Here is a 54,490-nt window from a genome sequence, read left to right as displayed (position 1 = left end):
AGCATCGATAGGCCGCCAGCCATCGGCCACCGCGAGGGGCCAGGGACGAAATAGTACGGCGCATTTTGTGGCGAACTCATTCTCATCTCCTCAAACGAACTTTTTGATTTGTCGAATTCCTGCTTGCTGCTTGTTCCTTATTTCGCCACCACCATCCGCACCACGAACAACAGGATGCCGATGAAGATTGCCGCCCCGAGCAAGCCGCCGACGATCACGTGGATCGGGTTCAGGTTGGCGGCGTCGTGGTCATAATCCTTGCGCTTGCGGACCCCGAAGAAGGACCAGAACACGGCCTTCATGGTGGCGCCGAAGCTTGCTTTGCGTTCCTCATTCATTTTTTGCCACCGTGCCGCCGCCGATCTCGAAGAAGGTGTATGACAGCGTGATGTTCTTCACTTCGCGCGGCAGCGCCGGGTCGATGAAGAACACCACCGGCATCTGGCGCGCCTCGTTCGGGCCCAGCACCTGCTCCTTGAAGCAGAAGCACTCGACCTTCTTGAAGTGCGGCGTCGCCGACTGCGGCGCGTAGCTCGGGATGGCTTGCGCCTTCACGGTGCGCGCCTGGGTGTTTACGACCTCGTAGACCACGGTCGCCATCTCGCCCGGGTGCACGTCGATGCTGCGCTGGGTCGGACGGAAGCGCCACGGCCCCTGCGCATTGCCGTCCAGTTCGACGGTGACGGTGCGCGTCAGGTCGACCTGGGTGTTGGCCGGACGCTCCACCGTGCCGTCCTTCTGCGTCAGCACGTTGATGCCGAGGACTTCGCAGACCTGGCGGTAGATCGGCACCAGCGCATAGCCGAAGCCGAACATCATGCCGGCCACCACCACCAGCTTGGCGAAGGTGGTGCGGTTCAGGGCCAGGCGGCCGCGCTGTTCGGCTCGTGGTGCGTCGCTCATCTCAGCTCAGCCAGAGCCGCTTGACGAACAGCAGCACGAAGAAGAACAGCGCCAGCCCGCCTACCAGCCAGGCCGTGCGCAGGTTTTTCCTGCGCAGCCGGGCGGCACGCTCCTGGCTTGATTCAGCCGTCATCATCTCACTTCACCAGCGGCGGGTGCTCGAAGGTGTGGAAAGGCGCCGGGCTCGGCACCGTCCACTCCAGGCCTTCCGCGCCTTCCCAGGGCTTGGCTTCCGCCTTCTGGCCGCCGCGGATGGTCGGCAGCACCACGAAGAACAGGAAGTAGACCTGGCTCAGGCCGAAGCCGAAGGCGCCGATCGACACGATCTGGTTGAAGTCGGTGAACTGCACGGCGTAGTCGGCATAGCGGCGCGGCATGCCGGCCAGGCCCAGGAAGTGCATCGGGAAGAAGGTGATGTTGAAGGTGATCAGCGACAGCCAGAAGTGGGCCTTGCCGCGGCCTTCCGGATACATGTGGCCGGTCCATTTCGGGGCCCAGTAGTAGAAGCCGGCGAACAGGGCGAACAGCGAGCCGGCCACCAGCACGTAGTGGAAGTGGGCCACCACGTAATAGGTGTCCTGCACCTGGATGTCGATCGGGGTCACGGCCAGGATCAGGCCGGTGAAGCCGCCCATCGTGAACACGAAGATGAAGCCGACCGCGAACAGCATCGGCGTTTCGAAGGTCATCGAGCCCTTCCACATGGTGGCGACCCAGTTGAACACCTTCACGCCGGTCGGCACCGCGATCAGCATGGTGGCGTACATGAAGAACAGCTGCGAGGTCACCGGCATGCCGGTGGTGAACATGTGGTGGGCCCAGACGATGAAGGACAGGATCGCGATCGAAGCGGTCGCGTACACCATCGAGGCGTAGCCGAACAGCGGCTTGCGGGCGAAGGCCGGGATGATCTGCGAGACGATGCCGAAGGCCGGCAGGATCATGATGTAGACCTCGGGGTGGCCGAAGAACCAGAAGATGTGCTGGTACATGACCGGGTCGCCGCCGCCTGCCGCGTTGAAGAAGGAGGTGCCGAAATGGCGGTCGGTCAGGGTCATGGTGATGGCGCCCGCCAGCACCGGCATCACGGCGATCAGCAGGTAGGCGGTGATCAGCCAGGTCCAGCAGAACATCGGCATCTTCATCAGGGTCATGCCAGGCGCGCGCATGTTCAGGATGGTGACGATGATGTTGATGGAACCCATGATCGACGAGGCGCCCATGATGTGCAGGGCGAAAATCGCCATGTCCATGCCCGGGCCCATCTGGGTCGACAGCGGCGCGTACAGGGTCCAGCCGGCGGCGGTGGCGCCGCCCGGCACGAAGAACGAGGTCGCCAGCAGGATCGCGGCCGGCGGCAGCAGCCAGAACGAGAAGTTGTTCATGCGCGCGAACGCCATGTCGGAGGCGCCCACCTGCAGCGGGATCATCCAGTTGGCGAAGCCGACGAAGGCCGGCATGATCGCGCCGAACACCATCACGATGCCGTGCATGGTGGTCAGCTGGTTGAAGAACTCGGGACGGAAGAACTGCAGGCCCGGCTGGAACAGCTCGGTGCGGATCATCAGCGCCAGCACGCCGCCCGAGAGCAGCATGGTGAACGAGAACCACAGGTAGAGGGTGCCGATGTCCYTGTGGTTGGTGGCGAACAGCCAGCGGCGCAGGCCGGTCGGATGGTCGTGTGCGTGATCGTGCGCATGGTCGTGCGCGCTCCGGTCATCGTGATTGTGTGCGTGATCGATGGTGGAACTCATTTCAGGGTCTCCGATTCCAAGCGCTTATTTGCCGCGGGCGGCCAGGACTTCCGACGGCTGGACGATGTTCTCGCCGGCCTTGTTGGTCCAGTTATTACGGGTATAGGTGATCACGGACGCGATGTCGGTGTCGGACAGCTGCTTCCATGCCGGCATGGCGCTCGGATACTTGCCGCTGTGCTTACCGTTCAGCAGCACGTTGATCTGCTCGGCCTTCGGACCCAGCACGACCGGCGAACCGACCAGCGAGGCGAAGGCGTTCGGCACACCCTGGCCGCTGGCCTGGTGGCAGGCCACGCAGTTGGCGGCGTAGATCTTCTCGCCCTTGGTCTTCAGTTCGTCGATGGTCCAGACCTTGTTCGGATCGTCGGCCAGGGCCGCCATTTCCTTCTTCTTGGTGTTGACCCAGGCGGTGTAGTCCTCGCTTGATACGACTTTCACGACGATCGGCATGAAGGCGTGTTCCTTGCCGCACAGCTCGACGCAGTTGCCGCGGTAGGTGCCGATCTTCTCGGCCTTGAACCAGGTGTCGCGCACGAAGCCCGGGATCGCGTCCTGCTTGACGGCGAAGGCCGGAATCGTCCAGGAGTGGATGACGTCGTTGGCGGTCAGCACCAGGCGCACCTTCTTGTTGACCGGCACCACCATCTCGTTGTCGACTTCGAGCAGGTAGGTCTCGGTGCGCGCTGTGGTCGGCGCCACGCCCGGCTCGCCGACGGCGCTGCGCGGGGTCGACAGGTTCGACAGGAAGCCGATGCCCTCGCCCTCGCCCTTCAGGTAGTCATAGCCCCACTTCCACTGCATGCCGGTGACCTTGATGGTCAGGTCCGGATTCGAGGTGTCCTTCATGGCGACGACCGCGTGGGTGGCGGGCAGCGCCATGCCGATCACGATCAGGAAGGGCACCACCGTCCATGCGATCTCGACGGCGGTCGATTCGTGGAAGGTGGCCGGTTTGTGGCCCAGGGATTTGCGGTGCTTGAACACCGAATAGAACATGACGCCGAACACGCCGATGAAGATGATCAGGCAGACGATCATCATCCAGTTGTGCAGGCTGTAGATATAGTCGCCGATGCCCGTTACGGCAGGCTGCATGTTGAGCTGGTGCTCGACCGGCCGCCCGATGACCTCGGGCTCGGCCCACGCCAGGGCCGGCATGCCGGCTCCTACCGCGAGACCGGACATCGCCGCTTTTAATCGCTTTGCATAAGTCATGTTGTCCCCAACCACCCAAAAAAATTGAATTTTCTTAAAGAGGCCGGCACTCCATGAACGAACTGCCGCCGCTCCGAAATCCTTCCTGCAAACTTCGACCATCAGGGACTACGCGACCTCGATGAACGCTTTTGCTCGGGCCCCGGACCGCAAAACGCGGTTTCCGAAGCCTTTGGTGTTGCTGCAACCAGTTCGACTACACGCTGTTTTTGCTGAAGTTTTTAGCGTGATGACTGCTTAAGTCGAAAAAAGTGTCATTGATTATACTGAAATCGCTAATTTTTATTCAAGGAAAATTACCTCAACCGCATGATGATGCATGATGCACTGCGGCAATTTCTCGCGCTGACTGCGGACGCGGCGCTTACTGGCGTGGCTGGAAACGCACGATCGCCTCGCCCGCCGCCGTGACTTTCGGCGCCGGCCGGAAGGCGTGGCCGTAGATGATCTCGAAGGTCAGGCCCAGTTTGCCGTCCGGACGGCGCTGGCTTTCCAGGGCATCCAGCATGCGCTGCCAGGCCGCGCGCCCGACCAGGCCGCGGCGGCGCGTGGCCAGCGGATTGCCGCCGAAGGCGCGCACGTCAAGCAGCAGGGCCTGCGCGCTGTCGTAGGTGACCGTGATCTGCTCCATGTCCATGACCGGCGTGGTGAAGCCCGCCTCCACCAGCTGGTCGCCGAAATCGTGCATGTCGACGAAGGGCAAGGTGTGCGGGGTTTCGTCCATCGCCGTAAAGGCGTTGCGCAGCTCGAGGAAGGTATCCGGGCCGAAGTTCGAGAACATCAGCAGGCCGTCCACGCGCAGCACGCGCCGCCATTCCGCGAACACGCGGTCCGGCTGCGGATGCCAGTGCAGCGCCAGGTTCGACCATACGAGGTCGACCGAGTTCGGACCAAGAGGCAGCTGGCCGAAGTCGGCGCAAACGAGATCGATGCCGCTCTTGGCCGGCAGCAAACGGCTGAGGAGGGAGCGCGGCGCCTGGCCGGCCCCGGCGGCGGCACGCAGCGTCGCCGGCACCGCGTCCACGCCCAGCACTTGGGCAGCGGGATAGGCTTTCTGCAGCGCGGCGAGATCGGCGCCGGTGCCGCAGCCGGCATCCAGCACCTGCTGCGGAGAATTCTTCACGAGCGACAGGCGCTCGAACATGCGTCCGGCGATTTCGCGGCGCAGAAAATCCGAGGGCGCCACGCGGGCGGGGTCGGCAAACAGCTGCTTGATGCGCGCCGGGTCGATCGGCGCACTCATCTTGGAGGGGGATTGGGGCGAAGCCATGGGTCAACTGCGGTCAAATTGGGACATGGCGGCAGTGTACATGATGGGGCCTGAACCGTTTGGCGACAGGCTCCTTATGCTCCGACACCCGCTGCCCCCGCTCCGCCGCTGGCCACGCGCCATGCTGGATCTGCTGCTGCCCTCGCAGTGCGCCCTGTGCGGAGGCGGCTGCGACGACGTCGTCTGCGCACCCTGTCGGGAACATTTTTGCCAACCGGCAAAAAATCGCTGCGCCCGCTGCGGCAATCCGTTAGTTACCCCGTCGTTCCCGCGCCCTACCCCGTCGTCCCCGCGCCCTACCCCGTCGTCCCCGCGAAGGCGGGGACCTCAGTTCCGCGAGCATAACGACAACAAAGAAAGCACCTGCCCCACCTGCCAGACCTACCCACCCCACTACGACGCCACCATCTTCGCCATCGACTACACCCCACCCCTGGACCACCTGGTCCTGCAACTGAAATTCAGCGCCCGCCTGCCGCTGGCCCCCTGGTTCGCCCGCATGCTGAGGGACGCCGTGCTGGCCCGCCCCGGGCACCCATTGCCCGACCTGCTGTGTCCAGTACCGCTGGGCCCAAACCGACTGGTCGAGCGCGGCTTCAACCAGGCCCTCGAAATCGCGCGGCCGCTGGCCGCCTCGCTGGGCGTGGCCCTGCAGCCGGCGCTGGCCTCACGCCGGGTCGATACGCGCGCCCAGTCCGGCGTCTCGCCGCACGAGCGCGCCGACAACATCCGCGATGCCTTCGTCATCGAAGACCCGGACCTGGCGGACGGCCGCCACGTCGGCATCGTCGACGACGTCATGACCAGCGGCAGCACGCTGGACGAGCTGGCGGCCACCTTCAAGCGCTTCGGCGCCGCGCGCGTGACCAATCTCGTGTTCGCGCGCACGCCGCCGCGCGCCTGAGGCGGCGGCGGTTGACACGGCGCGCGGACAGCTCAGGGCCCGGGATGCGGATTGTCGGGCAGCGAAGGCAGCGCGCTCAGGTACTCGTAGACGGCGCGCAAGTCGTGCGTGGTCATCTTGCCGACCGTCGGCCAGGGCATCACCTGCAGGATCTGGCCTGCCGGATCGTGGGGATTGTGGCCGGTGCGCAAGGTCTGCACGAATTCGTCGCGCGTCAGGCCCGCCGGGCGCCCCTTGCTGTCCGGCGTCAGGTTGGCGGCGGTGATGGTCGGACCGAACATGCGGCCGCCCGACATATATTGCTCGGCATTGATGCGCTCAGGCTGGCCCTGGAAGGGATCGCCGCCGGGGGAATAGCTGGGGTGGGTGTGGCAATCGACGCAGCCCATTGTGTTGACGATATAGCTGCCCTGCCAGACCATGCCGCGCGACTTGCCCTTCAGGTTCAGGATGACGCCGGCCGGCACGATTTCCCGGCCGCGCTGGACGCGGCCGTCGTTGTCGTCCAGTGTGGGGCTGGCAGCGCTGGCGCTGGCATTGGCGTTGGCATTACCGTTGCCGGGGCCGGCGCCGGCAAGCAGCGGCAGGGCAGCGGCCGAAGCCAGGACGATGGCCGCCCAGCGATGGCGGCGGGAAAAACCGGATCCGTTCATAGTTGCTCCTCGTGTCGAAGTACACCGTTGGGCCGAAAACGAATCCACTCAGTATAGGCAGAGCCTGTCAATACGCCAGGCGAATTCTGCCCATCGATCCTGATAGGACGACTTTGCAACAGCGATGCCGTTCTGCGCTATGCTCCCGCTTTCAAGGCATCCTGCCGTCGCCTTCAAGGAGAAGAATTTGTTTCACGTAGTACTGGTCGAACCCGAAATCCCACCGAACACCGGCAACGTCATTCGCCTGTGCGCCAACACCGGCGCCCAGCTGCACCTGATCGAGCCGCTGGGCTTCCCGCTGGACGACGCCAAGATGCGCCGCGCCGGCCTCGATTACCACGACTACGCGACCATGAAGGTGCACAAGAACTGGGACGCCTTCCTGGCGGACGCACAGCCGGACACCAGCCGCATGTTCGCCATGACCACCCACGGCTCTTCTCCCTTCGGCGACGCTGCCTTCAGGCCCGGCGACGTGTTCGTGTTCGGCGCCGAGTCGCGCGGCCTCGATCCGGCCCTGCGCGAATCCTTCCCGCCGGCCCAGCGCATCCGCCTGCCGATGATGCCGGGGAACCGCAGCCTGAACCTGTCGAACACGGTGGCGGTGGTGGTCTACGAAGCCTGGCGCCAGAACGGCTACGCGGGCGGCGCCTGAGTTGCTCGCCGGGCTGGTAAATCTGCCAGCTATGCCGGCCGCGGGCCAGCGTCTAGGATGAGGGCCTTTCCATCTCATCCATTTTCCGCAATGTCCAAACTTCTTGCCCTCCTGCTGCTGGCCGCATCGGGCGCCGCCGGCGCCGCGGCCAGCGCCGCTGCCGGCGCCGCTGACCCCTTCGTCTTCTCGAACGACCCCGGGCCCTGGCCGGTCGGCGTGCAGGTCAAGTCGCAGTACGACTACAGCCGCGTCTACCGCCCCTCCTTCGACATGGTGACCGGCCAGCTTGAAACCCATGAGCGCGCGCGGCCGATCCAGGCTATCACCTGGTATCCGGCCGGCGCCAGGGGCAAGCCGCTCACCTGGCGCGACTACATGGCGACCAAGGCGACCGAAGATACACCCTGGCTCTCCGCCGCCGAGGTGCAGGCCRCGACCGAGACCACCATCGCCGGCAACACCGCCGGCCTGGCGCCCGCCGCGGCGAAACGCACGCTGGCGCAGCCGATGTGGGCCAGCAAGGATGCGCCCGCCGCCGCCGGCAAATTCCCGGTCGTCATCTACGCACCCAGCTTCAGCGCCTCGGCAACCGAAAACGTCGACCTGTGCGAATACCTGGCCAGCCACGGCTACATCGTGATCGCAAGCAGTTCGATGGGGGCGCGCACCAGGGCCATGACGAGCGACCTCGAGGGCCTGGAGGCGCAGGCCGCCGACATCGCCTTCCTGATCGGCCAGGCCAGCCGGATGCCGCAGGCCGACGTGTCGCGCATCGCCGTGGCCGGTTACAGCTGGGGCGGGCTGGCGAACGTGCTGGCGGCGGCCCGCGACGACCGTATCCGCGCCCTGGTGAGCCTGGACGGTTCGGTACGCTACTGGCCCGAGTTCGTCGACGGCGGCAAGGACGCGGCCAAGTATGCGACGCCGGCGCGGCTGGCGGTGCCGATGCTGTTCGTGGCCCGTGAGCGCGACTCGCTCGAAACCCTGGCGAAGAAAAAGAAGAAGCTCGACTTCAACCTGTTGAACCAGATGGCCTATGCCGACATGACCGTCGTGACGATGCATCCGATGGCGCATGCGGACTTCGCGTCGGACGGCCTGCGCTTCGTGAACGACAAGCGCTTCGGCGAGTACTCCCGCGACGAAGTCTCGATGGCGCACAGCTGGACCGCGCGCTACGTCGAACGCTTCCTCGACGCCTACCTGAAGAACGACGCGAAGGCAATGGCCTTCCTCGACAAGCAGCCCTCGGCCAACCAGGCGCCCGCGCACATGATGTCGGTGGAGCGCCGCAAGGGCGCGGGCACGGCGCCGACGCTGGAAGCCTTCGTGCGCGCCCTGCAGACCGGCGGCTACGAGCATGCGCAGGAGGTCTACGACAGGATGCGTGCTTCCAGCCCGGAGTTCAGCCTGGAACCGGTCTGGCTGAACGTGTACGGCTACCAGCTGCTGCGCAGCGGGCGCGTGAAGGAGTCGGTGCCGATCTTCCGCCTGGGGACGAAGCTGGCGCCGGACTGGGGCGGCATCGCCGACAGCCTGGCCGAAGCCTACGAGGCGGCCGGCGAGCACCAGCTGGCGATCGACGAATACCGCCGTGCACTGTCGCTCGATCCGTCGATCGGCCACTCCATCGAACGCCTGAAGGCGCTGGAAACGGGAGCGCCGGCGAAGGCCGCCGGCGGCTGAATCCTGGCTGCCGGGCTTATCCGCCGAACTGGCGGATCTTGGCCACCAGCCTGGTGGTCGAGCGGTCGTGCGCGAAGTCGATCGCGACCGCCTTGCCGCCCTGGGCGATGACTTCCTTCCCTTCCGGGATCTCGGTCATGACGTAGTCGCCGCCCTTGGCGTAGATGTCGGGGCGGGCTTCCTGCACCACCTCGAGGGCGGTGTCTTCGTCGAACTCGACCACCAGGCTGACCGATTCCAGCGCGGCCAGCACGGCCATGCGGTCGGCCATGGTGTTGAGCGGGCGGTCGTCGCCCTTGCCGAGGCGTTTCACGGAGGCGTCGGTGTTGAYGGCGACCACTAGCGAGGCACCCAGTTCGCGGGCCTGGGCCAGGTAGGTGACGTGGCCGCGGTGCAGGATGTCGAAGACGCCGTTGGTCAGCACGACGGGTTTGGGCAGGGCGGCGACGCGCTGCTGGAGGGCGGCGCGGGTGGTGAGTTTTTGTTCGAAGGTGGGCATGGGAACTTGGATCCCCGCCTTCGCGGGGACGACGGTCTTGAGTTGGCGGGTACTAAGCGATGCGCAAGTTTATCTTAGTTCGCGCCTTCTGCCGGTTCTTCCTCGATCATCATCGAGAGCTCGGCCTTCGCGGCCCCGGCGTCGCCGCCCGGTGCGCGGCGTTCGCCCGAGAGCTTGATCTGCAGGCGCAGGCCGTTGGCCGAGTCGGCGTTGCGGATCGCTTCGTCGTAGCCGATGTAGCCGGCGTTGTAGAGCTCGTACAGCGCCTGGTCGAAGGTGCACATGCCCAGTTCGCGCGACTTGTGCATGATTTCCTTGATGCCGTGGAAGTTCCCCTTCAGGATCATCTCGCTGATGGTCGGGGTGTTCAGCAGGATCTCGATGGCCGCCTTGCGGCCCTTGCCGTCCTCGGTACGGATCAGGCGCTGGGAGACGATGGCGCGCAGGTTCGCGGACAGGTCCATCAGCAGCTGCGGCCTTCTCTCTTCCGGGAAGAAGTTGATGATCCGGTCCATGGTCTGGTTGGCGTTGTTCGCGTGCAGCGTGCCGAGGCAGAGGTGGCCGGTTTCGGCGAAGGCGATCGCGTGTTCCATGGTCTCGGTGTCGCGGATCTCGCCGATCAGGATCACGTCCGGCGCCTGGCGCAGCGTGTTCTTCAGTGCGTTGTGCCAGGAGTGGGTGTCGACGCCGACCTCGCGGTGGGTGACCAGGCAGTTCTTGTTCTTGTGGACGTACTCGACCGGGTCCTCGACCGTGATGATGTGGCCGGCCGAGTTGGCGTTGCGGTAGTCGATCATGGCCGCCAGCGTGGTCGACTTGCCGGAGCCGGTGCCGCCGACGACCAGCACCAGGCCGCGCTTGGTCATCACGACGTCCTTCAGCACATCCGGCAGGTCGAGCTTTTCGAAGGTCGGAATCTCGGAGGCGATCGTGCGCACCACCATGCCCACGCTCTGCTGCTGCACGAAGACGTTGACGCGGAAGCGGCACACGTTCGGCAGCGAGATCGCGAAGTTGCACTCCATCTCGGCCTCGAACTCGGCGCGCTGGCGCTCGTTCATCAGCGACAGGGCCAGGGCGCGTGTCACCTCGCCGGTCAGGCGCTGGCTGCTGAGCGGCTTCATGGCGCCCTGGTGCTTCATGCTGGGAGGAAAGTCGGCGGAGATGAAGAGATCGGATCCGCCCTGCTGCTGCATGACGGTCAGCAGCTTGTGCATATACGCCTGGGCTTCCGCCGGGCCGAAGGTGGAGGACATGGTGGCCTTTTTATTAACAGCGGGCAACATCGCCCGGAGCGGCCCATTATATCGACAGGTTTCCCGCTAAAATAGTGTTCACCTACTTAACAAGCGGCAACCGTTGTAATCCTGAAGCTCATGACCCTGACCGAACTCAAATACATCGTTGCCGTCGCGCGCGCCAGGCATTTCGGCCACGCCGCCGAGGCCTGTTTCGTTGCACAGCCGACCCTGTCCGTCGCCATCAAGAAGCTCGAGGACGAACTGGGCGTGACGCTGTTCGAACGCGGCGGCTCCGAAGTCTCGGTGACGCCGCTGGGCGCCCAGATCGTGGCCCAGGCCGAGCGCGTACTGGAACAGACCGCCGCCATCAAGGAACTGGCCAAGCAGAACAAGGATCCGCTGTCGGGCCCGCTGCGCCTGGGCGTGATCTATACCATCGGCCCCTACCTGCTGCCGCCGCTGGTGAAGAACCTGATCGACAAGGTGCCGCAGATGCCGCTGGTGCTGCAGGAGAATTTCACGGTCAAGCTGCTCGACCTGCTGCGCCAGGGCGAACTCGACGCCGCCATCATGGCCCTGCCGCTGCCGGAACACGGCATGGCGGTGCAGCCGCTCTACGACGAACCCTTCGTGGTCGCGATGCCGAAGAATCACCCCTGGGCCACGCGCAAGGACATCTCCGCCGAAGACCTCAAGAGCGAGACCATGCTGCTGCTGGGCGCCGGCCACTGCTTCCGCGACCAGGTGCTGGAAGTCTGCCCGGAGATGGCCAAGTTTTCCTCGCCCAGCACCGGCAACGGCATGCAGCGCACCTTCGAAGGCTCGTCGCTGGAGACGATCCGCCACATGGTCGCCAGCGGCATCGGCCTGACCGTGCTGCCGCGCGCCTCGGTGCCGGACATGAAGGACCCGAACGGCATGCTGACCTTCGTACCCTTCCAGGATCCGGCGCCGTCGCGCCGCGTGGTGATCGTCTGGCGCAAGAGCTTCACGCGCCGCGCCGCGATCGACGCCGTGGTCAATGCCGTTGCCGAATGCGGCTTGCCGGGCGTGGAGATGGTCACGTTCCAGGACGCGGCCTGAGACGCGGCTGAACGGCCGGCACCGCAATGACGGCAGCGGCGGCCGCCGGCTCGGGATGAAAGCCGGGCAGCTGGCAGGCGCCCGGCGCGGCCGGCTGGCGCGCCAGGATGTTTTCCAGCAGTTCCGTGCTGCGGCGCGGCGCGGCGGCGCCCACGGTGCAGCGCACCGGCTCCCAGGTCACGCCGGTCAGCCGGAATTCCATCGTCTGCACCTGATAGCCGTGTCCGCCCTGTTCGACGGCCACCACGACGATGTCGCCATTCACGGCGCCGAGCGCGAAGCGGCGCTGGGGCAGGCCGCCCCCCGGCACGTCGCCGGCATTGAAGCGGTCGCCGCGGTCGGCGATCCCGCCCTCCTCGCCCAGGCCCACGCCCAGCAGGGCCTGGATGCCGGCCGGCAGCTCGCGCAGCGACTGCGCCTCGGTCCAGTCGGCCGCGCCGCGATCCGCATCCCCCGGTCCCGCGCCGGCGCCCGCCCTGGCAGCCGCATCGGCCAGCGCACAACAGCCGAGCCCGATTCCTGCCGCCACCACGATACTTGCGAGCTGCATCTCGTCCCCCCTTTTTTATTGTCGAAAGCCGGCATCGTAGCCCGCTCGAGCCCGTCATACCTTGTGCATAGTCGATCGTGCGCCATGAACAGGCTAAAATCCTGATCTTGCAAATTTTCAATTCAGAATCCGCGATGAACAAGCTGGCGCTCTACTTCCGCCTGATCCGTGCAGACAAGCCGATCGGCATCCTGCTGCTCCTGTGGCCGACCCTGTGGGCCTTGTGGATGGCATCCGGCGGGCGGCCCGACCCGATGGTGGTCGTCATCTTCGTGCTCGGCACGGCCCTGATGCGCTCCAGCGGCTGCGCGATCAACGATTACGCCGACCGCGACTTCGACCGCCACGTCAAGCGCACCGTCGACCGCCCGCTGACCAGCGGCCGCATCAAGGGCTGGGAAGCGCTGATGGTCGCGCTGGTGCTGGCGATCCTGTCCTTCCTGCTGATCCTGCCGCTGAATACGCTCACCAAGCAGCTCTCGGTGATCGCCGTGATCGTGGCCGGCAGCTACCCCTACTTCAAGCGCTTCTTCGCCATTCCCCAGGCCTACCTGGGCATCGCCTTCGGCTTCGGCATCCCGATGGCCTTCGCCGCCGTGCAGGACAGCGTGCCGGCGGTGGCCTGGTGGCTGCTGGTGGCGAACGTGTTCTGGGCCGTGGCCTACGACACCGAGTACGCCATGGTCGACCGCGACGACGACCTCAGGATCGGCATCCGCACCTCCGCGATCACCTTCGGCAAATACGATGTAGTCGCCGTCATGCTGTGCTATGCGGCGGCGCTGGGCATCGACCTGGTGTGCGGCTGGATGCTTGGCCTGCGCTGGTGGTTCGTGGGCGGCGTGCTGGTGGCGGCCGCGATGGCGCTGTATCACTACACCCTGATCCGCGGACGCGACCGCATGCGCTGCTTCGCCGCCTTCCGCCACAACAACTGGCTGGGCGCCGCACTGTTCGCCGGCGTCGCGCTGGATTATGCTTTAGGTTAATATTGACACTAATACACACCCACTTTCGACGAGGTTCACCATGATGGAAAAAATCCCGACCCAGACCGGCGCACGCGACCAGCTGCTGTCCGACCTGAAGACCGTCATCCATGACGCCGAAGCCTGGCTGCGCCACAGCGGCTCGCTGACCGGCGAAGAGCTGAAGGCGGCCAAGGCCAAGTTCGAACGCACCCTCGTCAAGGCCAAGGACGACATCATCCGCCTCGAAGAAGTCGTGGTCGAGAAGACCAAGGTCGCCGCCAAGGCCACCGACGAGTACGTCCAGGAAAACCCCTGGAAGTCGGTCGGCATCGCCGGCGCCGTCGGCGTCGTGATCGGCATGCTGATCGCCCGTAAGTAATCGGACTGACCCCGTGGCGATCCTGGCGGCGGCAAGCCGTATAACCGCGACCCTGGTGGCCATGGTCGGCACGCGGCTGGAGCTGGCCGCCGTCGAATTCCAGGAAGACGCGCGCCGCCTGCTCGGCTACCTCGCGTGGGCGCTGCTGGCGGTGTTCCTGGCGGCCGGCAGCTTCATGCTGGTGGCGCTGTTCGTGATCCTGCTGTTCTGGGACTCCTACCGCCTGCAGGCGGTGGCCGGCATGGCCGTCCTGCTTGGCGCCGCTGCCTTCCTGATCGTGTCAAACGTACGCGCCAGGCTGAACGCCCAGACGCCCCTGTTCGCGGCCACGCTGGCCGAACTGCGCAAGGACGTCGAGTACGTGCGCCACACGGCCCACGCGCACGCGGAGGCCGCCAATGAATAAACCCTCCCTCGCCGCGCGCCGCGCGGAACTCGTCGAACGCTGCGCCGAGCAGCGTACCGGCCTGGCCTACGAACTACAGTCGCTGCGGCCGTCGAATGTGCTCGACCATCCGCTTGCCGGCTATGTGGCCGGCCACAAGAAACTGGTGCTGGGCGCCCTCGGCGCCGGGCTGGGCATGGCGCTGCTGCGCCGCAAGCGCCTGCTGGCGCTGGCCGCATCCGGCACCTCGGCCTGGCGCCTGGCCCAGGGCGCGCTGGCGATGGTGGCGCGGCTGCGCCGGTAAACACCGTACGCAAGCCCACAGTGAATCGCAGAAACTACATTTGGTGTTGTGTCTAGTTTCAATCGGAACTCGTCGAAATACCTGTCGTGTTAGTGTTTGACTACCGAACACTCCTGCGAGGAAAACATGTCCAACGTCGTCGTTCGCCTGGCCGCAGCCGCTGCGGCGCTGTCTCTTGCCCATGTTGCCGTCGCTGCCGACCTGAGCCACAAGGATGAGAAATACATGATCAAGACCGCGCATGGATTGATCTCCGAAGTTGCGCTGGGTGAAATGGCCCAGAAGAATGCCGCCGATGAGCGCGTCAAGCAGTTTGGCAAGCGCATGATCGACGACCACGGCAAGGAGCTGGCGAAGCTGAAGCAACTGGCCAGCCAGAAGAAGGTGACCTTGCACGACGACATGGATCATGGCCAGAAGAAGGAATTCGACAAGCTAGGCAAGCTGAGCGGCAAGGATTTCGACAAGGAATACGTGAAATACGAGGCCAAGGATCACAAGGAAGACGTCGAAGACCAGGGCAAGGAAATGAAGGCGACGTCGGACCCCGACCTGAAGAAATTCGCGACTGCCTCCTACGATACCGTGTCCAGGCACAAGGAAAGCATCGACGAGCTCCACCGCACACTGGGCGGAAAATGACAAGCCATGGCGCCGCAGTCTATACCCCGACGGCGAAAGCCCTGCACTGGACGATCGTCCTGCTGGTCACGATCCAGTTCGTGACGGCGCTGGCGATGCCGGATATCGGCCCGCACACGCAGCCCGATACCTGGATCGGCCTGCATTTTTCGATCGGTGTGCTGATACTTGTCGTGATGGCGGCGCGCCTGGTCCACCGTCTGATGTACCCGGTGCCGCTGGAAGCCTCACAGGCGCCAGCGTGGGAACGTGTGGTCGCCCTGTTGATACATCGGCTGTTTTATCTGATCCTGCTGACCGGTCCCTTGCTCGGCTGGGCATCGGCTTCTGCGCATCGCCTGACGGTAAGCCTGTTCGGATTGATCACGCTACCGTCGATTGCCGCACCGAAAGCACGCTGGGCGCTCACTGCGGGTGACGTGCATGCCACCGCCATGTGGGTTTTGCTGGCCCTGGTAGCCATGCATGCCGCGGCAGCGCTCTATCACCATGTCGTCCGCCACGATGCTACCTTGCGGCGCATGTTGCCGGTCGAATAAGGGTTAGCCGGCGCATCGCGCAAGGTCCGCGATCGGGTCGATTCCATCCCGACGTGATAGTTTGTGATTTTTTCAATCAGGCAACCTGTTATGCTGGACAGACCGGCGACCCGTCCACCGGCGGACGGTCGCAACAAGCGTGTCTTCTAACCCAGCGCCAAGGCATGTCGTGAACACCCATCAGTCAATCAGCAAGTCGGACCTGGCTCTCGCTCGCGAAACCGGCTTTTCGGAATGTGCGATTGCGCTTCGTCGCGCACTCACCACCACGCCAGTCGGATGGCTGCTCGCCGTATGGTTCTGCTGGGGCCGCGTTCCCATCCATTCCATCGCCTTGTGGCTGGGGTGTGCTGCCGCGGTATGGGCTGGCAGTCTGGCGGTCTTGCAGCATATGATCGTCGTCGGCTCCAGTCTGGCGCGGCATGGCAACCGGCTTCGCTGGATCGCCGGGCTGGACGGCTTTGGCTGGGGTCTGCTTACCTGGTTCTTGATCGGGTATGACCCCACGCTCGACGCTACGCTGATGGCGCTGTTGTGCGGCGTCACGTCGATCAATGCACAGGTGTATGGCACCTATGTGGTGGCCTATTTCGGACAGATCGGCATCCTGTGGAGCATGGCGGTATTCGGGTTATTGCTGCTTACCAGCAGCCAAGGTGCGCTCGATTACGTTGCCGGCCTGAGCGTTTTCATCGCCCTCACCGCCTACTACACGCGCGCGATCTCACAACGCTTGATCGAAGGAATTCGCTTGCAGCACGCTAATGCCTCGCTGGCGTCGCAACTGCGCACGGCGCTCCACAAGGTCGAACTCGACGCGGCGACCGACGCGCTGACAGGGCAAGGAAACCGCCGGGCACTCGATGAAGAACTCAAGCGCCAGCTCGAGCGGCGCGCTGCCTCCGGCATAGCTTTTTCCATCCTGATGCTCGACATCGACTTCTTCAAGAATATCAACGATGAATTCGGCCACATGGTTGGCGACGATGTCCTGCGTGCTTTCGCGCAGAGGCTACGCGAATTCCTGCGTTCGGACGATTTCTGTGCGCGCTTTGGCGGCGAGGAGTTCGTCGTCGTTCTGCCGGACACGCCCTTGGCCGCAGCGCTGGAAATCGGAGAACGTATCTGTAGAGGTATTGCACATGCTCCCCTGTTGACCAAGCCGAGAGTGCAGGCAACGGTGTCGATTGGCGTAGCAACAATGGAGCCAGGACAGAACATCTGTGAACTGTTTGCCGCGGCGGATGCTGCCGTCTACCTAGCCAAGAACGGGGGGCGCAACCAGGTGCGCTCCCACATGCACATGCCGGTACAAGTCGACGGCATATGAAGCCGGCCGCTTTTACTGGACCAGGTGGCCGTCCAGCGTGTAGCTGATGCGGGCGTTGTYGGACCAGGCCTTGTCGCCCAGTTTTGCCGGATGCTTGTCCTTCGCCGACTGCACCAGGCGGCGCCCGCCGTCCTCGATCGTCACGCTATCGTAAGCGCCCTTCGGCGCCGCGCAGGCCAGGCGCAGGTCGCCCATGCGCTGGACGCCGTCCGGCAGTCCGGGCGAGCGCACCTGCACCAGCGGGTGGTTGAATTCGCCTTTCGGGAAATTGCGGTTCACGACCACCATGGCGCCGTCGTCCTCGGCCAGGGTGCCGCGTGTCAGCGAGAAGGTGGTGTTGGACGCCATCGGCAAGGGAAGGCGGTGATCCGCGCCGACGATCTCGACCTGGTTGCCGCCCTGCGCGGCATCCACTTTCGGCAGGCGGAAGCTCATCGTGGCGCCCGGCGCCTGTTCGGCCGCGCGCTTTTCGAACACGCTCCGGGCCTTTTCCAGCAGGCTGAAACGCCATGCCATCGGCTTCGCTTCATCCGAATCGGTCTTATGCCCCACATTGATTGAATCGTTGGCGTGGACGCTGCCGGCGAGGACCAGCAGGACCAGGAAAGAAGGGACGCGCATGAAAATAGCCCGGTTGCTTAGTAGATACTGAACATTAGCACGCCAGTATCCCCACCCCCGGGCGGTACGACGAACGGGCGATTTCGTGCGATGGCCGGTGCTAGCCCGGATTAATCGGGCGGCCTGCCCTCGTGCATGATCTTTTTCAGCTGCGTGCGCAATTCGGGCGTATCCGCATGCTTGTGCACGGCAACCGCATGCTGGGCAGCGGCTTCGAGGAGCTCATCTTCACGGTCGGACGCGATCGTGATGCTGCAATTCATTTCGCTCGGAAACTCACGACAATCGATATATTTACGCGTCATGGCGCTCTCCTGGCTTGAGGTATTCAAGCGAAGTATAGGCCGCCCTGCACGGACATCAAGCGGAGAAGCCGCTTATCCCCTGCCCAGCTCCTCGCCCAGCTCGCGCCCGCGCGCCGCCGCCGCCTTCATGGCATCGACGATGGCCTGCTTCACGCCGGACGCTTCCATGCTGGTGATGGCCGCGTAAGTCGTGCCGCCCTTCGAGGTGACGCGCTGGCGCAGCACGTCGGCCGGCTCGCTGGACTGCGCCGCCAGCTGGGCTGCCCCGCTAAAGGTTGCCATCGCCAGCTCCCGGCCCTGCTCGGCGGACAGTCCCATCTCGACGGCCGCCTGCTGCATCGCCTCGAGGAAGAAGAAGACATAGGCCGGACCGCTGCCCGACACCGCCGTCACCGGATCGATCAGCTCTTCCGACTCCAGCCACACGGTCTTGCCGACCGCACGCAGGATGCTGTCGGCGGCCGCCTTTTGCGCCTCGCTGACGCCGGCCATCGCCACCATCCCGGTGATGCCCTGGCCGATCAGGGCCGGCGTGTTCGGCATGGTGCGCACGATGGCGCCATAGCCGCCCAGCCAGCGCGACAGATCCGTGCCGCGGATGCCGGCCGCGATCGACAGCACCAGCGGGCGCGCATCCAGTTGCGACTGCAGGCGCAGCGCCACGTCGCGCATCTGCTGCGGCTTCACGGCCAGCACGATCACCTCGCTCGCTGCGACTTCGGCGGCGATCTCGGGCGCGGTCGTCACGCCGTACTGGGCGCGCAGCCTGTCCAGCGCTTCCGGGCTGGGGTCGACCACGTGGATATCCGAGGCCTGCGCCACCTTGCCGGCCAGGCCGGCGATGAGGGCGGTGGCCATATTGCCGCCGCCGATGAAACTGATCTTCATACGATTCCTTGGAAACTTACTCGTAATGGCGTGCGCCGAAGATGGCACTGCCCACGCGCACGATAGTCGCGCCTTCCATCACCGCCGCGCGCATGTCGCCGGACATGCCCATCGACAGGGTGTCCAGCCGGATGCCGGACTTGACGATGGCCTGGGCCAGCTCGCGCAGGCGCGCAAAGGGTTCCCGCTGCAGCGCCGGGTCTTCCTGAGGTTCGGGAATCGCCATCAGGCCGCGCAGGCGCAGGTTCGGCAACGCGGCGACTGCCTGCGCCAGTGCCGGCAGTTCTTCCGGCGCCACACCGCTCTTGCTGGCTTCGCCGCTGATGTTCACCTGCAGGCAGATGTTCAACGGCCCAAGTTCGGGAGGGCGCTGCTCGGACAGGCGCTGGGCGATCTTCAGGCGTTCGACCGTGTGCACCCAGGAGAAATTGGCGGCGATCGGGCGCGTCTTGTTCGACTGGATCGGACCGATGAAATGCCATTCCAGCGACGTATCCGGTAGCGCTTTTGCGACAGCCGCGATCTTGTCGATGCCTTCCTGCAGGTAGTTCTCGCCGAAAGCGCGCTGGCCGCAGGCGGCCGCTTCGAGCACGGCTTCCGCAGGGAAGGTCTTGGATACGGCCAGCAGCTGGACCGTCGAACGCGGCCTGTTTGCGGCCCGGCAGGCGGTCTCGATTGTCGCTTCGACAGCTTGCAAGTTCCCGGCGATTGTGGACATAATGGTTTTCTACAGGAAATATTTTTCGGTCTAAGCAAAGCGGCATAACGTCGTTCCCGCGAAGGCGGGAACCCAGGTTTGCATGAGTATCGTCGACGCAAACAGAACTTGGATCCCCGCCTTCGCGGGGACGACGACGATGCAGCACAAGGATTATATCTAAATGGACATCTCTGAACTCCTCGCCTTCTCGGTCAAGAACAAGGCCTCGGACCTGCACCTGTCGGCCGGCCTGCCGCCGATGATCCGCGTGCACGGCGACGTCCGCCGCATCAACCTGCCGCCGCTGGAGCACAAGGACGTGCACGGCATGATCTATGACATCATGAACGACGGCCAGCGCAAGCAGTACGAAGAGATGCTGGAGTGCGATTTCTCGTTCGCGATTCCCGGCCTGGCGCGCTTCCGCGTCAACGCCTACAACCAGGAACGCGGCGCGGCGGCCGTGATGCGTACGATTCCGTCCAAGATCCTGAGCCTGGAAGAACTGAACGCGCCGCGGATCTTCGCCGAGCTGGCCCTGAAACCGCGCGGCCTGGTGCTGGTGACCGGCCCGACCGGCTCCGGCAAATCGACCACGCTGGCGGCGATGGTCAACCACCTGAACGAGAACGAGTACGGCCACATCCTCACCATCGAGGACCCGATCGAGTTCGTCCACGATTCCAAGAAGTGCCTGATCAACCAGCGCGAAGTCGGCCCGCACACGCTGTCCTTCAACAACGCGCTGCGCTCGGCGCTGCGCGAAGACCCGGACGCGATCCTGGTCGGCGAGCTGCGCGACCTCGAGACCATCCGTCTGGCGCTGTCGGCCGCCGAAACCGGCCACCTGGTGTTCGGCACCCTGCACACCTCGTCGGCGGCCAAGACCATCGACCGTATCGTCGACGTCTTCCCGGCCGAAGAAAAGGAGATGGTGCGCGCGATGCTGTCGGAATCGCTGCAGGCCGTGATCTCGCAGACCCTCCTCAAGACCAAGGACGGTGCCGGCCGCGTGGCCGCGCACGAGATCATGATCGGCACCCCGGCGATCCGCAACCTGATCCGCGAAGCCAAGATCGCGCAGATGTATTCGGCGATCCAGACCGGCTCCAACGTCGGCATGCAGACCCTCGACCAGAACCTGACCGACCTGGTGCGCCGCAACGTGATCTCGTCCGCCGCCGCCCGCGCCGCGGCCAAGATCCCGGAAAACTTCCCGGGCTAAGGAACAGACATGGAACGCGACCAGGCCTCCAAATTCATGTTCGACCTGCTGCGCCTGATGGTCGGCAAGGGCGGCTCCGACCTCTTCATCACGGCCGGCTTCCCGCCCGCGATCAAGATCGACGGCAGGATGACGCCGGTCTCGAACCAGGCCCTGAACGGCAGCCACACGGCCGACCTGGCGCGCGCCATCATGAACGACAAGCAGGCCGCCGGCTTCGAACTGTCGAAAGAAGCGAACTTCGCGATCAGCCCCGGCGACCTGGGGCGCTTCCGCGTTTCCGCCTTCATGCAGATGGGCTGCGTGGGCATGGTGCTGCGCGTGATCACGACGACGATTCCAAAATTCGAGGACCTCGAACTGCCGGGGGTGCTGAAGGACGTGATCATGGCCAAGCGCGGCCTGGTGATCATGGTCGGCGCCACCGGTTCCGGCAAGTCGACGACGATGGCGGCGATGGTCGGCTACCGCAACGAGAACAGCTACGGCCACATCATCACCATCGAAGACCCGGTCGAATTCGTCCACCCGCACCGCAACTGCGTGATCACCCAGCGCGAAGTGGGCGTCGACACCGACAGCTTCGAGGCCGCGCTGAAGAACTCGCTGCGCCAGGCGCCGGACGTGATCCAGATCGGCGAGATCCGCGACCGCGAAACGATGGAACACGCGATCGCCTTCGCCGAAACCGGCCACCTCTGCCTGGCCACCCTGCACGCCAATAGCGCCAACCAGGCGCTGGACCGCATCATCAACTTCTTCCCGGAAGAGCGCCGCCAGCAATTATTGATGGATTTGTCGCTGAACCTGAAGGGCCTGATCTCGCAGCGCCTGATCCCGAAGAAGGAAGCCAAGGGCCGCGTGGTCGCGATCGAAATCATGCTGAACTCGCCGCTCATCTCCGACCTGATCTTCAAGGGCGAAGTCCACGAGATCAAGGAGATCATGAAGAAGTCGCGGGAACTCGGCATGCAGACCTTCGACCAGGCCCTGTTCGATCTCTACGAGGCGGACAAGATCAGCTACGAGGATGCGCTGCGCAACGCGGACTCCGTCAACGACCTGCGCCTGAACATCAAGCTCAACAGCAAACACGCGAAGAACCGCGATTTGTCGGCGGGGACGGAGCATCTCGGCATCGTCTGAAGTGGCCGGCTGGCGACGCGCACAAAGAATGTATCTATGAAAACGCGCCAGCGCGTTCCATAATGTCATACACGTAGGCCAATCGATCATCCCGGGAGACGATCATGTGGCATCAGGTGTATGACCCCTTGGGCAACGCCGTCCTGTCGACCTTGGCGGCAGCCATCCCCGTCGCCGTGATGCTCGCGGCGCTCGCGTTCTTCCACATCAAGGCGCATATCGCCGCCCTGCTTGGCCTCGCCAGCGCACTGCTGGTGGCAATTTTCGCGTATGCAATGCCGCCGCCGACGGCGATATCGGCCGCCCTGTATGGCGCCGCCAACGGCCTGCTGCCGATCGGCTGGATCATCCTGAACGTGATCTTCCTGTACCAGCTCACCGAGCGTAAGGGCTACTTCAAGATTCTGCAGGAATCGATTACCGGTATCACCACCGACCGCCGCCTGCAATTGCTGCTGGTGGCGTTTTCCTTCGGCGCCTTCTTCGAGGGCGCCGGCGGCTTCGGCACGCCGGTGGCCGTGACCGGCGCCATGCTGATCGGCCTGGGCTTTGCGCCGCTGGCCGCCTCCGGCCTGTCCCTGATCGCCAACACGGCGCCGGTGGCTTTCGGCGCGCTCGGCTCTCCGCTGATCGCGCTGGCCGGCGTCACCGGCCTCGATCTCCTGCAACTGTCGGGCATGGTCGGCCGGCAACTGCCCTTCTTTTCGGTGCTGGTGCCGTTCTGGCTGATCTGGGCTTTCTGCGGCTTTGCCGGCATGGCCGCGATCTGGCCGGCGGCCCTGGTGGCGGGCGTGACCTTTGCCGTCCCGCAATACCTGATCTCGAACTTTCACGGCCCGTGGCTGGTCGACGTCGGCGGTTCGCTCATGTCGATGCTGTGCTTGACGCTATTCCTGAAAGTGTGGAAGCCGGCGACGCTCTGGCATGACGCCGCAGGCAAACTCAAGTCCAGTACGGAAACCGCTACCCAAGCCTATGAAGGCGCTGGTACCGGTGCTGGAGCTGGAGCTGGCGCCGGTGCAGGCATGGGAGCCTACGCCGGTACAGGGGCAGGTGCAGGCGGCGGCGCCTATGCCGGCGCCGATCCCGATTCCGATACGAACGGCACCGGCGGCGGCGGTGCAACGGGTCGCGCGCCGCTGGTCCACAACCATCCACGCTCGGCCGTGCTGAGGGCCTGGCTGCCCTGGTTGATCCTGTCGGTGCTGGTGTTCCTGTGGGGCATACCCGAGTGGAAGAAGCTGCTCGACGGTATCTCGGTCTTCAAGTACGAGTGGCCGGCGCTGCACAAGGTGGTGCAGAAGATGCCGCCGGTGGCCAGCAAGCCGACTGCGGAGGCCGCCGTGTACACGCTCAACTGGCTGTCCGCCACCGGCTCCGGCATCCTGGCCGCCGCCATCATTTCCGGCCTGGTGATGGGCTACAGGGTGCGCGAACTGTTCGCCGTCTACTGGGCCACGCTCAAGCTGATGCGCTTCTCGCTGCTGACCATCGCCGCCATGCTGGCGCTCGGCTATACCACCCGCTATTGCGGCCTCGACTCGACCCTCGGTCTGGCCTTCGCCAACACCGGCGTGCTGTATCCCTTCTTCGGCACCCTGCTCGGCTGGCTGGGCGTCGCGCTGACCGGTTCGGACACCGCCTCCAACGTGCTGTTCGGCGGCCTGCAGAAGACTTCGGCAACCCAGCTCGGCCTGAACCCGGTCCTGATGGCGGCGGCCAATTCCTCAGGGGGTGTGATGGGCAAGATGATCGATGCCCAGTCCATCGTGGTGGCTTCCACGGCAACCAAGTGGTACGGTCACGAGGGCGAGATCCTGCGCTACGTGTTCTTCCACTCGATCGCACTGGCCTGCCTGGTCGGCGTGCTGGTGACACTGCAGGCCTATGTTTATCCGTTCACTGCGCTGGTCAGGTAATATCCTCTGATCAACACTGACTACAGGAGTCCTTCGTGAATGTCTTCGATTTCCAGGCCACCTCACTCGACGGCAAGCCGGTCGACCTCGCCCAGTACCGCGGCAAGGTCCTCCTGATCGTCAACACCGCCAGCAAATGCGGCTTCACCCCGCAGTACCAGGGACTCGAGACCGTGTACCGCGAACTGCACGGCCGCGGCCTGGAAGTGCTGGGCTTTCCCTGCAACCAGTTCGGTTCGCAGGAACCGGGTTCGGAAGAAGAGATCGGCGCCTTCTGCGAAAAGAACTATGGCGTGAGCTTCCCGATGTTCGCCAAGGTCGACGTCAACGGCGACAATGCGCATCCTTTGTTCAAGCACCTGAAGGGCGAAGCGCCGGGCGTGCTGGGCACCGAAGGCATCAAGTGGAACTTCACCAAGTTCCTGATCGGGCGCGACGGCAAGGTGGCCAAGCGCTATGCGCCGCAGACCAAGCCGGAGGAGATTGCGGGGGAGATCGAGAAGCTGCTGGAGCGGTGAGCCGCGCCCGGCATATGCTTACAAGGGGTCGCCCAGGATATCCGTCAGGTACAGATAAAACCCGCCGGCATCTTGGCGCACCGTCCCCTGCCAGTGCGAGGCCGGATTCTGCCCGCACAGCCATTCACGCTTCCCGGCCGGCATCGCCTTGAAGCGGACCGGGAAACCGTCGCTCCTTCCTGCGCTCCGGCCTGATATCGAACTGATTTTCGCGGTAAGGCTGGAGGAGCTGGAGTCGCAACTCGACAGCGCGATGCCGCCCCATACCGACACTTCCCTGCCCACGTAACGCGAAGCGAACCTGGCCAGATAATCGGAGTCGACGTAGCGATACTGTCCGGCGACCGACGCCAGATCGCAGGCTTCGCCAATACGGTCGAGCTGTGCCGCGCGCTCGGCCATTCTCTCGATCACACAACGCGTCATTGCGCCCTCCCCATCGGACAGCGCATTGGCGCAGGCATTGCGGTCGCGCAGCCAGAACTTCTGGGTCTGCCGCAACAGGGTGCGTTGCGGTGCCGGACATTGCGCCAGGCGTCGAAGGAAAACCTCGGCAATGCCGCGGTCCGATGACATGAGTTCCGGGCTGCCACAGATTGCCTTTTCCACGTTGCCCAGCCTCGGCGCCCTGCAGTCGATCGATGCGCAGAGCGCGTTCGCGCCGATGCCAGCGCTGAGCAGCATCGCAAGCTTGATCCAGAACGTCGTTGTCATTTGAGGAAGCGCCTTACTTTCGTCTCCAGCAACCGGACCAGCTCCGGCTGCATGTATTCGTAGTCGTCAGGGACAGCGGCACGTCGGCATCCGCGCCCAGGCCGGCCGAATCCGTTTCGACCTCGGGCCAGATCGAGAACACATGCTCGGCGGTCGGGCTGCGCAGGCGGTTCTGGGTGCAGATGAAGAGTGCGCGGTGCATGGGCCTGATGATGGCACGGAAGGCTGCGCGCAAAACTATCGAATCGTCACGTGTCACGCTCAGTCGATGACTTCAGCCTGATCGTCGCGCCATCCGGCAGCGTGTCGATTTGCCGCGCGACGTCGCCGGCAAAGCGGATGACGTCCTCGAGCGGCGCGGTCGCCAGGTTGTCACCGCCATATTCGCCTCCCAGCACACCGGGAATCCTGAGGCAGTAGGTGCGTCCCAGGGGCAGCGCGCCCACCTTCAGGCAGGCCTGGTCCACCAGGGCCGACATGTGCCAGTCGCGCAGGAACGCCTGGTCGACGCACACGCGTTCGAGTTCCGAGCGGTCCGCCGCGACGATCCGGCAATAGCAGTCCTCCAGACAGATGCGCCAATAGCGTCCCTGCGTGTCGCGCACGATCAGGCTGCCGAAGTCGTTGTCGAGCACGACCTCCTCCGGATCGATGCCGGTCCAGGCCCAGCCGTCCCGGATCGCCTCGATCACGTTCACAACTTCGGCGTCAAGCGGATCGCCTGCCCGCCACCCGGCGCCAGTTTCAGCTGCAGGGTGTCCTTCGCCGTCACCGTTTTCGTCTCGGTCACCRGGTCGAAACGATGCTCGTTGCGGTAATCGGCCGCATCGCCGTCGCGATAGATTTCGGCCACATACTGCTTGCCCGGGTCGAGGAAGGACAACGGGAAGGACAGCGTGCGCGCCTGGCCGTCGGTGACGGCGCCGACGTACCAGTCGTCCGATTTGCGGTCCTTGCGCGCGATGCTGGCGTATTCGCCGACCGCACCGTTGATCACTTTGGTCTCGGCCCAGTCGGTCGGCACGTCGCGGATGAACTTGAAGGCGGCCGGATATCTGGCGTAGTTCTCCGGCAGGTCGGCCGCCATCACGATCGGCGAATAGATGACGACGAAGTTGGCGAGCTGCTTGGCCTGGGTCGAGTTGAACACCTTGCCGTCCGCGCCCAGCAGGCTGAGGATGCCCGGCGTGTAGTCCATCGGACCGCTCAGCATGCGGGTGAAGACCAGCTTGGCCTCGTGGTCGACCGCGTTCGGCGGATTGCCCCAGGCGTTGTATTCGACGCCGCGTGCGCCTTCGCGCGAGATCCAGTTCGGCCAGGTGCGGCGCAGGCCGGTGTCCTTCACCGGTTCGTGGGTGTCGACGGCGATCCTGTAGCGCGCGGCATCAAGCACCGCTTTCTGGAAGTGGCGCACGCCTTCCTGCGAATCGTAATGGCCGAAGTGGATCTTGCCGTCCGGGCCCTGGAACTGCATGCTGCCGGCTTCGTGCACATAGCCGGACTTCACGCTGTCCACGCCCAGCTTCGCATACAGCCGGTACGCCGCGTCCATCTGCTTTTCGTAGGCCGGCAGGTTGCCGCCGGTCTCGTGGTGGCCGATCAGGCGCACGCCCTTCTGCTTCGCATAGGCGGCCAGCGCGGGCAGGTCGAAGTCGGGATAGGACTCGGTGAAGCTGAAGTCGGCGCCGCCGTGTCCCCAGTCGCTTTCCCAGCCGCGGTTCCAGCCTTCGACCAGCACGCCGCGGAAGCCGTTCTGTGCGGCGAAGTCGATGTATTTCTTGACGTTGGCCGTGTTGGCGCCATGCTTCGGTCCCGCGTTCCAGGTCGTGTGCTGCAGGTGCATGCTCCACCAGACGCCGACGAACTTCGACGGGTGTACCCAGGACACGTCGCCCAGTTTATTCGGTTCGTTCAGGTTCAGCTCGAGGTCGGACATGTAGAGGCCGGCCGCGTCGTCGGCGATGCGCAGCGTGCGCCACGGGGTCGTGAAGGCGCCATGCCGGACCACCGCCGGGCCGGTGCTCGACGGCGCCAGCTGGGCGCGCAGCTTCTGTCCTTCGACCTTGCGCACCCACATCGAGGCGTAATCGACCAGCGCCGCCTCGTGCAGGGCGAGGTGGGTGCCGTCCGCCAGGCGCATGGTCAGCGGGGTGTTGGCGGTGCCGATTTCCGCCAGCGGCGCCTTCTGGATCTGTTCTTCGAGGCCCGGCAGCTCGCCGGCCGGGATCCACCAGGCGGTAGCCGGCTGGGCGACCGCGAATTCGGTCAGCTCGTCGAGGATCTCGGTGTCGCGCAGCTGCGGCTGGTCCGGGAATTCGTAGCGGAAGCCGACGCCGTCGTCGTAGATGCGGAATACGATCGCCAGCGCGCGCTTGGCACGGTTCTTCTGCTCGACCTCGACGCGCAGCTCACGGTAGTGGTTGCGCACGAAGCGGCGCTCGCCCCAGGGCTGCTCCCAGGTGTCGTCATGCTCGCTGACCTGCTTTGCGCGCAGGCTGAAGCCGCCCTCCAGCTTCGGTGCATTGGCCAGGTTGAAGCCCAGGCGCGACGGGCCGATGATCTCCTTGCCGCGGCGCTTGATGTCGTAACCCAGCTTGCCCATGCCGTCGATCCGGACGTCGACGCTGAGCACGTCGCCCGGCGAAGCCGCGCTGGCCACCACGGCCTGCGCCCAGGCGGACTGGCCGGCCAGGCTGAGGGCGGCCGCCAGGGCCGTGGCGAACAAACGGAAATCCGGCTTGAAACGGGGACGAACGCGCATCGCTGACACCTCCACAAAAGAGATGTAATTTTACTACAGCCGAGTTCGGATTCAGGCGACGTTCAGGCCCATCGCCCTTACCAGTTCGGCCGCCTGGCGCGGCGAGATGGTGGCGCCGGCGAACTGCTTGGCGTTCGAGAGCTTCAGCCCGCCGAGGTCGGCCTCGCGCAAATCCGCATGGTCGAAGCGCGTGTCCTTGATGTGGGCATCGCGCAGGCTGCCGCCTTCGAACACGGCTTCGCGGAAGTCGCAACCGGACAGGTCGGCGTCGGCAAAATCCAGGCCCGTGAGCCTGGCCTTGCGGAAGGACATGCGGCGCAGGTCGGCGCCGATCAGCAGACTATCCTCGAAGGACAGGCCGAGCTGGCCGACTTCCTCGAAGCTGGCGCCGGTCAGCTTGCAGCCGCGGTAACTGCAGGAGGCCAGCTTGGCGCGGCGCCAGCTGGTGTTGTTCAGGTCGCAGGCTTCGAAGCGCGCGTCGACCAGGTCGGCGGCCTCGAAATCGGCATGGCCGCCGCGGCAGCGCCGCCAGCGCGTGCGCGCCAGGTTGGCAGCAAAGAAGGAGGTCTCGGCCACGGCGCAGTTGGCAAAGCCGCAGTCCTGCAGGTTCAGGCGCGACAGGTCGGCCTGCTGGAAATCGCATTCTTCGAATACCAGCAGCGCTTCCTGTGCGAGCAGTTCTTCGATGCGGTCGCGGCCGATGGTTTCGCCGCTGATGGTAATGGTTTGTTTCGACATGCTTGATGATGTTTGAAGCGGCGCTCTAGCGGGTCTCGACCAGCGCCGAGGCGTGGATGGTGCAGCCGCGGTGCACGTTCTCGAGGAAGCGGATCGCCTCCCCCTGYCGCGCCGTGGCCGGCAGCATGCGGCCCAGCGATTCGTCGTCGTTCAACTGGTCGATGCCGTAGGCGATCGCGCGCGAGACGTCGCGGGCCTCGCGGCCGTCGCTGTTGTAGAGCGCATCGTAGACGCCGATTTCTTCCCACAACGCGACGTAGCCGGGGCCGATCGAGTCCTGGAACGCGACCGAGGGCGCCGCATCCTCGTCCTGCGAGATCAACCGGAACACGAAACTCATGGCACCTCCGCCTTGCATAATTCGGGGCGCCGATCCTATCACGGCCTCGCGTTTCGCGTCGGACCGTCGGCAATCATCGCCACCGAACCCAGCGCCTGCAGCTCGGCCTTGGGCGATGCCGTGGTGGTGAGCATGAATTCCATCTTGCGGCGCGCGCCCGGCGGCGCCCAGGTCGACGACACGGTGCGCATCTTGATCTTGTCCGCGCTCAGTTCGTCCCGGCTGGGGCCGCGCTTCGCCACCATCGGCTTGGGCGCATCGGCGACGATGTCGAGGAAGCCCTTCTCGATCGCGGCGGCGTTCGCACGGTGCGCGTGCAGCAGGCACAGGTTCTTCCCGGCCGGCAGGGCCAGCACGTAATTCCCCAGCTTGCCCTTGTACGGCACCGGCCAGGCGTCGCCGTCCATCCCGGCCAGGAACGGCTTGGCGTCTTCCGTCGGCAGCTTCGGCACCTTGTCGCGCAGCAGGCGGGCACGGAACTCGTCGAGGTCGCCGAAATGGCGCACGCACAGCTCGACGTAGAGGTTCAGGAAGCCGTCGGCGCCTTCGTCGGCGCCGGCGGCCTTCTTCTTGGCGGGCTTGGGCGCCGGCTTGGCGGCGTGATGGGCAGCAGGCTTGTGCGCCTGCCCTTCCCCCGCCAGGGCCGCCATCGGCAAGACCAGCAGCAAAGCTGCGAAGATCCTCATCGGCCCGGCGCCCCGGCCAGGGCGCGGTCGACCAGTTCGATCCAGTGCGTGACCGGCGTCTGCGTTCCCGACTGCAGGTGGGTGATGCAGCCGATGTTCGCGGACACGATTTCCTTTGCCCCGGTGGCTTCCAGGTTGGCGACCTTGCGGTCGCGCAGCGCATGCGCGATCTCCGGATGCAGCACCGAATAGGTGCCGGCCGAACCGCAGCACAGGTGGCTGTCCGCGCACAGCACCACGTCGACGCCGGCGGCGCGCAGCACGCCCTCGACCTTGCCGCGGATCTGCTGGCCRTGCTGCAGGGTGCAGGGCGGGTGGAAGGCGATGCGTTCATTGATGCTGCCGGCCAGGCGGGCGCCGATCTCGCCTTCGAAATCCTGCATGACTTCGGACAGGTCCTTCGTCATCGCGCTGATGCGCGCCGCCTTCCCGGCATACTGCGGATCCTGGGCCAGCAGGTGGCCGTATTCCTTGACGGTGACGCCGCAGCCGGAGGCCGTCATCACGATGGCCTCGACCTTGCCGCCGTCGACGTAGGGCCACCAGGCGTCGATGTTGCGGCGCATGTCCTGCAGGCCGCCGTCCTGGTCGTTCATGTGGTAGCGCACCGCGCCGCAGCAGCCCGCCTTGGGGGCTTCGATCAGCTGCACGCCCAGCGCATCGAGAACGCGCGCGGTGGCGGCGTTGATATCGGGCGCCATCGCCGGCTGCACGCAGCCCGCCAGCGCCAGCATCTTGCGCGCATGCTCGCGCCGCGGCCAGACGCCCGCGCTGCGCGCCGGCTGCAGCTTGTCGCGCAGGCCGTGCGGCAGCAGCGGACGCGCCGCCTGGCCCGCCTTGAAGGCCGGCTTGAACAGTCTTGCGCGCGGCAGGAATTCCTTCAGCATGGTGCGTTTCACGCGGTCGCCCAGCGGACGGGCGACGCGCTCCTCGACCACCTTGCGGCCGATGTCGACCAGGCGCCCGTACTTCACGCCGGACGGGCAGGTGCTCTCGCAGTTGCGGCAGGTGAGGCAGCGGTCCAGGTGCAGCTGCGTCTTGCGGGTCGGCTGTTCGCCTTCCAGCACCTGCTTGATCAGRTAGATGCGGCCGCGCGGGCYATCGAGCTCGTCGCCCAACAGCTGGTAGGTCGGGCAGGTGGCGGTGCAGAAGCCGCAATGCACGCAGGCGCGCAGGATGGCTTCCGCCTCCTCTCCTTCGCGCGTGCCCTTGATGAAATCGGCGAGGTTCGTTTGCATGGTTCTTTAATACATCCGGCCGGGGTTGAAGATGTTCGACGGATCGAATCCGGCTTTCAGGCGTTCATGGATCTTCGCCACGGCCGGCGCCAGCGGCTGGAACACGCCGACGCTTTTATCGCCGCCGCGGAACAGGGTCGCGTGACCGCCGCAGGCCTTCACCGTGGCGCGGATGCGCTCGCTTGTCGCGGCATCGCCGTCCGCGCGCAGCCAGCGCTGCGCCCCGCCCCATTCGATCAGCTGCGGACCTCCCAGCACGATGGCGCCATAGGTGGACGGTACCGACAGCCGCCAAAGCGGCGCATCGCCGTCGAAGAAGGCATGGCGCTGCTCGCGCAGGCTGGCCCAGAAGGCCTCGCAGTCCGGCATGATGTGGCCGCCGTGTGCGGTGCCCAGCGAGCGGATGGCGGCATCGACCGCGGCCCGGGCGCCGGACAGGCGCAGCGCCAGCACGCCGTCAATCCAGCAGCTGGCCGAGATCGGCAGCGGCTGGCCGCCCCATTCGTTCAGCTTGCGGATGGCGTCGACCTCGTTCATCTCGAAGCGCAGCGTGGCTTCGCGATAGGACAGCGGCAGCACCTTGACCGACACTTCCAGCAGCAGGCCGAGGGTGCCCAGCGAGCCCGCCAGCAGGCGCGAGACGTCGTAGCCGGCCACGTTCTTCATCACCTGGCCGCCGAAGCTCAGGACGTCGCCCTTCCCGTCCAGCAGCTTCGCGCCGAGCACGAAGTCGCGCAGCGCGCCGCTGCTGGCGCGCCGCGGGCCCGAGAGGCCGGCGGCGATGGTGCCGCCCAGGGTCGCGCCTTCGCCAAAGTGCGGCGGCTCGAAGGCCAGCATCTGCTTGCGTTCGGCCAGCACGGCTTCGATGTCGGCCAGGGGCGTGCCGCAGCGCGCCGTGATCACCAGTTCGGTCGGCTCGTAATCGACGATGCCGGCATAGGCGCGCGTGTCGAGGATCTCGCCTTCGAGGCGCTGTCCGTACCAGTCCTTGCTGCCGCCGCCGCGGATACGCAGCGCGCTCTTGCCTGCGGCCGCGGTCCGTACCTGGTCCTGGAATCGTTCAAGAGTCTGCTGCATAGTCAGTTTCAAAAGCGTCACTTTCAAAAACGCGGCAGGTCCGCGAACGGCAGCACGCCGCCGCTGACCCGCATCTTGCCCATTTCGGCGCAGCGCTGGAGGGTCGGCACCGCCTTGTTCGGATTCAGCAGCATGGCCGGGTCGAAGGCGCGCTTGACCGTGAAGAAGGCTTCCAGCTCGTTCGCGCCGAACTGCACGCACATCGAATCGATCTTCTCGACGCCGACGCCGTGCTCGCCGGTGATAGTGCCGCCGACCTCCACGCACAGGGCCAGGATGGCGGCGCCGAAGTCTTCCGCGCGCTGCAGCTCGCCCGGCTTGTTGGCGTCGAACATGATCAGGGGGTGCATATTGCCGTCGCCGGCGTGGAACACGTTCGCGCAGCGCAGGCCGTAGGTGTCCTGCATCGCTTCGATCCGGCTCAGCACGTGGGCCAGATGCTTGCGCGGGATGGTGCCGTCCATGCAGTAATAGTCGGCCGAGATGCGGCCGGCGGCCGGGAAGGCATTCTTGCGGCCGGACCAGAAGCGCAGGCGCTCGGCCTCGTTCTGCGACACCGCGATGGCGCTGGCGCCGGCCTGCTGCAGCACTTCCGTCATGCGTTCGATTTCCTCGGCCACTTCGAGCCCGGTGCCGTCCGCCTCGCACAGCAGGATCGCGGCCGCCTCGAGGTCGTAGCCGGCCTTCACGAAGGGCTCGACCATGCGCGAGGAGGTGCGGTCCATCATCTCCAGGCCGGCCGGGATGATGCCGGCCGCGATCACGCTGGCCACCGCGTTGCCGCCCGTTACCACGTCGTCGAAGGAAGCCATGATGACCTGGGCCAGCGCCGGCTTCGGCACCAGCTTGACGGTCACTTCGGTGACGATGCCGAGCATGCCCTCCGAGCCGATGAAGACGGCCAGCAGGTCCAGGCCCGGCGAATCGAGGCCTTCGCCGCCCAGTTCGATGACATCGCCTTCCATCGTACAGACGCGCACGCGCAACACATTGTGCACCGTGAGGCCGTATTTCAGGCAGTGAACGCCGCCGGAATTCTCGGCGACGTTGCCGCCGATGGTGCAGGCGATCTGCGAGGACGGGTCCGGCGCATAGTAGAGGCCGAAGGGCGCCGCCGCTTCCGAGATCGCCAGGTTGCGCACGCCGGGCTGGACCACGGCGGTGCGCGCATAGGGTTCGACGCGCAGGATGCGGTTCAGGCGCGCGGTCGAGATCACCACGCCGTCGGCCAGCGGCTGGGCGCCGCCGGAGAGGCCGGTGCCGGCGCCGCGCGGCACGATCGGCACCTTCAGCTCGCGGCAGACCTTCAGGATGGCCAGCACCTGCTCCTCGTTGTCTGGAAGCGTCACGATCATCGGCAGCTGGCGATAGGCCGCCAGGCCGTCGCATTCGTACGGCCGGGTATCTTCGGGGTCGTGCAGGACGCAACGATCGGGGAGCACGGCGCGCAGGGCGCTGGCCACCTGGCGGCGGCGCTCGGGGTCGACTGGAATGGCGGGAATCATAAGCCGATTGTAAGCACTATTGCACTATTTTGGCGTATGCTCGCGCTATCTTTTTTTCTAGGCAGGGCATAAGCATGGGCAATCGACTTTCGAAAATCGCGACCCGCACCGGCGACGACGGCAGCACCGGACTCGGCGACGGCAGCCGCACCGGCAAGGACAGCGCGCGCATCGCCGCGCTGGGCGACGTCGACGAACTGAATTCCTTCGTCGGCCTGCTGCTGTGCGAGGACATGCCGGCCGAGCTCAGGGAAGAGCTGATCTCGATCCAGCACGACCTGTTCGACCTCGGCGGCGAGCTGTGCATCCCGGGCTACCAGATGATCAAGGACGAGCACGTAGCGCGCCTGGACGGTCTGCTCGAGAAATACAATGCCGACCTGCCGATCCTGAAGGAGTTCATCCTGCCGGCCGGCTCGCGCGCGGCATCGACGGCCCACGTGTGCCGTACCGTATGCCGGCGTGCCGAGCGCAGCATCGTCGCGCTGTCGAAGACGGACACGATCAACGCCCAGCCGCGTCAATACGTGAACCGCCTGTCCGACCTGATGTTCGTGCTGGCGCGCGTGCTGAACCGCCACGCCGGCGGCAGCGACGTGCTGTGGCAGCACGAGCGCAAGCGCGGCTGACGGGGCGCCGCAGATGCAGGACAGCGGCAAAGCCGACGGCGTTTTCGAGGTCCGGTTCTACCGGGGCGGCGCGAACTGGCCCTCGAATCCCTTCCGGCTGCAAGGACGCGGCCAGCTGGCGATCGAGCCCGACTTCGTCTACGTGCGCGGCAGCAGCCACCGCTCGTTCCGCTTTCCGAAGAAGGAGGAGGAGCGCCTGCGCAAGGTCGACATCGTCAACGTGCGCACCGCGGGCGAGGACGTGATCTTCGACGTGGTCGGCGTCCAGGGCATGCAGGAAGTCGGCTTTTCCGCCGCCGGCCGCGATGCCGCGAAGGCCATCGCGGCGGCCCTCCCCTCGCGCTGCACGCCCGAGTTCGAGGTGGCGCATGCCGAGCGCGAGGTCTTCCATGACCGCATCGACTACTGGAGCCCGTCGACGCCGGTGATCTGGACCCTGCTGGCGGCCAACATCGGCATCTTCTTCCTGATGTGGCTGGAGCGTAAGGGCTTCGGCATGCCCTGGTTCAGGCCCCTGCCGGGCTGGGACTCGCTGGCCGCGGTGCAGGCCCACCTGCAGCTGTGGCAGCAGGGCATCCACAAGCTGATCGCGGCGCGCCAGTGGTGGCCGGATGCGCCCCCTGCCCTGCTCGCCGAGCAGCTCGTCAAATGGGGGTCGAACCTGCCGCGCAAGACCCTGGGCGAAGGCCAGTGGTGGCGCCTGCTGAGCTCCGCCTTCCTGCACGGCAGCCTGCTGCACCTGGGGATGAACATGCTGGTGCTGTGGCAGGCCGGCCAGCTGGTCGAGCGCATCTTCGGCAGCCTGCGCTTCGCCGGCCTGTATCTGCTGGCCGGCATCGGCGGCGGCCTTGGCAGCATGCTGTGGGGCCTGGTCTCCCAGCACCCCGTCAACAGCGTGGGCGCCTCGGGCGCGATCTTCGGCATCATCGGCGGCCTGTTCGCCTTCATCGGCCGCGAGCACAGCGGCGTGCCGCCGACCGTGGTGCGCGACCTGCGCGGCTCGGTCGGGCCCTTCCTGCTGTTTAATATCGGCGCCGGCTTCCTGTATCCGCACACCGACAACGCGGCCCACATCGGCGGCCTGGTGGCCGGCTGGCTGGCCGGCCACCTGCTGGCCCGCTCGCTGCACGTGCCGGCCCAGCATGCGGCCTCCCAAGGAACGTCATGACAGACGATTTCATCGGCATCTACGACGGCGCCCTGAGCAGCGAACAATGCGCCATATCCTGCAGCGCTTCGAGGCCAGCGACAAGGTCGTGCGCGGCCGCACCGGCAACGGCGTGGACGTGGCCAGGAAGGACAGCTGGGACCTCACCCTCACCCAGTACCCGGAGTGGCAGGACGTCGCCGGCCTGATGGCATCGAGCCTGCGGCGCCACCTGGCGCAGTACGTGGACCGCTACCGCGCGCTGGTGCTGGGCGCGCTGTCGCCGATGGTCGCGCATCCGGAAACCGGGCAGCCGGTCGCCCTCTCGCTCGACAACTTCGACGAATGCGGCCTCCCCCACCTGGACGCGCTGGTGCAGGCGATGTAACGCTGCGGCCCGATCAACCTGCAGAAATACCTGCGCGCCAGTGGCGGCTACCACCACTGGCATTCCGAGATCTATCCGCAAAACGCCAGCTGCGAGACCCTGCACCGGGTGCTGCTGTTCCAGTTCTACCTGAACGACGTGGCCGAGGGTGACGAAACCGAATCCCTGTACCAGGGCCGCAAGGTGGAAGCGCGGCAGGGCCGCCTGATCATTGCGCCGGCAGGCTTCACGCATACGCACAAGGGGCATGTGCCGCATGGCGGGGACAAGTATGTGGCGACGTCGTGGATTCTTTATCGGCGGGCGGAGGAGTTGTTCAAGTGACGTCGTTCCCGCGCAGGCGGGAACCCAAGTTTTTCGAACCGCAACGAACCTGGATCCCCGCCTTCGCGGGGACGACGTTCTTGAGTTGCTAGTCTTGCCCCGCTTCTTTCAACGCCTGCAACGCCATCGCATGAATACCGTCATAGGACTTGGCAGCAGCAATGAAGCGGCCGTTGTGGCAGAAGCCGGCATCCGGCACGCCGGTGACAAGCGCCAGGTCGGCGTCGCGCAGGCCGGCCCAGGATGCCGGCAGGTCGGCGCGGGCTTCGAAGGTGTCTGCGGTGGCCGGTACCGTGTGCAGCATGTAGCGCTGCTCGCCGATGTTATGGCTGATGACGAACAGGACCTTCGGCATTTCCTTGCGCACCACCGAGCTCCAGGGCAGCGCGCTGTTCTTCAGGTAGAGCAGCCGGCCGCCTTCCAGCACCTCGGCCTTGCGCACCTGCTCCAGCGCGAGCAAGGCGCCGACGCGGTACTTGACGGCGTTCGCCATCACGTCGACGAGGAAATCCATCGCGCGGCGGAACTGGCTCAGGCGGTAGGCGTCGGCGCGCTCGCCGTAGCCCAGCCTTTCCTCGTCCAGCCAGCTCAGGTTGTAGCCGGAGATTACCGCCGACAGGCCGTAGCCGCCCGGCGCGTTTTTTGCCGCGCCGACGTCCGACAGGTCCAGGTACTGCACGATGTCGGCGTCGATGGCGTAGGCGATGTGCTGGGCCGTTTCGTCGCTGAGCTGCTGGCCGGTGTGCTTCGCCGCCAGCGCGGCCACGCAACGGGCGCCGTATTCGCGCCACACCAGGCCGGCGCTCGCATACGGCACGCCGGTCTGGCGGGCGCCGCTGAAGCCCTTCTGGTGGTGGTCGAAGCGCCCCAGGGCCGGGTCCCAGATGCCGCCGACGTCGATCACGACGTCGCCGCTCTCGATGATGACCGGGTCGCGCGTGCGCACCAGTTCGGCCTCGGGATACAGCACGTAGATGACGGCAACCGCCCAGGCGTCATCCGCATGGAATTTGCCGCCGTGGGTGACGATCACCATGATCGGTCTCTGCTCAGTTGTTGTTCACGACCAGGCGCGGCTCGCCGATCCCGAAACGTTCGCGGATCGATTTGCCGATGCCGTGCGCGTCCAGGCCGACGGAAGCCAGCAGCACGCCCGGGTCGCCCTGGTCGATGAACTTGTCCGGCAGGCCCAGGATCAGCAGCGGCTTGACGATGGCCTCGAGCGCCAGGGCTTCGGCGACGGCCGAGCCGGCGCCGCCCATGGTGCAGCCCTCTTCCACCGTCACCAGGTAGTCGTGGTCCTTGGCCAGGCGCTTGACCAGCTCGACGTCGAGCGGCTTCACGAAGCGCATGTCGGCGACGGTTGCGTTCAGGCCCTCGGCCGCTTTCAGGCTCGGGGCCACCATCGAGCCGAAGGCCAGGATGGCGACGCCCTTGCCCTCGCGCTTCACGGTGCCCTTGCCGAGCTCGAGGGAGGTCAGCTCCTGCTGGATGGCGGCGCCGACGCCGGCGCCGCGCGGATAGCGCACTGCCGCCGGGCCCGGGTAGTGATAGGCCGTGGTCAGCATCTGGCGGCACTCGTTCTCGTCCGACGGCGCCATGACGACCATGTTCGGGATGCAGCGCAGATAGGCCAGGTCGTAGTTGCCGGCGTGGGTCGCACCGTCGGCGCCGACCAGGCCGGCGCGGTCGAGGGCGAAGGTCACGTCCAGGTTCTGCAGCGCCACGTCGTGGATCAGCTGGTCGTAGCCGCGCTGCAGGAAGGTCGAGTAGATCGCCAGCACCGGCTTGACGCCTTCGGTCGCCATGCCGGCGGCGAAGGTGACCGAGTGCTGTTCGGCGATGCCGACGTCGAAGTAGCGGTCCGGATACTGCTGGTGGAAGCGCACCATGCCCGAGCCTTCGCGCATCGCCGGCGTGATGCCGACCAGGCGTTTGTCGGCGGCGGCCATGTCGCACAGCCAGTTGCCGAACACTTCGGTGTAGGTGATCTTGGACGGCGCGGTGGCGGGCTTGATGCCCTCGCTCGGATTGAACTTGCCGGTACCGTGGTACAGGATAGGCTCGGCCTCGGCCAGCTTGTAGCCCTGGCCCTTCTTCGTCACCACGTGCAGGAATTGCGGGCCTTTCAGCCTGCGGATGTTTTCCAGGGTCGGGATCAGCGAGTCGAGGTCGTGGCCGTCGATCGGGCCGATGTAGTTGAAGCCGAATTCCTCGAACATCGTGGCCGGGACCACCATGCCTTTCGCGTGTTCCTCGAGCTTCTTGGCCAGTTCCAGCATCGGCGCCGGCAGCACGCTTTTTCCCACGTTCTTGGCGGCGGCGTAGAACTGGCCCGACATCAGGCGCGCCAGGTAGCGGTTCAGCGCGCCCACCGGCGGCGAGATCGACATGTCGTTGTCGTTCAGGACCACCAGCAGGTCGACGTCGTCCTCGACGCCGGCATTGTTCAGGGCCTCGAAGGCCATGCCGGCCGTCATCGAGCCGTCGCCGATCACGGCGATCGCCTTGCGCTTCTCGCCCTTGATCTTGGCCGCCTGCGCCATGCCCAGCGCCGCCGAGATCGAGGTCGACGAGTGGGCGGTGCCGAAGGTGTCGTACTCGCTCTCGTCGCGCTTCGGGAAGCCGGACAGGCCGTTATGCTGGCGCAGCGTCGGCATGCGGTCGCGGCGGCCGGTCAGGACCTTGTGCGAATAGGTCTGGTGGCCGACGTCCCAGACGATGCGGTCTTCCGGCGTGTTGAACACGTAGTGCAGCGCGATCGTCAGCTCGACGGTGCCGAGGTTGGACGAGAGGTGGCCGCCGGTCTTGGACACCGAATCGAGCAGGAACTGGCGCAGTTCGGTGGCCAGCGGGGTCAGCTGGGTGCGCGGGAGCTTGCGCAGGTCCGCCGGGTCGTTGATGGTATCTAGCAGTTTCATTTAGGCCTTCCGCTGCACGATCAGGTCTGCCAGTTCGCGCAGCCGCAGTGCTTGTTCTCCGAACGGCGCCAGCGCTTCGTGCGCCTGCTGCCGCAGTTGTTCGGCCAGCGCCTTGGACGGCCCCAGCCCCAGAATCGTTACGTAAGTCGGTTTGTTCGCCGCCGCGTCCTTGCCCGCGGTCTTGCCGAGGGTGGCCGAGTCTTCGGTCGCGTCCAGCACGTCGTCCACCACCTGAAAGGCCAGGCCGATCGCGCGCGAGTATTCCTTCAATGCGTCCAGCTCCCGCGCATCGAGCTCGCGGCCGGCCAGGGCGCCCAGCAGCACCGAGACGCGCAGCATGGCGCCGGTCTTCAGCTGGTGCATGCGCTCCAGCTCTTCCAGCGTCAGGGCCAGGCCCACGCTGTCCAGGTCGATCGCCTGGCCGCCGCACATGCCGGCGGATCCGGCCGCCTCGGCCAGCAGGCGCAGCATCGTGACCAGGCGCGCCGGGGCGACCTCCTCGCTGCCGGCGAGTACTTCGAAGGCCTGGGCCTGCAGCGCGTCGCCGACCAGCAGCGCGGTCGCTTCGTCATAGGCCACGTGCACGGTCGGCTTGCCGCGGCGGAGCGCGTCGTCGTCCATGCAGGGCATGTCGTCGTGCACCAGCGAGTAGGCGTGAATCATCTCGACCGCGCAGGCGGCGCGTGCGACGGCATCTTCGCTGGCGCCGAACAGCTCACCGGCGGCATGCGCCAGCAGCGGGCGCACGCGCTTGCCGCCGCCCAGCACCGTGTAGCGCATCGCTTCGTGCAGCTTGGCCGGAATCCGGGCGGTCGCGGGCAGGAAGCGCTCGAGCGCGGCCTCGGTGCGGGTCTGCACGCCTTCCATCCAGGCGCGGAAATCGGGCTGGGCGCTCACGGTCGGGCTCATTCGGCGTCCTCGCCGTCGGCGCTGAAGGGTTTCAGCATTTCGCCTTCGAGCACCTTGACCTGCGACTCCACCTTTTCCAGCTGGGCCGCACAGTAACGCACGAGCTCGGAACCGCGGGCATAGGCAGCGACCGAGGCTTCCAGGGGCAATTGTCCGCCTTCCATCTGCGTGACGAGCTGGGCCAGTTCGGCCATCGCCTGTTCGAAGGACTCGGGAGGAACGGCGGCCGGCGCTCCAGCGCTCTCCGCGCTTGTTTTATTTGGCATAATGACTTTAATCGGTTCGGGGCTCGACTTGCCTGGCGGCAGTGCAATGGCAATGCGCGAGGCGCAACAGTCTAATCGCTTATTGTAAACAATCCTACCCCTGCGTGACGCCGCGACAGTTGCCGTTCTCTTGCAAGCAAAGACACATTTTATCGCAAAGCGCCCACCGATTCATGAAAACGATGCATTTCCGGCAATTTTTGAGCATCCACGCACCACAAGCTCGCGCGGGACCGAGACCGGATGAGCCTTTACAGGCTATAATCTCCGGTTCTGTCTCCGAAATACCGTATTCCGTTCTTTAAGGCGCAGGAAAAGCCGCAAGTTTTTCAACGCCCCAAAAAATACTGGTTCTCGGATTCTTTCTCTTCTTTGGCTGATATCTGTAAAGGGGGGTTGGGATGTCCGATCTGGCTACCCACGCCAAGCTGGCGCGCTCGTGCGCGCAGCTTCCGGTAAATGTCTACTTCGACGAAGCGCTGTTGCAGCGCGAAATGCATCACCTGTTCCAGAAGGGCCCCCGCTATGTCGGGCATGAATTGATGGTTCCCGAGAAGGGCGATTTCGCGACCCTGAAGTCGGAGAACGAGGGCCGCATGCTGGTGCGCAATGCGCAAGGCATCGAACTGCTTTCCAACGTCTGCCGTCATCGCCAGGCGCTGATGTTCAATGGCCGCGGCAATGCCAAGAATATTGTCTGCCCCCTGCACCGCTGGACTTATGACCTGAAGGGTGAACTGATCGGCGCGCCGCACTTTGCCGACACGCCCTGCCTGAACCTGTCGAAGACGCCGCTGCAGAACTGGAACGGCCTGCTGTTCGAACAGAACGGCTACAACGTGATGGACAAGCTCAAGCAGCTGTCGGTGACCAGGGACCTCGATTTCTCGGGCTATATGTTCGACCACGTCGAGGTGCACGAGTGCGACTACAACTGGAAGACCTTCATCGAGGTCTACCTGGAGGACTACCACGTCGAGCCCTTCCACCCGGGCCTGGGCAACTTCGTCAGCTGCGACGACCTGCGCTGGGAATTCGGCACCGACTACAGCGTCCAGACCGTGGGCGTGCACCGCGGCCTGCAGAAGTCCGGCTCGCCGGCCTATAAGGCATGGCAGGAACAGGTCCTGAAGTTCAACAACGGGCAGGCGCCGAAGTACGGCGCAATCTGGCTGACCCTGTATCCGAACATCATGGTCGAGTGGTATCCGAACGTGCTGGTGGTGTCGACCCTGTGGCCGATGGGCCCGCAGAAGACCCGCAACGTGGTCGAGTTCTACTATCCGGAAGAGTTCGTGCTGTTCGAACGCGGTTTCGTCGACGCCGAGCGCGCTGCCTATATGGAAACCTGCGTCGAGGACGACGAGATCGCCCTGCGCATGGATGCCGGCCGCAAGATCCTGCTGGACCGCGGCGTCAGCGAAGTCGGCCCCTACCAGTCGCCGATGGAAGACGGTATGCAGCACTTCCACGAGTGGTATCGCAGTAAATTGGAAAACGTCCCACCAGGAATTTAATGCCAGCTCTCTGGATGTTGTTCGCCAGCTTCGCGTTCGCCGCCATGGGCGCGGGCGTGAAGCTGGCCTCCCCCTTCTACGCCACCTCCGAAATCGTGATGTACCGTGGCCTGGTCGGCACCGTCATCCTGTTCCTCACGATCCATCTGCAGGGCGGCACCTTCCGCACCCTCTTCCCCCGTCAGCATTTGACGCGCAGCCTGGTCGGCGTGATCTCGCTGTGGATGTGGTTCTTCGCGATCGGCAAGCTGCCGCTCGCCACCGCCGTCACCCTCAACTACATGGCGCCGATCTGGCTCGCCACCTGGATGTTCTTCATCGGCTGGTGGCATGCGAAGGGCGAGACCGAATGGCCGCTGGTGATGGCCATCGTGATGAGCTTCGTCGGCGTGACCCTGGTGCTGCGGCCGGCGGTCGAGACCAACCAGTGGCTGGGCGGTGCGATCGGCCTGGCGTCCTCGATCGTCTCGGCGATGGCCTATATGCAGGTGCGTAACCTGGGCCAGATGGGCGAACCCGAATACCGAGTCGTGTTCTATTTTTCGTTGACCACGTGCCTAGCCGGCTTCTTCGGCACGCTGCTCGAGAACGGCCCGGCCACGCCCTTCCACACGCATACCTGGCATAGCGGCCTGCTGCTGGTGGCGATCGGGGTGCCGGCCTTGCTGGCGCAGATGGCGATGACGCGCGCCTACCGCCTCGGCAAGGTGCTGGTGGTGGCCAACCTGCAGTACACCGGCATCATCTTCTCCAGCCTGTGGGGGATGCTGCTGTGGGGCGACGTGTTCGACTGGCACGTGTGGCTGGGGATGGGTGTGATCCTGGTCTCCGGCATCGCCGCGACGTTCTACAATACGAAGCGCACGGCGCGAGGCGCCGTCGTCAAGGATACCGATCCCATCGCCAGCGAACTTTAAGGAGACCGCCCGTGTACACGACCCTGATCGAACCCGCCGCCCTGGCCGCCCACGTCAACGACGCCGACTGGGTGATCGTCGATTGCCGCCACGACCTGGTGAACCTGGCGGCCGGACGCGACGCCTATGCGGCCGGCCACCTGCCGAACGCGCTGTTCGCCGACATGGAACACGAGCTGTCCGGCGCCAAGCGGGATGCAAGCGGCGCCTTCCGCGGCCGCCATCCGCTGCCGGAAAAGGATGACTTCATCGAACTGCTGCGCAGCTGGGGCGTGAACGACAACACCCAGGTCGTGGCCTACGATGCCCACGGCGGCATGTACGCGGCGCGCCTGTGGTGGATGCTGCGCTGGATCGGCCACGAAGCCGTGGCCGTGCTGGACGGCGGCCTGCCGGCCTGGCAATCGGCCGGCCAGGCGGTCGTCACCGATGCGCCGGCAGCGCGCGCACGCGGCACCATCGCCGCGCGCGAGCCGCTGGTGACGACGGTGGACGTGAACACGGTGCTGCACAATGTGGAACATGGCGGCCGCCAGGTCGTCGACGCACGCGCACCGGACCGCTTCCGCGGCGAGAACGAGACCATCGACCCGGTCGGCGGTCACATCCCCGGCGCGAAGAACCGCTTCTTCAAGGATAACCTGCAGGCGGACGGCCGCTTCAAGGCACCGGAACAGCTGAAGGCGGAACTGGGCGTGGCGGTAGGCGATCCGAACAACGCCATCATGCAGTGCGGCTCCGGCGTCACGGCCTGCCACAACCTGCTGGCGCTGGAAGTGGCCGGCATGCCGGGCGCGGCGTTGTACCCGGGATCGTGGAGCGAGTGGAGCGCAGATGCTGCGCGCCCGGTTGTTACCGGCGCTCAGGGAGCCTGATAGGAGATCCGACGCGGCGCGGCCGGTGTCCACCGGCGCCAGATAATCGTAGGGTGGGCACGCCGTGCCCACGCTAAGCGCTGGTGGTTTTTAGTGACCGAAATCGTAGGGCGCCGGCAGGAAGTCCGCCAGCGTAAACACGACGACCGACAGCACCAGGATGCCGAGTACATAGCCGAACCGCGACGGCTTCTCGCGCAGCGCCACAACCAGTTGATTCACCAGCCTTGCCATTGCTTCCCCCACGTAGGTAAGCACTCAGCATAGGCCGCATCGAATCGCGATGTCAATATCAGGGCGCAAGAAAGCCCTGAAACCTCAGTGTCCGTGCGTCAGAAGCAGCACGATGACCACACCCAGGCCGATCAGCAGCACCTGCGGGATCGATTCGCGCACGGTGGCGCGGCGCTGCATCTGCGGCATCAGGTCGCTCACGGCGATGTAGATGAAGCCCGACGAGGCGAACACCAGCACATAGGGAATCAGGCCGCTGGCCCGGTCCAGGGTGTAGTAGCCGAGCACGCCGCCGACCACCGCCAGCAGGCTGCACAGCAGGTTGAACACATAGGCGCGCAGGCGCGAAAAGCCGGCGTTCAGCAGCACGATGAAGTCGCCGATCTCCTGCGGGATCTCGTGGGCGATGATGGCCACCCCAGTCAGGATGCCCAGCTTGGGATCGGCCAGGAAGGCCGCCGCGATCAGGATCCCGTCCGTGAAGTTGTGCATGCCGTCGCCGATCAGGATCATCCAGCCGGCCTTGCCGGCCTGGTGGGCGTCGTGACCGTGGGCGTGGTGATGGCCATCTCCCTCGTGATGATGCGAATGGCGCAGCAGCGCCACCTTCTCCAGCATGAAGAAGGCCAGCAGGCCGCCCAGCAGGGTCGCGAACAGCGCGCGCGGGTCGACGTGGGACTCGAAGGCTTCCGGCAGCGCGTGCAGCAGCGAGGTCGCGAGCATGATGCCGACCGACAGGCTGACCATGCGCTCGACGACTTTCGCGAGCAGGGCGAACGAGAACACCGCGGCAGCCGTGATACTGACGACGCCGGCCACGCCGGTGGCCAGCAGGATGGAAATGAGAACGGGATCGATCGTGAAGCCTCTTGTTGTTCTTGGTGCGCCGCCGACGGGCGCAAGCCGGGCATTGTACCGTGCCCGGCTTGCGCCTGCCGGGATCAGGCCACGCCGTGCTTGCGGAACCAGGCCAGCGCGCGCGCCCAGCCGTCCTTCGCGTCCTTCCCGTTATAGCTCGGACGGTAGTCGGCATGGAAGGCGTGACCCGCATCCGGATACACCACGAACTCCGAGCCGCTCGCGCCCTCGGCCAGCGCCGCCTTCATCTTGTCGACGCTGTCGAGGGAGATGCCGGTGTCCCTGGCGGCGTACAGGGCCAGCACCGGCACGGTCAAGGCAGGCGCGATGTCGACCGGGTGCCGCGGCGTGTTGGCGGTGGCGTCGCCCGTCAGGCGGCCATACCAGGCCACGCCGGCCTTGACCTTCGGGTTATGGGCCGAATACATCCAGGTGGCCCGTCCGCCCCAGCAGAAGCCGGTGATGCCAAGCCTGTCGATGTCGCCGCCGTTCTCCGCTGCCCAGGCCACGCAGGCGTCGAGGTCGGCCATCACCTGCGCGTCCGGCGTTTTGTGGATGATGTTCTTCATCAGGGTGGGGATGTCGGCAATGGCCGACGGATCGCCCTGGCGCACGAAGAGTTCCGGCGCCAGCGCCAGGTAACCCAGCTTGGCGAAGCGGCGCGCGACGTCGGCGATGTGCTCGTGCACGCCGAAGATTTCGGAGATCACCAGGATCACCGGCAGATTCGATTTGCCCTCGGGCTGGGCGCGGTAGACCGGCACGGCCTGGCCATTCACGGTCAGCTCGACGGTGCCGGCGCTCAGGCCGGCGGTGTCGGTCTGGATCAGCGACTGGGCCGCAAGCGGTTGCGTGGCGGCGGCGAAGCGGTCGGCGTTCTTTACGAGGTCGTTCATGTGCATCCTCTGGTCGGGTAACAAAGGATGGCTATCTTAACGTAGGGTGGGCGCGGCCGGCGTGGGCACGGAGTGCTCACCCTACGTGCTTAATGCGCGGTTTCCCAGTTCGGGCCGACGCCGGTTTCGGCCACCAGCGGCACCTTCAGGGTCGCGACGCCTGCCATCAGCTCCGGCAGCTTCTGCTTGACCAGTTCCAGCTCGCCCTCCGGCACCTCCAGCACCAGTTCGTCGTGCACCTGCATGATCATGCGGGTGCCGAGTTGTTCTTTCTCGAGCCAGTCCTGCACCGCGATCATGGCCAGCTTGATCAGGTCCGCCGCCGTGCCCTGCATCGGCGCATTGATCGCCGCGCGTTCGGCGCCGGCGCGGCGCGGGCCATTCGGCGAATTGATCTCCGGGAGCCACAGGCGGCGGCCGAACACGGTCTCGACATAGCCCTTGGCCTTGGCCGACAGGCGGGTCTCGTCCATGTACTGCTTGACGCCGGCAAAGCGCTGGAAGTAGCGCTCGATGTAGTTGCTGGCGGCGCCGCGCTCGATGCCCAGGTTCTGCGCCAGACCGAATGCGCTCATGCCGTAGATCAGGCCGAAGTTGATGACCTTGGCATAGCGGCGCTGCTCGCTCTCGACGTCTTCCGGCGCCAGGTTGAAGATCTCGGCGGCGGTGGCGCGGTGGATGTCTTCGCCCGCGGCGAAGGCACGCAGCATCGCCTCGTCGCCGGAGATGTGGGCCATGATGCGCAGCTCGATCTGCGAATAGTCGGCCGACACCAGCACGCAGCCGGGCGATGCGACGAAGGCTTCGCGGATGCGGCGTCCCTCGGCGGTGCGCACCGGGATGTTCTGCAGGTTCGGATCGTTCGAGGCCAGGCGGCCCGTGATCGCCACCGCCTGCGCGTAGTTGGTGTGCACGCGGCCGGTGTTCGGGTTGACCATCTTCGGCAGCTTGTCGGTATAGGTCGACTTCAGCTTGGACAGGCCGCGGTGCTCGAGCAGGATCTTCGGCAGCGGATAGTCCTCGGCCAGCTTCTGCAGCACCTCTTCGTCGGTGGACGGGGCGCCGGTGGCGGTCTTCTTGATCACCGGGAGCTGCAGCTTGCCGAAGAAGATCTCGCCGATCTGCTTGGGCGAACCGAGGTTGAAGGGGCCGCCGGCCAGTTCATAGGCCTGCTGCTCCAGTTGCGCGATGCGCGCTGCCAGTTCGCCGGACTGTTTGGCCAGCAGCTCGGCGTCGATCAGCACGCCATTGCGCTCGATCTTCTGCAGCACCACGGAGGTCGGCAGCTCGATCTTGCGGTAGATGTAGTTCAGGCCTTCGTCGCTTTCGACGTGGCCGATCATGGTCTGGTGCAGGCGCAGCGTGATGTCCGAGTCTTCGGCCGCATACTCCGTGGCGCGGCCCAGCTCGACCTGGTCGAAGCAGATCTGGTTCACCCCTTTGCCGCACACGTCGACGAACGGAATCGTGGTGTAGCCGAGATGGCGCATCGCCATGGTGTCCATGTCGTGCGGCTTGTGCGACTCGAACACATAGGACTGCAGCAGGGTGTCATGGACGATGCCGCGGATCTTGACGCCGTGGTTCTCGAAGATGTGGGCGTCGTACTTCAGGTTCTGGCCGAGCTTGGGCTTGTCCGGGTTTTCCAGCCAGGGCTTCATGCGCGCCAGGACTTCCTCGCGGTTCAGCTGCTCGGGCACGCCGGCGTAGCGGTGCGCCAGCGGAATGTAGGCGCCCTTGCCCGCTTCCACCGACAGCGAGATGCCGACCATCTCGGCCATCATCGGGTCGAGCGAGGTGGTCTCGGTATCGACCGAGGTCAGCTCGGCCTTGTCGATCAGTTCCAGCCAGCGCTCCAGCTGCTCTTGCGTGGTGACGGTCTCGTACTCGCCCTTGATGACCGGCATGCCGGGCAAGGTCGCGCTTGCGCCTTCCGGCGAATTCAGCGGCGCCGAAGGAGAAGACCCGGGCGAGACGAACCTTCCAGGATTGCCGTTGCCGAGTTCCTTCAGCATGGTCTTGAAACCGTAGCGCTGGAAGAAGTCGCGCAGCGCGTCCTTGTCTTCCGGGCGGCCGACCAGGGTTTCCTCGATCGACACCAGGTGCTTGGCCAGGTCGCAGTCGGTCTTCACGGTGATCAGTTCGCGGCCCTTCGGCAGCCATTCCAGCGCCGCCTGCAGGTTCGCGCCCACCGCGCCGCCGATGGTGTGCGCGTTCTCGATCACGCCGTCCAGGGAGCCATGCAGGGTCAGCCACTTCACGGCCGTCTTCGGGCCGCACTTGTTCACGCCGGGGACGTTGTCGACGGTGTCGCCGATCAGGGTCAGGTAGTCGATGATGCGGTTCGGCGGCACGCCGAACTTGGCCAGCACCCCGGCTTCGTCGAGCTTCTCGTTGCTCATCGTATTGATCAGCATGACCTTGTCGTTGACCAGCTGGGCCAGGTCCTTGTCGCCGGTCGAGACCACGGTGTTCATGCCGCGCGCGGTGGCCTGGGCGGCCAGGGTGCCGATCACGTCGTCGGCCTCGACGCCTTCGACCATCAGGATCGGCCAGCCCATGTGGCGCACCACTTCGTGGATCGGCTCGATCTGTTTGCTCAGGTCTTCCGGCATCGAGGCGCGGGTGGCCTTGTACTCGGGGTAGAGGTCGTCGCGGAAGGTCTTGCCCTTGGCGTCGAACACGCAGGCGATGTAGGCGGCCGGGAAGTCGGCGCGCAGGCGGCGCAGCATATTGACCATGCCGTGCATCGCGCCGGTCGGGTGACCGTCGGGGCTGCGCAGGTCGGGCAGCGCGTGGAATGCGCGGTACAGGTAGCTGGAGCCGTCAACGAGAAGCAGGGTATTGTCCATGGAGGGTCGGAATGAGCAAATGTGCGCCATTATCGCAGAATCGGATTCCCATCCATATGGGGCCGGTTCGCTCTTTTCACATGCTTTTCACATGCATTTCACTGGTGGGCTGCGCTGTTTGTTACAATGAACCAAACGTCAAAGGTGACCACCATGCCACGCATTTCCTCCCGCCTGCCCCTTCTCGCACCTTGCCTGGGCCTGCTGCTGGCCGCGCAGGCCGGATCGGCACTGGCCCAGCAATCGTCCCAGCCGACGCCGCCGCAGTCGACGCAGAACCAGGCGCCGCCCAAGCTCGAGCGTGTCGAACCGGGCAGCGATGTGCCGGCCACCAATATCCCCTCGCGCGAGCGCACCCAGATCAAGGAAAGGCGCGACGGCGGCCAGGTCACCGAAGTCGAGGTGACCAGCAGCGGCAGCCACTATTACATGAAGCCGAACAACCCGCCGGGCAATGCGGTGCCGGGCAGCGCGAGCGGCAATTCGATCCGCGCGCCGCAATGGAAGGTGGGAGAATTCGACCTGTCGGGCAAGCGCAAGGCCCCCGCCGAAAACGGGAGCAATGCGCCGACCACCGCCGACGCACCGCCGCCGCCTCCGCTGCCGGCCAACGCGACCGCCGGACCCGAGAAGAAATGACGACCGGCCGCCTTTGTGCGGCCGCCACAGCTACCCAATAATTCGTGAACGATGGCAGTTTTCACCTCGGTCACACTGGACGACCTGAGCCAGTGGATCAAGCAGTTTCCTCTCGGTAAAGCCCTGGCGCTGAAAGGCATCGCCAGCGGCATCGAAAACAGTAACTTCTTCCTGACGACCGAGCGCGGCGAATTCGTCCTGACGATTTTCGAGAACCTCGACTTCGAGCAGCTGCCCTTCTACGTGCAGTTGATGCGCCACCTGTCGGAGCGCGGCATTCCGGTGCCGGCGCCGGTGCCGAACGACCAGGGAGAACTGGTGGTGGCGCTGCACGGCAAGCCGGCCGTCGTCGTCAGCAAGCTCGACGGCAGCTCGCAGATGGACCCGCAGCCCGTGCATTGCGCCGAAGTCGGCACCATGCTGGCGAAGATGCACCTGGCCGGCCGGGACTTCCCGCTGCGCCAGCCGAACCTGCGCGGCCTGGACTGGTGGATCGAGACCGTGCCCAAGGTCCTGCCCTTCCTCGACGCCGATGAAGCCGTCCTGCTGGAATCGGAACTGGCCTTCCAGCGCGGGTTCGCCGCCGGCCCCGTCTACGCCGGGCTGGCCCAGGGTCCGGTCCACGCCGACCTGTTCCGCAACAACGTGATGTTCGTCGGCGAGCGCCTGAGCGGCTGCTTCGACTTCTATTTTGCCGGCTGGGACAGTTGGCTGTTCGACATCGCCGTCACCGTCAACGACTGGTGCATCGACCTCGACACCGGCCGCCTCGACCAGGACCGCGTGCTGGCGCTGACCCGCGCCTACCACGCCGCCCGCCCCTTCACCGAGGCCGAAGCCCAGGCCTGGCAGCCCATGCTGCGCGCCGCGGCCCTGCGTTTCTGGCTGTCGCGCCTGTACGACCTGCACCGTCCGCGCGAAGCCGAGATGCTGACGCCGCACGATCCCACCCACTTCGAACGCGTGCTGCGCGAGCGCATTGCCGTTCCCGCCCCGGGTCTCACAGCATGAGCACACTGCCCGCACGTACCGGCTGGGATTGGCTGAAACGGGGCATGGGCCTGTTCCGCAAGCAGCCGGCCGCCCTCACCACCCTGCTGTTTGCCAGCATCCTGCTGGCGATCGGCATCAGCGCCGTGCCCATCATCGGCCCGATCATCGTGGTGGTGCTGATTCCCTCGTTCTCGATGGCCTTCATGCAGGCCTGCCTGATGATCGACAACGGCGACCGCGTGACCCCGGCCGTGCTGCTGACGGGCTTCCGCAAGCCGGTGCTGGGCGGCCTGTGCAAGGTGGGTGTGATCTATCTCGGCGTCTTCCTGGTGCTGACCCTGATCGCGCTGATGATCACGCCGGAATCGCTGCGCCAGCTGCCGGGCAACATCAAGCTCGACCCGAAGGACAAGCTGCCCTTCTCGCTCGGCGACGTCGCCGCCGTGTTCGGCCTGCTGATCCTGGAGACGGTGTCGCTGCTGACCCTGTGCTTCGCCGCTCCGCTCACCTACTGGAAGCAGATGGGACCGGGCAAGGCCACCTTCTACAGCTTCTTCGCCGTGATGCGCTCGGCGCGCGTGTTCGGCGTGCTGCTGCTGTCCTGGTTCGGCATCTTCACCCTCATCACCTTCGTGGTGGTGAACCTGTTCAGCGCGATCGCGCTGGCCCAGGTGGTGCTGATGTGGCTGATGTTCCTGTTTATCCTGTTCCTGCAGTGCGCGATCTACGCCGGCTACCGCGACATTTTCGGCAAGCCGGCCGCTGGCAAAGAGACGCAGCCGGCGTAATGCGTGGGCTCGGGGGAGCCCACCCTGCGGTCAAACGATCACCGCGCAAGCTTCTCCAGCTTGGCCACCGACAGGTCGAGCATCTTCATCCCCGCCCCGCCGAAGTTGATCAGGGCGCGCGGGCTGCCCGCCCCGCCCTCGATGTTGACGATCACGCCCTCGCCGAAGCGCGCGTGCGACACGGCTTCGCCGATGCGCCAGCCGATGCCCCCGTCGTTACTCTTGCTGCTTGAAGACTTCTGCTTGATCTGCAGGGCGATCTGGTTGTCGCTGCCGCCCTCGCGGAAGCTGGCGTCGTCCCAGGCGGTGGTCGACTTGCGGCCGCCGAACCAGTTGGTCTGCACCCGCGGCGACAGCCACTTCAGCGATTCTTCCGGCAGCTCGTCGAAGAAGCGCGACTTCATGTTGAAGCGGGTCTGGCCGTGCAGCATGCGCTGCTGGGTAAAGCTCATGTACAAACGCTTGCGCGCGCGCGTGATCGCCACGTACATCAGGCGGCGTTCCTCGTCCACGCCGTCCAGCTCGCGCGAGCTGCTCTCGTGCGGGAACAGGCCTTCTTCCAGGCCGGTGATGAACACGGCGTCGAATTCCAGGCCCTTGGCCGAGTGCACCGTCATCAACTGCATCGCATCCTGGCCGGCCTGGGCCTGGGCATCGCCCGCTTCCAGCGAGGCGTGGGCCAGGAAGGCCGACAGCGGCGACATCACGGTGGCCAGCGGCGCATCGGCATCCAGCACCTCGACGCCGTCGGCGTTGACGATGGCCGCGCCGCTGCTGGCCAGCGCCTGCGGACCCAGGTGGGCCGGGGCGTTCACGCCGAAGCCCTCTTCCTGCACGAAGTGGGTGGCGGCGCTGACCATCTGCTCCAGGTTTTCGATGCGCTCCGCGCCTTCCTTTTCCTTCTCGTAGTAGGCCAGCAGCGTGCTGCGCTCCAGCACCACCTTCACCATTTCCGGCAGCGGCAGCTGCTGGGTCTCGAAGCGCGCGCTCTCGATCAGCTTGACGAAGTTGCCCAGCGCAGTGCCGGCCTTGCCGGTCATGTAGGGCACCGCCGCATACAGCGACACGCCATAGCTCTCGGCCGCCATTTGCAGCTGCTCGAGCGAGCGCGCGCCGATGCCGCGGGTGGGGAAATTCACCACCCGCAGGAAGGCCGAATCGTTGTGCGGATTGTCCATCAGCTGCAGGTAGGCGATCGCGTGCTTGACCTCGGCGCGCTGGAAGTAGCGCAGGCCGCCGTACACGGTATAGGGCAGGCCGGCCGCGAACAGCGCGTGCTCGATCACGCGGCTCTGCGCGTTCGAGCGGTACAGGATCGCGATCTCGCTCCTCGGCATGCCCTCGGCCATCAGGCTCTTGGCTTCGTCGATGATCCACTGCGCCTCTTCGAGGTCGCTCGATGCCTCGTAGATGCGCACCGGCTCGCCCTGCCCCGCGTCGGTGCGCAGGTTCTTGCCCAGGCGCCGCGTATTATTCGCGATCAGGAAGTTGGCGGTGTCGAGGATGTGGCCGTGCGAGCGGTAGTTCTGCTCCAGCTTGATCAGGTTCTTGACCTCGAACTCGCGCTCGAAGGCCTGCATATTGCCGACGTTGGCGCCGCGGAAGGCGTAGATGCTCTGGTCGTCGTCGCCGACCGCGAAGATCGCGCCGCCGGCCGCCTCGCCGTGGCCGGCCAGCAGTTTCAGCAGGTTGTACTGCAGGTCGTTCGTATCCTGGAACTCGTCGACCAGGATGTGGCGGAAGCGCATCTGGTAATGCTGGCGCAGCGGATGATTACGCTGCAGCAGTTCGTAGGCGCGCAGCAGCAGCTCGGCAAAATCGACCACGCCCTCGCGCTGGCACTGCTGGTCGTAGGCGTCGTAGAGCTCGACCATGCGCTTTTGCACGTGGTCGTAGGCCTCGACCTGGCTGGCGCGCAAGCCATTGTCCTTGGCGTTGTTGATGAAATACATCAGGTCCTTGGCCGGGTACTTCTCGTCATCGACATTCAGAGCCTTCAGCATGCGCTTGATCATCGACAGCTGGTCTTGCGAATCCAGGATCTGGAAGCTCTGCGGCAGCGCGGCGTCGCGGTGATGGGTGCGCAGCAGGCGGTTGCACAGGCCGTGGAAGGTACCGATCCACATGCCGCGCGTGTTCACCGGCAGCATCGCCGACAGGCGGCTCAGCATTTCCTTCGCCGCCTTGTTGGTGAAGGTCACCGCCATCAGGCCGGCCGGCGACACCTGGCCAGTCTGGATCAGCCAGGCGATCCGGGTGGTCAGCACGCGGGTCTTGCCCGAGCCGGCGCCGGCCAGGATCAGGGCGCTCTGGGACGGCAGCGTGACCGCGGCGAGCTGTTCGGGATTCAGATTGTCGAGGAGATTCATGCGGGCATTATAAACGTCGGGATGGGCCGCAGGCGTATATTGGGCACAAATTTACTGGTTATATATACAGTATCGCAACAGTTTCCACAAGGCTCGCTAGCGCCGCCCAAACGGGACTTATCGTAAGTTACGGGCAGATGTGTTCACTAGCCGGCCTGATCCGGCTGTTATTTATCGAAGCTCTACTCGTAACAAGGAGGCAACAATGCTGAATCGAGTCGTTACTGTGGCCGCGCTGGCGGTCGGCGGCATGATGCTGTCGAAAAAAATGAAAAATCGTGGTTCGAACATGGGTTCCTCGATCGTCGAGACAATCGAAGTCAACGTGCCGGTGAGCACTGCCTACAATCAGTGGACCCAGTTCGAGGACTTCCCGCAATTCATGAGCAGCGTGCACGAGATCCGCCAGCTGGACGACAAGCACCTGCACTGGAAGGCCAATGTGGCCGGCGAAGAAAAGGAATGGGATGCCGAGATCACCGAGCAGATCCCGGACAAGCGCATCGCCTGGCGCAGCGTCACCGGTGTGCCGAACGGCGGCGTGGTCACCTTCCACAAGATCTCGGATGACGTGACCCGCATCGCCCTGCAGATGGATTACCAGCCGGAAGGCCCGCTGGAAACACTGGGCGACGCCTTCGGCGCCGTGCGCATGGAAGCTCGCGGCAACCTGCAGAAGTTCAAGGAAATGCTGGAATCGCGCGGCAAGGAAACCGGCGCCTGGCGCGGCAAGATCGCGCAGCATTGATCGGGCTCCGGCCCATCCAAGCGCCGCCTGCGGGCGGCGTTTTTTTTCCGGATTGCCGGCCCTAAACGGATCGTGCCCTCGCGAAGACCGGGAGTAGGATGGCACTCCTTTTCAGGAGACCCCATCATGGACAATGTTGACCCGATCCAGGCTTTGACGCGCGACCACGACATGGTGCGCAAGCTGGCCGACACCTATCTCAACAGCAGCGACATGGAGGTGAAGAAGCAGTCGGCCATCCAGTTGCTGCAAGCCATCCACACCCATTCGCGGCTGGAAGAATCGATCTTCTATCCGAACGTGCGCTGCCTCGACGACAACCTCGTACGCCACTTCGAACAGGACCACCTGAAGGTCGACGACCTGCTGGCCACCTTGCAGGGCATGCAGCCGGACGAACCGCGCACCGAAGCGCTGATGCGCGAGATGCTCAACGCGGTGCTCAGCCACATCGACGAGGAAGAGCAGCAGCTGTTCCCGCGGCTGCAGCGGTCGAATGTCGATATGTCGGACATTGGTTTGCAGATGCAGTCGTTCGAGGCGAATCTGATTCACATGCAGGCGCAGGCCAGCGATCAGGGGACGCGGCGGCGTTGAGGCGACGCATACCTGAACGTCGCCCCCGCGCACTTGATCGTCGCCCCCGCGCACTTGATCGTCGCCCCCGCGCAGGCGGGGGTCCAAGTTTGCCTGAGCTGACGTAACGCACGCAGGACTTGAGTCCCCGCCTTCCCCCCTATGTCAGACTAGTTGTCGCCTCCTTTTTCAATGGGAGGCGTACAAGTGAAGTATCCTGCAGCATTCATCGAACAAGCCTTGGTAAAGGTGCACTCACGCGGCGACCGGACGATACGTTCGGTCGCCGAAGAG

Annotated in this window: 60 protein-coding genes and 1 pseudogene (1 of these 61 cut by a window edge); 27 read left to right on the top strand and 34 right to left on the bottom strand. The window is 65.3% G+C overall.

Going from position 1 to position 54,490, the window contains the following annotated elements; translation table 11 throughout:
• The 7 genes from AC1DIX_RS19210 to AC1DIX_RS19180 all read right to left on the bottom strand — a co-directional run.
• On the bottom strand, positions 1-80 hold the beginning of the coding sequence (locus tag AC1DIX_RS19210) for a cytochrome c oxidase subunit 3 (RefSeq protein ID WP_477326551.1). The gene continues 778 nt to the left of window position 1, outside the view; the window shows 80 of its 858 coding nt (coding positions 1-80); its start codon is at positions 78-80; its stop codon lies beyond the left edge, outside the window.
• A gap of 57 nt (positions 81-137) precedes the next feature.
• A complete protein-coding gene (locus tag AC1DIX_RS19205) occupies positions 138-338 on the bottom strand; it encodes a DUF2970 domain-containing protein (protein ID WP_442124243.1) in 201 nt (66 codons plus the stop codon).
• The gene (locus tag AC1DIX_RS19200; protein WP_477326549.1) at positions 331-903 is read right to left on the bottom strand and encodes a cytochrome c oxidase assembly protein; all 573 of its coding nucleotides are present in this window, start codon (positions 901-903) and stop codon (positions 331-333) included. The genes AC1DIX_RS19205 and AC1DIX_RS19200 overlap by 8 nt, the downstream gene beginning before the upstream one ends.
• Position 904: 1 nt before the next feature.
• Positions 905-1,039 (bottom strand): hypothetical protein, encoded by a 135-nt coding sequence (locus AC1DIX_RS19195; protein WP_442124241.1) that lies wholly within the window; start codon positions 1,037-1,039, stop codon positions 905-907.
• 1 nt (position 1,040) lies between these two features.
• Complete coding sequence (ctaD, locus tag AC1DIX_RS19190) at positions 1,041-2,657, bottom strand: cytochrome c oxidase subunit I (protein WP_477326547.1); 1,617 nt, start codon at positions 2,655-2,657, stop codon at positions 1,041-1,043.
• Positions 2,658-2,681: 24 nt separating this feature from the next.
• The gene (gene coxB, locus AC1DIX_RS19185) at positions 2,682-3,875 is read right to left on the bottom strand and encodes a cytochrome c oxidase subunit II (RefSeq protein ID WP_442124239.1); all 1,194 of its coding nucleotides are present in this window, start codon (positions 3,873-3,875) and stop codon (positions 2,682-2,684) included.
• A gap of 364 nt (positions 3,876-4,239) precedes the next feature.
• Positions 4,240-5,145 (bottom strand): methyltransferase domain-containing protein, encoded by a 906-nt coding sequence (locus AC1DIX_RS19180; protein ID WP_477326545.1) that lies wholly within the window; start codon positions 5,143-5,145, stop codon positions 4,240-4,242.
• Positions 5,146-5,266: 121 nt separating this feature from the next.
• Here AC1DIX_RS19180 and AC1DIX_RS19175 point away from each other — a divergent pair, with 121 nt between their 5' ends.
• Entirely contained in the window at positions 5,267-6,049 is a 783-nt protein-coding gene (locus AC1DIX_RS19175; protein WP_477326543.1) for a ComF family protein, read from the top strand.
• A 32-nt stretch (positions 6,050-6,081) separates the two neighbouring features.
• On the opposite strand, the gene AC1DIX_RS19170 is transcribed toward AC1DIX_RS19175, so the two are convergent.
• Positions 6,082-6,702: a hypothetical protein gene (locus AC1DIX_RS19170; RefSeq protein ID WP_477326541.1), complete on the bottom strand. Its 621-nt coding sequence runs from the start codon at positions 6,700-6,702 to the stop codon at positions 6,082-6,084.
• Between the two features lie 187 nt (positions 6,703-6,889).
• On the opposite strand from AC1DIX_RS19170, the gene trmL reads away from it, so the two are divergent.
• Positions 6,890-7,360 carry a tRNA (uridine(34)/cytosine(34)/5-carboxymethylaminomethyluridine(34)-2'-O)-methyltransferase TrmL gene (gene trmL, locus AC1DIX_RS19165; RefSeq protein WP_477253985.1) on the top strand — a complete coding sequence of 157 codons (471 nt, stop codon included), beginning with the start codon at positions 6,890-6,892 and terminating at the stop codon, positions 7,358-7,360.
• A gap of 90 nt (positions 7,361-7,450) precedes the next feature.
• On the top strand, positions 7,451-9,046 hold the full coding sequence (locus tag AC1DIX_RS19160; protein WP_477326539.1) for a dienelactone hydrolase family protein: 1,596 nt from the start codon (positions 7,451-7,453) through the stop codon (positions 9,044-9,046).
• A 16-nt stretch (positions 9,047-9,062) separates the two neighbouring features.
• Here AC1DIX_RS19160 and AC1DIX_RS19155 read toward each other — a convergent pair whose 3' ends face one another.
• Positions 9,063-9,545, bottom strand: coding sequence for an adenylyltransferase/cytidyltransferase family protein (locus AC1DIX_RS19155; RefSeq protein ID WP_477326537.1), 483 nt, complete (start codon positions 9,543-9,545; stop codon positions 9,063-9,065).
• A gap of 74 nt (positions 9,546-9,619) precedes the next feature.
• A complete protein-coding gene (locus tag AC1DIX_RS19150) occupies positions 9,620-10,801 on the bottom strand; it encodes a PilT/PilU family type 4a pilus ATPase (protein WP_442124232.1) in 1,182 nt (393 codons plus the stop codon).
• A gap of 120 nt (positions 10,802-10,921) precedes the next feature.
• On the opposite strand from AC1DIX_RS19150, the gene AC1DIX_RS19145 reads away from it, so the two are divergent.
• On the top strand, positions 10,922-11,869 hold the full coding sequence (locus AC1DIX_RS19145) for a hydrogen peroxide-inducible genes activator (RefSeq protein WP_477326535.1): 948 nt from the start codon (positions 10,922-10,924) through the stop codon (positions 11,867-11,869).
• Here the strand turns inward: AC1DIX_RS19145 and AC1DIX_RS19140 are convergent.
• The gene (locus tag AC1DIX_RS19140) at positions 11,847-12,419 is read right to left on the bottom strand and encodes a hypothetical protein (protein ID WP_477326533.1); all 573 of its coding nucleotides are present in this window, start codon (positions 12,417-12,419) and stop codon (positions 11,847-11,849) included. The two genes, AC1DIX_RS19145 and AC1DIX_RS19140, sit on opposite strands and share 23 nt — an antisense overlap.
• A 134-nt stretch (positions 12,420-12,553) precedes the next feature.
• On the opposite strand from AC1DIX_RS19140, the gene ubiA reads away from it, so the two are divergent.
• The 7 genes from ubiA (at position 12,554) to AC1DIX_RS19105 (ending at position 16,969) form a co-directional block, all read left to right on the top strand.
• Positions 12,554-13,408, top strand: coding sequence for a 4-hydroxybenzoate octaprenyltransferase (ubiA, locus tag AC1DIX_RS19135; RefSeq protein WP_442124229.1), 855 nt, complete (start codon positions 12,554-12,556; stop codon positions 13,406-13,408).
• Between the two features lie 40 nt (positions 13,409-13,448).
• On the top strand, positions 13,449-13,769 hold the full coding sequence (locus tag AC1DIX_RS19130; protein ID WP_442124228.1) for an ElaB/YgaM/YqjD family protein: 321 nt from the start codon (positions 13,449-13,451) through the stop codon (positions 13,767-13,769).
• Positions 13,770-13,782: 13 nt separating this feature from the next.
• On the top strand, positions 13,783-14,175 hold the full coding sequence (locus AC1DIX_RS19125; RefSeq protein WP_477326531.1) for a phage holin family protein: 393 nt from the start codon (positions 13,783-13,785) through the stop codon (positions 14,173-14,175).
• Complete coding sequence (locus tag AC1DIX_RS19120) at positions 14,168-14,458, top strand: hypothetical protein (RefSeq protein WP_477326529.1); 291 nt, start codon at positions 14,168-14,170, stop codon at positions 14,456-14,458. The genes AC1DIX_RS19125 and AC1DIX_RS19120 overlap by 8 nt, the downstream gene beginning before the upstream one ends.
• 126 nt (positions 14,459-14,584) lie before the next feature.
• Entirely contained in the window at positions 14,585-15,100 is a 516-nt protein-coding gene (locus AC1DIX_RS19115) for a DUF4142 domain-containing protein (protein ID WP_477326527.1), read from the top strand.
• On the top strand, positions 15,097-15,639 hold the full coding sequence (locus AC1DIX_RS19110; RefSeq protein WP_442124224.1) for a cytochrome b: 543 nt from the start codon (positions 15,097-15,099) through the stop codon (positions 15,637-15,639). The genes AC1DIX_RS19115 and AC1DIX_RS19110 overlap by 4 nt, the downstream gene beginning before the upstream one ends.
• Before the next feature lie 169 nt (positions 15,640-15,808).
• A complete protein-coding gene (locus tag AC1DIX_RS19105; protein ID WP_477326525.1) occupies positions 15,809-16,969 on the top strand; it encodes a GGDEF domain-containing protein in 1,161 nt (386 codons plus the stop codon).
• A 12-nt stretch (positions 16,970-16,981) separates the two neighbouring features.
• Here AC1DIX_RS19105 and AC1DIX_RS19100 read toward each other — a convergent pair whose 3' ends face one another.
• The 4 genes from AC1DIX_RS19100 to AC1DIX_RS19085 all read right to left on the bottom strand — a co-directional run bounded on the left by AC1DIX_RS19100 (position 16,982) and on the right by AC1DIX_RS19085 (position 19,501).
• On the bottom strand, positions 16,982-17,590 hold the full coding sequence (locus AC1DIX_RS19100; protein ID WP_477326523.1) for a hypothetical protein: 609 nt from the start codon (positions 17,588-17,590) through the stop codon (positions 16,982-16,984).
• Positions 17,591-17,700: 110 nt separating this feature from the next.
• Positions 17,701-17,895: a DUF1059 domain-containing protein gene (locus AC1DIX_RS19095; RefSeq protein ID WP_477326521.1), complete on the bottom strand. Its 195-nt coding sequence runs from the start codon at positions 17,893-17,895 to the stop codon at positions 17,701-17,703.
• Positions 17,896-17,967: 72 nt separating this feature from the next.
• Positions 17,968-18,783, bottom strand: coding sequence for a pyrroline-5-carboxylate reductase (gene proC, locus AC1DIX_RS19090; protein ID WP_477326519.1), 816 nt, complete (start codon positions 18,781-18,783; stop codon positions 17,968-17,970).
• A 16-nt stretch (positions 18,784-18,799) separates the two neighbouring features.
• A complete protein-coding gene (locus AC1DIX_RS19085; protein WP_477326517.1) occupies positions 18,800-19,501 on the bottom strand; it encodes a YggS family pyridoxal phosphate-dependent enzyme in 702 nt (233 codons plus the stop codon).
• A gap of 163 nt (positions 19,502-19,664) precedes the next feature.
• Between AC1DIX_RS19085 and AC1DIX_RS19080 the strand changes: the two genes are divergently transcribed.
• From AC1DIX_RS19080 to AC1DIX_RS19065, 4 genes are all read left to right on the top strand, one after another.
• Complete coding sequence (locus AC1DIX_RS19080) at positions 19,665-20,708, top strand: type IV pilus twitching motility protein PilT (protein ID WP_442124218.1); 1,044 nt, start codon at positions 19,665-19,667, stop codon at positions 20,706-20,708.
• A gap of 9 nt (positions 20,709-20,717) precedes the next feature.
• Positions 20,718-21,854: a PilT/PilU family type 4a pilus ATPase gene (locus AC1DIX_RS19075; protein ID WP_477253973.1), complete on the top strand. Its 1,137-nt coding sequence runs from the start codon at positions 20,718-20,720 to the stop codon at positions 21,852-21,854.
• A gap of 104 nt (positions 21,855-21,958) precedes the next feature.
• Positions 21,959-23,773 carry an L-lactate permease gene (locus AC1DIX_RS19070; RefSeq protein WP_477326515.1) on the top strand — a complete coding sequence of 605 codons (1,815 nt, stop codon included), beginning with the start codon at positions 21,959-21,961 and terminating at the stop codon, positions 23,771-23,773.
• Between the two features lie 35 nt (positions 23,774-23,808).
• A complete protein-coding gene (locus AC1DIX_RS19065) occupies positions 23,809-24,291 on the top strand; it encodes a glutathione peroxidase (protein ID WP_477326513.1) in 483 nt (160 codons plus the stop codon).
• A gap of 18 nt (positions 24,292-24,309) precedes the next feature.
• Here AC1DIX_RS19065 and AC1DIX_RS19060 read toward each other — a convergent pair whose 3' ends face one another.
• The 10 genes and pseudogenes from AC1DIX_RS19060 to AC1DIX_RS19015 form a co-directional block, all read right to left on the bottom strand.
• Positions 24,310-25,005, bottom strand: a complete 696-nt coding sequence (locus AC1DIX_RS19060) for a lysozyme inhibitor LprI family protein (protein ID WP_477326511.1) — start codon at positions 25,003-25,005, stop codon at positions 24,310-24,312.
• Between the two features lie 73 nt (positions 25,006-25,078).
• Positions 25,079-25,207 (bottom strand): annotated as a pseudogene (locus tag AC1DIX_RS19055) (phosphotyrosine protein phosphatase); the annotation flags it as partial.
• Positions 25,208-25,253: 46 nt separating this feature from the next.
• On the bottom strand, positions 25,254-25,697 hold the full coding sequence (locus tag AC1DIX_RS19050; protein ID WP_477326509.1) for a T6SS immunity protein Tdi1 domain-containing protein: 444 nt from the start codon (positions 25,695-25,697) through the stop codon (positions 25,254-25,256).
• A 2-nt stretch (positions 25,698-25,699) separates the two neighbouring features.
• The gene (locus AC1DIX_RS19045; RefSeq protein WP_477326507.1) at positions 25,700-27,766 is read right to left on the bottom strand and encodes a glycoside hydrolase family 97 protein; all 2,067 of its coding nucleotides are present in this window, start codon (positions 27,764-27,766) and stop codon (positions 25,700-25,702) included.
• Between the two features lie 51 nt (positions 27,767-27,817).
• Positions 27,818-28,504, bottom strand: a complete 687-nt coding sequence (locus tag AC1DIX_RS19040) for a pentapeptide repeat-containing protein (RefSeq protein WP_477326505.1) — start codon at positions 28,502-28,504, stop codon at positions 27,818-27,820.
• Positions 28,505-28,529: 25 nt separating this feature from the next.
• Positions 28,530-28,844 (bottom strand): hypothetical protein, encoded by a 315-nt coding sequence (locus tag AC1DIX_RS19035; RefSeq protein WP_477326503.1) that lies wholly within the window; start codon positions 28,842-28,844, stop codon positions 28,530-28,532.
• 38 nt (positions 28,845-28,882) lie between these two features.
• Positions 28,883-29,530 (bottom strand): NMCC_0638 family (lipo)protein, encoded by a 648-nt coding sequence (locus AC1DIX_RS19030; protein ID WP_477326501.1) that lies wholly within the window; start codon positions 29,528-29,530, stop codon positions 28,883-28,885.
• The gene (gene glcF, locus AC1DIX_RS19025; protein WP_477326499.1) at positions 29,527-30,768 is read right to left on the bottom strand and encodes a glycolate oxidase subunit GlcF; all 1,242 of its coding nucleotides are present in this window, start codon (positions 30,766-30,768) and stop codon (positions 29,527-29,529) included. Before glcF ends, AC1DIX_RS19030 begins: the two co-directional genes overlap by 4 nt.
• A gap of 6 nt (positions 30,769-30,774) precedes the next feature.
• The gene (gene glcE / locus AC1DIX_RS19020) at positions 30,775-31,845 is read right to left on the bottom strand and encodes a glycolate oxidase subunit GlcE (RefSeq protein ID WP_477326497.1); all 1,071 of its coding nucleotides are present in this window, start codon (positions 31,843-31,845) and stop codon (positions 30,775-30,777) included.
• A 23-nt stretch (positions 31,846-31,868) separates the two neighbouring features.
• Positions 31,869-33,350: an FAD-linked oxidase C-terminal domain-containing protein gene (locus AC1DIX_RS19015; protein ID WP_477326495.1), complete on the bottom strand. Its 1,482-nt coding sequence runs from the start codon at positions 33,348-33,350 to the stop codon at positions 31,869-31,871.
• A 74-nt stretch (positions 33,351-33,424) separates the two neighbouring features.
• Between AC1DIX_RS19015 and AC1DIX_RS19010 the strand changes: the two genes are divergently transcribed.
• Genes AC1DIX_RS19010 through AC1DIX_RS18995 form a run of 4 tightly spaced genes read left to right on the top strand, consistent with a single transcriptional unit; the run spans position 33,425 to position 35,838 of the window.
• Positions 33,425-33,979, top strand: a complete 555-nt coding sequence (locus AC1DIX_RS19010; protein ID WP_477326493.1) for a cob(I)yrinic acid a,c-diamide adenosyltransferase — start codon at positions 33,425-33,427, stop codon at positions 33,977-33,979.
• Positions 33,980-33,992: 13 nt separating this feature from the next.
• Entirely contained in the window at positions 33,993-35,147 is a 1,155-nt protein-coding gene (locus AC1DIX_RS19005) for a rhomboid family intramembrane serine protease (RefSeq protein WP_442124206.1), read from the top strand.
• A 46-nt stretch (positions 35,148-35,193) separates the two neighbouring features.
• On the top strand, positions 35,194-35,514 hold the full coding sequence (locus AC1DIX_RS19000; RefSeq protein ID WP_477326490.1) for a hypothetical protein: 321 nt from the start codon (positions 35,194-35,196) through the stop codon (positions 35,512-35,514).
• 12 nt (positions 35,515-35,526) lie between these two features.
• Entirely contained in the window at positions 35,527-35,838 is a 312-nt protein-coding gene (locus AC1DIX_RS18995; RefSeq protein WP_477326561.1) for a 2OG-Fe(II) oxygenase, read from the top strand.
• 88 nt (positions 35,839-35,926) lie between these two features.
• Here the strand turns inward: AC1DIX_RS18995 and AC1DIX_RS18990 are convergent, their stop codons facing one another.
• The 4 genes from AC1DIX_RS18990 to AC1DIX_RS18975 are packed head-to-tail and all read right to left on the bottom strand — an operon-like array spanning position 35,927 to position 39,934.
• Positions 35,927-36,874 (bottom strand): MYG1 family protein, encoded by a 948-nt coding sequence (locus AC1DIX_RS18990; RefSeq protein ID WP_477326488.1) that lies wholly within the window; start codon positions 36,872-36,874, stop codon positions 35,927-35,929.
• Between the two features lie 13 nt (positions 36,875-36,887).
• Positions 36,888-38,759, bottom strand: coding sequence for a 1-deoxy-D-xylulose-5-phosphate synthase (gene dxs, locus AC1DIX_RS18985; RefSeq protein WP_477253951.1), 1,872 nt, complete (start codon positions 38,757-38,759; stop codon positions 36,888-36,890).
• A complete protein-coding gene (locus tag AC1DIX_RS18980) occupies positions 38,760-39,668 on the bottom strand; it encodes a polyprenyl synthetase family protein (protein WP_477253949.1) in 909 nt (302 codons plus the stop codon).
• Entirely contained in the window at positions 39,665-39,934 is a 270-nt protein-coding gene (locus AC1DIX_RS18975; RefSeq protein ID WP_442124200.1) for an exodeoxyribonuclease VII small subunit, read from the bottom strand. The genes AC1DIX_RS18980 and AC1DIX_RS18975 overlap by 4 nt, the downstream gene beginning before the upstream one ends.
• 401 nt (positions 39,935-40,335) lie before the next feature.
• Here AC1DIX_RS18975 and AC1DIX_RS18970 point away from each other — a divergent pair, with 401 nt between their 5' ends.
• Genes AC1DIX_RS18970 through AC1DIX_RS18960 form a run of 3 tightly spaced genes read left to right on the top strand, consistent with a single transcriptional unit; the run spans position 40,336 to position 43,243 of the window.
• A complete protein-coding gene (locus AC1DIX_RS18970) occupies positions 40,336-41,451 on the top strand; it encodes an aromatic ring-hydroxylating oxygenase subunit alpha (RefSeq protein ID WP_442124199.1) in 1,116 nt (371 codons plus the stop codon).
• On the top strand, positions 41,451-42,368 hold the full coding sequence (locus AC1DIX_RS18965) for a DMT family transporter (protein WP_477326486.1): 918 nt from the start codon (positions 41,451-41,453) through the stop codon (positions 42,366-42,368). The genes AC1DIX_RS18970 and AC1DIX_RS18965 overlap by 1 nt, the downstream gene beginning before the upstream one ends.
• Before the next feature lie 11 nt (positions 42,369-42,379).
• Positions 42,380-43,243 carry a sulfurtransferase gene (locus tag AC1DIX_RS18960; RefSeq protein ID WP_477326484.1) on the top strand — a complete coding sequence of 288 codons (864 nt, stop codon included), beginning with the start codon at positions 42,380-42,382 and terminating at the stop codon, positions 43,241-43,243.
• A gap of 90 nt (positions 43,244-43,333) precedes the next feature.
• Here the strand turns inward: AC1DIX_RS18960 and AC1DIX_RS18955 are convergent, their stop codons facing one another.
• The 4 genes from AC1DIX_RS18955 to polA form a co-directional block, all read right to left on the bottom strand.
• Positions 43,334-43,465: a hypothetical protein gene (locus AC1DIX_RS18955; protein ID WP_442124196.1), complete on the bottom strand. Its 132-nt coding sequence runs from the start codon at positions 43,463-43,465 to the stop codon at positions 43,334-43,336.
• Between the two features lie 96 nt (positions 43,466-43,561).
• The gene (locus tag AC1DIX_RS18950) at positions 43,562-44,311 is read right to left on the bottom strand and encodes a ZIP family metal transporter (RefSeq protein ID WP_442124252.1); all 750 of its coding nucleotides are present in this window, start codon (positions 44,309-44,311) and stop codon (positions 43,562-43,564) included.
• A 107-nt stretch (positions 44,312-44,418) separates the two neighbouring features.
• The gene (locus AC1DIX_RS18945; RefSeq protein WP_477326482.1) at positions 44,419-45,231 is read right to left on the bottom strand and encodes a dienelactone hydrolase family protein; all 813 of its coding nucleotides are present in this window, start codon (positions 45,229-45,231) and stop codon (positions 44,419-44,421) included.
• Positions 45,232-45,320: 89 nt separating this feature from the next.
• Entirely contained in the window at positions 45,321-48,083 is a 2,763-nt protein-coding gene (gene polA / locus AC1DIX_RS18940) for a DNA polymerase I (protein ID WP_477326480.1), read from the bottom strand.
• A 153-nt stretch (positions 48,084-48,236) separates the two neighbouring features.
• Between polA and AC1DIX_RS18935 the strand changes: the two genes are divergently transcribed.
• From AC1DIX_RS18935 to AC1DIX_RS18925, 3 genes are read left to right on the top strand one after another with little or no spacing between them, the layout of a single operon-like run.
• Positions 48,237-48,722, top strand: a complete 486-nt coding sequence (locus tag AC1DIX_RS18935; RefSeq protein WP_442124193.1) for a hypothetical protein — start codon at positions 48,237-48,239, stop codon at positions 48,720-48,722.
• Positions 48,723-48,773: 51 nt separating this feature from the next.
• Complete coding sequence (locus AC1DIX_RS18930) at positions 48,774-49,733, top strand: homoserine kinase (protein ID WP_477253941.1); 960 nt, start codon at positions 48,774-48,776, stop codon at positions 49,731-49,733.
• A complete protein-coding gene (locus AC1DIX_RS18925) occupies positions 49,730-50,503 on the top strand; it encodes a BPSS1780 family membrane protein (protein WP_442124191.1) in 774 nt (257 codons plus the stop codon). The genes AC1DIX_RS18930 and AC1DIX_RS18925 overlap by 4 nt, the downstream gene beginning before the upstream one ends.
• A 38-nt stretch (positions 50,504-50,541) precedes the next feature.
• Here AC1DIX_RS18925 and AC1DIX_RS18920 read toward each other — a convergent pair whose 3' ends face one another.
• Positions 50,542-52,872, bottom strand: coding sequence for a UvrD-helicase domain-containing protein (locus AC1DIX_RS18920; RefSeq protein WP_477326478.1), 2,331 nt, complete (start codon positions 52,870-52,872; stop codon positions 50,542-50,544).
• 205 nt (positions 52,873-53,077) lie between these two features.
• Here AC1DIX_RS18920 and AC1DIX_RS18915 point away from each other — a divergent pair, with 205 nt between their 5' ends.
• Positions 53,078-53,620: an SRPBCC family protein gene (locus AC1DIX_RS18915; protein WP_442124189.1), complete on the top strand. Its 543-nt coding sequence runs from the start codon at positions 53,078-53,080 to the stop codon at positions 53,618-53,620.
• Positions 53,621-53,746: 126 nt separating this feature from the next.
• Positions 53,747-54,217: a hemerythrin domain-containing protein gene (locus AC1DIX_RS18910; RefSeq protein WP_477326476.1), complete on the top strand. Its 471-nt coding sequence runs from the start codon at positions 53,747-53,749 to the stop codon at positions 54,215-54,217.
• Positions 54,218-54,490: the final 273 nt, after the last annotated feature.

The sequence above is a fragment of the Massilia sp. 05N420 genome, from assembly GCF_056397205.1.
This window is presented reverse-complemented; position numbering and strand designations above follow the sequence as displayed.

What these genes read in the sequence shown, in the direction of transcription:
- AC1DIX_RS19205 (WP_442124243.1), bottom strand. Translation starts at nt 338, where the DNA reads ATGAATGAGGAACGCAAAGCAAGCTTCGGCGCCACCATGAAGGCCGTG.
- AC1DIX_RS19200 (WP_477326549.1), bottom strand. Translation starts at nt 903, where the DNA reads ATGAGCGACGCACCACGAGCCGAACAGCGCGGCCGCCTGGCCCTGAAC.
- AC1DIX_RS19195 (WP_442124241.1), bottom strand. Translation starts at nt 1,039, where the DNA reads ATGATGACGGCTGAATCAAGCCAGGAGCGTGCCGCCCGGCTGCGCAGG.
- coxB (WP_442124239.1), bottom strand. Translation starts at nt 3,875, where the DNA reads ATGACTTATGCAAAGCGATTAAAAGCGGCGATGTCCGGTCTCGCGGTA.
- AC1DIX_RS19180 (WP_477326545.1), bottom strand. Translation starts at nt 5,145, where the DNA reads ATGGCTTCGCCCCAATCCCCCTCCAAGATGAGTGCGCCGATCGACCCG.
- AC1DIX_RS19175 (WP_477326543.1), top strand. Translation starts at nt 5,267, where the DNA reads ATGCTGGATCTGCTGCTGCCCTCGCAGTGCGCCCTGTGCGGAGGCGGC.
- AC1DIX_RS19170 (WP_477326541.1), bottom strand. Translation starts at nt 6,702, where the DNA reads ATGAACGGATCCGGTTTTTCCCGCCGCCATCGCTGGGCGGCCATCGTC.
- AC1DIX_RS19150 (WP_442124232.1), bottom strand. Translation starts at nt 10,801, where the DNA reads ATGTCCTCCACCTTCGGCCCGGCGGAAGCCCAGGCGTATATGCACAAG.
- AC1DIX_RS19145 (WP_477326535.1), top strand. Translation starts at nt 10,922, where the DNA reads ATGACCCTGACCGAACTCAAATACATCGTTGCCGTCGCGCGCGCCAGG.
- AC1DIX_RS19140 (WP_477326533.1), bottom strand. Translation starts at nt 12,419, where the DNA reads ATGCAGCTCGCAAGTATCGTGGTGGCGGCAGGAATCGGGCTCGGCTGT.
- ubiA (WP_442124229.1), top strand. Translation starts at nt 12,554, where the DNA reads ATGAACAAGCTGGCGCTCTACTTCCGCCTGATCCGTGCAGACAAGCCG.
- AC1DIX_RS19130 (WP_442124228.1), top strand. Translation starts at nt 13,449, where the DNA reads ATGATGGAAAAAATCCCGACCCAGACCGGCGCACGCGACCAGCTGCTG.
- AC1DIX_RS19120 (WP_477326529.1), top strand. Translation starts at nt 14,168, where the DNA reads ATGAATAAACCCTCCCTCGCCGCGCGCCGCGCGGAACTCGTCGAACGC.
- AC1DIX_RS19115 (WP_477326527.1), top strand. Translation starts at nt 14,585, where the DNA reads ATGTCCAACGTCGTCGTTCGCCTGGCCGCAGCCGCTGCGGCGCTGTCT.
- AC1DIX_RS19110 (WP_442124224.1), top strand. Translation starts at nt 15,097, where the DNA reads ATGACAAGCCATGGCGCCGCAGTCTATACCCCGACGGCGAAAGCCCTG.
- AC1DIX_RS19095 (WP_477326521.1), bottom strand. Translation starts at nt 17,895, where the DNA reads ATGACGCGTAAATATATCGATTGTCGTGAGTTTCCGAGCGAAATGAAT.
- proC (WP_477326519.1), bottom strand. Translation starts at nt 18,783, where the DNA reads ATGAAGATCAGTTTCATCGGCGGCGGCAATATGGCCACCGCCCTCATC.
- AC1DIX_RS19085 (WP_477326517.1), bottom strand. Translation starts at nt 19,501, where the DNA reads ATGTCCACAATCGCCGGGAACTTGCAAGCTGTCGAAGCGACAATCGAG.
- AC1DIX_RS19080 (WP_442124218.1), top strand. Translation starts at nt 19,665, where the DNA reads ATGGACATCTCTGAACTCCTCGCCTTCTCGGTCAAGAACAAGGCCTCG.
- AC1DIX_RS19075 (WP_477253973.1), top strand. Translation starts at nt 20,718, where the DNA reads ATGGAACGCGACCAGGCCTCCAAATTCATGTTCGACCTGCTGCGCCTG.
- AC1DIX_RS19070 (WP_477326515.1), top strand. Translation starts at nt 21,959, where the DNA reads ATGTGGCATCAGGTGTATGACCCCTTGGGCAACGCCGTCCTGTCGACC.
- AC1DIX_RS19060 (WP_477326511.1), bottom strand. Translation starts at nt 25,005, where the DNA reads ATGACAACGACGTTCTGGATCAAGCTTGCGATGCTGCTCAGCGCTGGC.
- AC1DIX_RS19040 (WP_477326505.1), bottom strand. Translation starts at nt 28,504, where the DNA reads ATGTCGAAACAAACCATTACCATCAGCGGCGAAACCATCGGCCGCGAC.
- AC1DIX_RS19030 (WP_477326501.1), bottom strand. Translation starts at nt 29,530, where the DNA reads ATGAGGATCTTCGCAGCTTTGCTGCTGGTCTTGCCGATGGCGGCCCTG.
- glcE (WP_477326497.1), bottom strand. Translation starts at nt 31,845, where the DNA reads ATGCAGCAGACTCTTGAACGATTCCAGGACCAGGTACGGACCGCGGCC.
- AC1DIX_RS19015 (WP_477326495.1), bottom strand. Translation starts at nt 33,350, where the DNA reads ATGATTCCCGCCATTCCAGTCGACCCCGAGCGCCGCCGCCAGGTGGCC.
- AC1DIX_RS19010 (WP_477326493.1), top strand. Translation starts at nt 33,425, where the DNA reads ATGGGCAATCGACTTTCGAAAATCGCGACCCGCACCGGCGACGACGGC.
- AC1DIX_RS19005 (WP_442124206.1), top strand. Translation starts at nt 33,993, where the DNA reads ATGCAGGACAGCGGCAAAGCCGACGGCGTTTTCGAGGTCCGGTTCTAC.
- AC1DIX_RS19000 (WP_477326490.1), top strand. Translation starts at nt 35,194, where the DNA reads ATGCGCCATATCCTGCAGCGCTTCGAGGCCAGCGACAAGGTCGTGCGC.
- AC1DIX_RS18990 (WP_477326488.1), bottom strand. Translation starts at nt 36,874, where the DNA reads ATGGTGATCGTCACCCACGGCGGCAAATTCCATGCGGATGACGCCTGG.
- dxs (WP_477253951.1), bottom strand. Translation starts at nt 38,759, where the DNA reads ATGAAACTGCTAGATACCATCAACGACCCGGCGGACCTGCGCAAGCTC.
- AC1DIX_RS18980 (WP_477253949.1), bottom strand. Translation starts at nt 39,668, where the DNA reads ATGAGCCCGACCGTGAGCGCCCAGCCCGATTTCCGCGCCTGGATGGAA.
- AC1DIX_RS18975 (WP_442124200.1), bottom strand. Translation starts at nt 39,934, where the DNA reads ATGCCAAATAAAACAAGCGCGGAGAGCGCTGGAGCGCCGGCCGCCGTT.
- AC1DIX_RS18970 (WP_442124199.1), top strand. Translation starts at nt 40,336, where the DNA reads ATGTCCGATCTGGCTACCCACGCCAAGCTGGCGCGCTCGTGCGCGCAG.
- AC1DIX_RS18965 (WP_477326486.1), top strand. Translation starts at nt 41,451, where the DNA reads ATGCCAGCTCTCTGGATGTTGTTCGCCAGCTTCGCGTTCGCCGCCATG.
- AC1DIX_RS18945 (WP_477326482.1), bottom strand. Translation starts at nt 45,231, where the DNA reads ATGAACGACCTCGTAAAGAACGCCGACCGCTTCGCCGCCGCCACGCAA.
- polA (WP_477326480.1), bottom strand. Translation starts at nt 48,083, where the DNA reads ATGGACAATACCCTGCTTCTCGTTGACGGCTCCAGCTACCTGTACCGC.
- AC1DIX_RS18935 (WP_442124193.1), top strand. Translation starts at nt 48,237, where the DNA reads ATGCCACGCATTTCCTCCCGCCTGCCCCTTCTCGCACCTTGCCTGGGC.
- AC1DIX_RS18930 (WP_477253941.1), top strand. Translation starts at nt 48,774, where the DNA reads ATGGCAGTTTTCACCTCGGTCACACTGGACGACCTGAGCCAGTGGATC.
- AC1DIX_RS18925 (WP_442124191.1), top strand. Translation starts at nt 49,730, where the DNA reads ATGAGCACACTGCCCGCACGTACCGGCTGGGATTGGCTGAAACGGGGC.
- AC1DIX_RS18920 (WP_477326478.1), bottom strand. Translation starts at nt 52,872, where the DNA reads ATGAATCTCCTCGACAATCTGAATCCCGAACAGCTCGCCGCGGTCACG.
- AC1DIX_RS18915 (WP_442124189.1), top strand. Translation starts at nt 53,078, where the DNA reads ATGCTGAATCGAGTCGTTACTGTGGCCGCGCTGGCGGTCGGCGGCATG.
- AC1DIX_RS18910 (WP_477326476.1), top strand. Translation starts at nt 53,747, where the DNA reads ATGGACAATGTTGACCCGATCCAGGCTTTGACGCGCGACCACGACATG.